The 53,788-nt window shown below is 74.1% G+C and carries 52 protein-coding genes; 20 read left to right on the forward strand and 32 right to left on the reverse strand.

What is annotated here, in order from left to right; all coding sequences use genetic code 11:
- Positions 1 to 419: 419 nt before the first annotated feature.
- Positions 420 to 1,424, reverse strand: coding sequence for a stage II sporulation protein M (locus AB0N76_RS24700; protein ID WP_363560376.1), 1,005 nt, complete (start codon positions 1,422 to 1,424; stop codon positions 420 to 422).
- 228 nt (positions 1,425 to 1,652) lie between these two features.
- Here AB0N76_RS24700 and AB0N76_RS24705 point away from each other — a divergent pair, with 228 nt between their 5' ends.
- The gene (locus AB0N76_RS24705) at positions 1,653 to 2,642 is read left to right on the forward strand and encodes an RDD family protein (RefSeq protein ID WP_363560378.1); all 990 of its coding nucleotides are present in this window, start codon (positions 1,653 to 1,655) and stop codon (positions 2,640 to 2,642) included.
- A gap of 26 nt (positions 2,643 to 2,668) precedes the next feature.
- Here the strand turns inward: AB0N76_RS24705 and AB0N76_RS24710 are convergent, their stop codons facing one another.
- Entirely contained in the window at positions 2,669 to 3,322 is a 654-nt protein-coding gene (locus tag AB0N76_RS24710) for a hypothetical protein (protein ID WP_363560380.1), read from the reverse strand.
- Between the two features lie 130 nt (positions 3,323 to 3,452).
- Between AB0N76_RS24710 and AB0N76_RS24715 the strand changes: the two genes are divergently transcribed.
- On the forward strand, positions 3,453 to 4,022 hold the full coding sequence (locus tag AB0N76_RS24715; protein WP_363560382.1) for a SigE family RNA polymerase sigma factor: 570 nt from the start codon (positions 3,453 to 3,455) through the stop codon (positions 4,020 to 4,022).
- Complete coding sequence (locus AB0N76_RS24720) at positions 4,019 to 5,155, forward strand: hypothetical protein (protein WP_363560384.1); 1,137 nt, start codon at positions 4,019 to 4,021, stop codon at positions 5,153 to 5,155. The genes AB0N76_RS24715 and AB0N76_RS24720 overlap by 4 nt, the downstream gene beginning before the upstream one ends.
- Positions 5,156 to 5,256: 101 nt before the next feature.
- Here AB0N76_RS24720 and ahcY read toward each other — a convergent pair whose 3' ends face one another.
- The 6 genes from ahcY to AB0N76_RS24750 all read right to left on the reverse strand — a co-directional run bounded on the left by ahcY (position 5,257) and on the right by AB0N76_RS24750 (position 11,769).
- The gene (gene ahcY, locus AB0N76_RS24725; RefSeq protein WP_363560386.1) at positions 5,257 to 6,705 is read right to left on the reverse strand and encodes an adenosylhomocysteinase; all 1,449 of its coding nucleotides are present in this window, start codon (positions 6,703 to 6,705) and stop codon (positions 5,257 to 5,259) included.
- 348 nt (positions 6,706 to 7,053) lie between these two features.
- Positions 7,054 to 8,031 (reverse strand): cation diffusion facilitator family transporter, encoded by a 978-nt coding sequence (locus AB0N76_RS24730; RefSeq protein ID WP_363560388.1) that lies wholly within the window; start codon positions 8,029 to 8,031, stop codon positions 7,054 to 7,056.
- Between the two features lie 152 nt (positions 8,032 to 8,183).
- Positions 8,184 to 9,458, reverse strand: a complete 1,275-nt coding sequence (locus AB0N76_RS24735) for an SIS domain-containing protein (RefSeq protein ID WP_363560390.1) — start codon at positions 9,456 to 9,458, stop codon at positions 8,184 to 8,186.
- Positions 9,459 to 9,568: 110 nt separating this feature from the next.
- Positions 9,569 to 9,751 (reverse strand): Trm112 family protein, encoded by a 183-nt coding sequence (locus AB0N76_RS24740; protein ID WP_363560392.1) that lies wholly within the window; start codon positions 9,749 to 9,751, stop codon positions 9,569 to 9,571.
- A 105-nt stretch (positions 9,752 to 9,856) separates the two neighbouring features.
- Entirely contained in the window at positions 9,857 to 11,242 is a 1,386-nt protein-coding gene (locus tag AB0N76_RS24745) for a phosphomannomutase/phosphoglucomutase (RefSeq protein ID WP_363560394.1), read from the reverse strand.
- 161 nt (positions 11,243 to 11,403) lie between these two features.
- Positions 11,404 to 11,769, reverse strand: a complete 366-nt coding sequence (locus AB0N76_RS24750; RefSeq protein WP_363560396.1) for a DUF3499 domain-containing protein — start codon at positions 11,767 to 11,769, stop codon at positions 11,404 to 11,406.
- Positions 11,770 to 11,932: 163 nt separating this feature from the next.
- On the opposite strand from AB0N76_RS24750, the gene AB0N76_RS24755 reads away from it, so the two are divergent.
- A complete protein-coding gene (locus tag AB0N76_RS24755; protein WP_363560398.1) occupies positions 11,933 to 12,385 on the forward strand; it encodes a metallopeptidase family protein in 453 nt (150 codons plus the stop codon).
- Positions 12,386 to 12,493: 108 nt separating this feature from the next.
- On the opposite strand, the gene AB0N76_RS24760 is transcribed toward AB0N76_RS24755, so the two are convergent.
- The 3 genes from AB0N76_RS24760 to AB0N76_RS24770 form a co-directional block, all read right to left on the reverse strand.
- The gene (locus AB0N76_RS24760; protein WP_363560400.1) at positions 12,494 to 14,221 is read right to left on the reverse strand and encodes a DUF5719 family protein; all 1,728 of its coding nucleotides are present in this window, start codon (positions 14,219 to 14,221) and stop codon (positions 12,494 to 12,496) included.
- Positions 14,222 to 14,227: 6 nt separating this feature from the next.
- The gene (locus AB0N76_RS24765; protein WP_363560402.1) at positions 14,228 to 18,094 is read right to left on the reverse strand and encodes a glycosyltransferase family 2 protein; all 3,867 of its coding nucleotides are present in this window, start codon (positions 18,092 to 18,094) and stop codon (positions 14,228 to 14,230) included.
- 229 nt (positions 18,095 to 18,323) lie between these two features.
- The gene (locus AB0N76_RS24770) at positions 18,324 to 18,593 is read right to left on the reverse strand and encodes a WhiB family transcriptional regulator (protein ID WP_030310813.1); all 270 of its coding nucleotides are present in this window, start codon (positions 18,591 to 18,593) and stop codon (positions 18,324 to 18,326) included.
- 668 nt (positions 18,594 to 19,261) lie between these two features.
- On the opposite strand from AB0N76_RS24770, the gene AB0N76_RS24775 reads away from it, so the two are divergent.
- The 3 genes from AB0N76_RS24775 to AB0N76_RS24785 all read left to right on the forward strand — a co-directional run bounded on the left by AB0N76_RS24775 (position 19,262) and on the right by AB0N76_RS24785 (position 22,250).
- Complete coding sequence (locus AB0N76_RS24775) at positions 19,262 to 19,930, forward strand: cysteine dioxygenase family protein (RefSeq protein ID WP_363560404.1); 669 nt, start codon at positions 19,262 to 19,264, stop codon at positions 19,928 to 19,930.
- A 71-nt stretch (positions 19,931 to 20,001) separates the two neighbouring features.
- Positions 20,002 to 20,961, forward strand: a complete 960-nt coding sequence (gene cofD / locus AB0N76_RS24780; RefSeq protein WP_363560406.1) for a 2-phospho-L-lactate transferase — start codon at positions 20,002 to 20,004, stop codon at positions 20,959 to 20,961.
- Positions 20,958 to 22,250: a coenzyme F420-0:L-glutamate ligase gene (locus tag AB0N76_RS24785; RefSeq protein ID WP_363560408.1), complete on the forward strand. Its 1,293-nt coding sequence runs from the start codon at positions 20,958 to 20,960 to the stop codon at positions 22,248 to 22,250. The genes cofD and AB0N76_RS24785 overlap by 4 nt, the downstream gene beginning before the upstream one ends.
- Positions 22,251 to 22,370: 120 nt before the next feature.
- Here AB0N76_RS24785 and AB0N76_RS24790 read toward each other — a convergent pair whose 3' ends face one another.
- Positions 22,371 to 23,303, reverse strand: coding sequence for a DNA-3-methyladenine glycosylase 2 family protein (locus AB0N76_RS24790; protein WP_363560410.1), 933 nt, complete (start codon positions 23,301 to 23,303; stop codon positions 22,371 to 22,373).
- A gap of 39 nt (positions 23,304 to 23,342) precedes the next feature.
- On the opposite strand from AB0N76_RS24790, the gene AB0N76_RS24795 reads away from it, so the two are divergent.
- Positions 23,343 to 23,834 carry an SgcJ/EcaC family oxidoreductase gene (locus tag AB0N76_RS24795; protein WP_363560412.1) on the forward strand — a complete coding sequence of 164 codons (492 nt, stop codon included), beginning with the start codon at positions 23,343 to 23,345 and terminating at the stop codon, positions 23,832 to 23,834.
- 30 nt (positions 23,835 to 23,864) lie between these two features.
- Here the strand turns inward: AB0N76_RS24795 and AB0N76_RS24800 are convergent, their stop codons facing one another.
- Positions 23,865 to 25,112 (reverse strand): N-acetylmuramoyl-L-alanine amidase, encoded by a 1,248-nt coding sequence (locus tag AB0N76_RS24800; protein WP_363560414.1) that lies wholly within the window; start codon positions 25,110 to 25,112, stop codon positions 23,865 to 23,867.
- Between the two features lie 104 nt (positions 25,113 to 25,216).
- Between AB0N76_RS24800 and AB0N76_RS24805 the strand changes: the two genes are divergently transcribed.
- From AB0N76_RS24805 to AB0N76_RS24815, 3 genes are all read left to right on the forward strand, one after another.
- Entirely contained in the window at positions 25,217 to 26,008 is a 792-nt protein-coding gene (locus AB0N76_RS24805; protein ID WP_363560416.1) for a TIGR03089 family protein, read from the forward strand.
- A gap of 36 nt (positions 26,009 to 26,044) precedes the next feature.
- On the forward strand, positions 26,045 to 27,379 hold the full coding sequence (locus AB0N76_RS24810) for an LCP family protein (RefSeq protein ID WP_363560418.1): 1,335 nt from the start codon (positions 26,045 to 26,047) through the stop codon (positions 27,377 to 27,379).
- Positions 27,380 to 27,594: 215 nt separating this feature from the next.
- On the forward strand, positions 27,595 to 29,235 hold the full coding sequence (locus tag AB0N76_RS24815; RefSeq protein ID WP_363560420.1) for an LCP family protein: 1,641 nt from the start codon (positions 27,595 to 27,597) through the stop codon (positions 29,233 to 29,235).
- 10 nt (positions 29,236 to 29,245) lie between these two features.
- Here AB0N76_RS24815 and AB0N76_RS24820 read toward each other — a convergent pair whose 3' ends face one another.
- Positions 29,246 to 29,884 carry an acyltransferase gene (locus AB0N76_RS24820; protein ID WP_363560422.1) on the reverse strand — a complete coding sequence of 213 codons (639 nt, stop codon included), beginning with the start codon at positions 29,882 to 29,884 and terminating at the stop codon, positions 29,246 to 29,248.
- A gap of 124 nt (positions 29,885 to 30,008) precedes the next feature.
- Entirely contained in the window at positions 30,009 to 31,049 is a 1,041-nt protein-coding gene (locus tag AB0N76_RS24825) for a glycosyltransferase family 2 protein (RefSeq protein ID WP_363560424.1), read from the reverse strand.
- 176 nt (positions 31,050 to 31,225) lie between these two features.
- Here AB0N76_RS24825 and AB0N76_RS24830 point away from each other — a divergent pair, with 176 nt between their 5' ends.
- Complete coding sequence (locus AB0N76_RS24830; RefSeq protein WP_363560426.1) at positions 31,226 to 32,929, forward strand: LCP family protein; 1,704 nt, start codon at positions 31,226 to 31,228, stop codon at positions 32,927 to 32,929.
- Positions 32,930 to 33,041: 112 nt separating this feature from the next.
- Here AB0N76_RS24830 and AB0N76_RS24835 read toward each other — a convergent pair whose 3' ends face one another.
- From AB0N76_RS24835 to AB0N76_RS24850, 4 genes are all read right to left on the reverse strand, one after another.
- Positions 33,042 to 35,609: an FtsX-like permease family protein gene (locus tag AB0N76_RS24835; RefSeq protein WP_363560428.1), complete on the reverse strand. Its 2,568-nt coding sequence runs from the start codon at positions 35,607 to 35,609 to the stop codon at positions 33,042 to 33,044.
- A 19-nt stretch (positions 35,610 to 35,628) separates the two neighbouring features.
- Complete coding sequence (locus AB0N76_RS24840) at positions 35,629 to 36,396, reverse strand: ABC transporter ATP-binding protein (protein WP_363560474.1); 768 nt, start codon at positions 36,394 to 36,396, stop codon at positions 35,629 to 35,631.
- Between the two features lie 335 nt (positions 36,397 to 36,731).
- Positions 36,732 to 37,295: an NADPH-dependent FMN reductase gene (gene ssuE, locus AB0N76_RS24845; protein WP_363560430.1), complete on the reverse strand. Its 564-nt coding sequence runs from the start codon at positions 37,293 to 37,295 to the stop codon at positions 36,732 to 36,734.
- Between the two features lie 191 nt (positions 37,296 to 37,486).
- On the reverse strand, positions 37,487 to 37,573 hold the full coding sequence (locus AB0N76_RS24850) for a putative leader peptide (protein WP_350554585.1): 87 nt from the start codon (positions 37,571 to 37,573) through the stop codon (positions 37,487 to 37,489).
- 232 nt (positions 37,574 to 37,805) lie between these two features.
- Between AB0N76_RS24850 and AB0N76_RS24855 the strand changes: the two genes are divergently transcribed.
- Positions 37,806 to 39,194: an LCP family protein gene (locus AB0N76_RS24855; protein ID WP_363560432.1), complete on the forward strand. Its 1,389-nt coding sequence runs from the start codon at positions 37,806 to 37,808 to the stop codon at positions 39,192 to 39,194.
- Positions 39,195 to 39,255: 61 nt separating this feature from the next.
- Complete coding sequence (locus AB0N76_RS24860) at positions 39,256 to 39,780, forward strand: hypothetical protein (protein WP_363560434.1); 525 nt, start codon at positions 39,256 to 39,258, stop codon at positions 39,778 to 39,780.
- Here the strand turns inward: AB0N76_RS24860 and AB0N76_RS24865 are convergent.
- From AB0N76_RS24865 to AB0N76_RS24880, 4 genes are all read right to left on the reverse strand, one after another.
- Positions 39,749 to 41,503: a hypothetical protein gene (locus AB0N76_RS24865; RefSeq protein WP_363560436.1), complete on the reverse strand. Its 1,755-nt coding sequence runs from the start codon at positions 41,501 to 41,503 to the stop codon at positions 39,749 to 39,751. The genes AB0N76_RS24860 and AB0N76_RS24865 overlap by 32 nt on opposite strands.
- Before the next feature lie 144 nt (positions 41,504 to 41,647).
- Positions 41,648 to 42,286 carry a hypothetical protein gene (locus AB0N76_RS24870; protein ID WP_363560438.1) on the reverse strand — a complete coding sequence of 213 codons (639 nt, stop codon included), beginning with the start codon at positions 42,284 to 42,286 and terminating at the stop codon, positions 41,648 to 41,650.
- A gap of 260 nt (positions 42,287 to 42,546) precedes the next feature.
- Positions 42,547 to 43,377 carry an arylamine N-acetyltransferase gene (locus AB0N76_RS24875; RefSeq protein WP_363560440.1) on the reverse strand — a complete coding sequence of 277 codons (831 nt, stop codon included), beginning with the start codon at positions 43,375 to 43,377 and terminating at the stop codon, positions 42,547 to 42,549.
- A gap of 65 nt (positions 43,378 to 43,442) precedes the next feature.
- Entirely contained in the window at positions 43,443 to 43,964 is a 522-nt protein-coding gene (locus AB0N76_RS24880) for a hypothetical protein (RefSeq protein WP_363560442.1), read from the reverse strand.
- Between the two features lie 84 nt (positions 43,965 to 44,048).
- Between AB0N76_RS24880 and AB0N76_RS24885 the strand changes: the two genes are divergently transcribed.
- Positions 44,049 to 44,432, forward strand: coding sequence for a VOC family protein (locus AB0N76_RS24885; protein ID WP_363560444.1), 384 nt, complete (start codon positions 44,049 to 44,051; stop codon positions 44,430 to 44,432).
- A gap of 38 nt (positions 44,433 to 44,470) precedes the next feature.
- Here the strand turns inward: AB0N76_RS24885 and AB0N76_RS24890 are convergent, their stop codons facing one another.
- The gene (locus tag AB0N76_RS24890; RefSeq protein ID WP_363560446.1) at positions 44,471 to 44,767 is read right to left on the reverse strand and encodes a hypothetical protein; all 297 of its coding nucleotides are present in this window, start codon (positions 44,765 to 44,767) and stop codon (positions 44,471 to 44,473) included.
- Between the two features lie 231 nt (positions 44,768 to 44,998).
- Between AB0N76_RS24890 and AB0N76_RS24895 the strand changes: the two genes are divergently transcribed.
- The gene (locus tag AB0N76_RS24895) at positions 44,999 to 45,403 is read left to right on the forward strand and encodes a VOC family protein (RefSeq protein WP_363560448.1); all 405 of its coding nucleotides are present in this window, start codon (positions 44,999 to 45,001) and stop codon (positions 45,401 to 45,403) included.
- 65 nt (positions 45,404 to 45,468) lie between these two features.
- Here AB0N76_RS24895 and AB0N76_RS24900 read toward each other — a convergent pair whose 3' ends face one another.
- Both AB0N76_RS24900 and AB0N76_RS24905 read right to left on the reverse strand, forming a co-directional pair.
- The gene (locus AB0N76_RS24900; RefSeq protein WP_363560450.1) at positions 45,469 to 45,912 is read right to left on the reverse strand and encodes a barstar family protein; all 444 of its coding nucleotides are present in this window, start codon (positions 45,910 to 45,912) and stop codon (positions 45,469 to 45,471) included.
- 1 nt (position 45,913) lies between these two features.
- Positions 45,914 to 46,348 carry a ribonuclease domain-containing protein gene (locus AB0N76_RS24905; protein WP_363560452.1) on the reverse strand — a complete coding sequence of 145 codons (435 nt, stop codon included), beginning with the start codon at positions 46,346 to 46,348 and terminating at the stop codon, positions 45,914 to 45,916.
- Between the two features lie 236 nt (positions 46,349 to 46,584).
- Here AB0N76_RS24905 and AB0N76_RS24910 point away from each other — a divergent pair, with 236 nt between their 5' ends.
- Positions 46,585 to 47,112: a peptidylprolyl isomerase gene (locus AB0N76_RS24910; protein ID WP_363560454.1), complete on the forward strand. Its 528-nt coding sequence runs from the start codon at positions 46,585 to 46,587 to the stop codon at positions 47,110 to 47,112.
- Between the two features lie 78 nt (positions 47,113 to 47,190).
- Here the strand turns inward: AB0N76_RS24910 and AB0N76_RS24915 are convergent, their stop codons facing one another.
- A complete protein-coding gene (locus AB0N76_RS24915) occupies positions 47,191 to 47,769 on the reverse strand; it encodes a TetR/AcrR family transcriptional regulator (protein ID WP_363560456.1) in 579 nt (192 codons plus the stop codon).
- 120 nt (positions 47,770 to 47,889) lie between these two features.
- On the opposite strand from AB0N76_RS24915, the gene AB0N76_RS24920 reads away from it, so the two are divergent.
- Positions 47,890 to 48,330, forward strand: a complete 441-nt coding sequence (locus tag AB0N76_RS24920) for a DoxX family protein (RefSeq protein ID WP_363560458.1) — start codon at positions 47,890 to 47,892, stop codon at positions 48,328 to 48,330.
- Between the two features lie 96 nt (positions 48,331 to 48,426).
- Here the strand turns inward: AB0N76_RS24920 and AB0N76_RS24925 are convergent, their stop codons facing one another.
- Positions 48,427 to 48,921 (reverse strand): peptidylprolyl isomerase, encoded by a 495-nt coding sequence (locus tag AB0N76_RS24925; RefSeq protein ID WP_363560460.1) that lies wholly within the window; start codon positions 48,919 to 48,921, stop codon positions 48,427 to 48,429.
- Between the two features lie 168 nt (positions 48,922 to 49,089).
- Here AB0N76_RS24925 and AB0N76_RS24930 point away from each other — a divergent pair, with 168 nt between their 5' ends.
- Positions 49,090 to 49,683 (forward strand): NAD(P)H-dependent oxidoreductase, encoded by a 594-nt coding sequence (locus AB0N76_RS24930; RefSeq protein WP_363560462.1) that lies wholly within the window; start codon positions 49,090 to 49,092, stop codon positions 49,681 to 49,683.
- A gap of 186 nt (positions 49,684 to 49,869) precedes the next feature.
- Positions 49,870 to 50,367: a hypothetical protein gene (locus AB0N76_RS24935; protein ID WP_363560464.1), complete on the forward strand. Its 498-nt coding sequence runs from the start codon at positions 49,870 to 49,872 to the stop codon at positions 50,365 to 50,367.
- A gap of 147 nt (positions 50,368 to 50,514) precedes the next feature.
- Here AB0N76_RS24935 and AB0N76_RS24940 read toward each other — a convergent pair whose 3' ends face one another.
- The 4 genes from AB0N76_RS24940 to AB0N76_RS24955 form a co-directional block, all read right to left on the reverse strand.
- Entirely contained in the window at positions 50,515 to 51,006 is a 492-nt protein-coding gene (locus AB0N76_RS24940; protein ID WP_363560466.1) for a GNAT family N-acetyltransferase, read from the reverse strand.
- Positions 51,007 to 51,049: 43 nt separating this feature from the next.
- Positions 51,050 to 52,291 (reverse strand): beta-ketoacyl-[acyl-carrier-protein] synthase family protein, encoded by a 1,242-nt coding sequence (locus tag AB0N76_RS24945; RefSeq protein WP_363560468.1) that lies wholly within the window; start codon positions 52,289 to 52,291, stop codon positions 51,050 to 51,052.
- 175 nt (positions 52,292 to 52,466) lie between these two features.
- Positions 52,467 to 53,339 (reverse strand): oxidoreductase, encoded by an 873-nt coding sequence (locus AB0N76_RS24950; RefSeq protein WP_363560470.1) that lies wholly within the window; start codon positions 53,337 to 53,339, stop codon positions 52,467 to 52,469.
- Positions 53,340 to 53,564: 225 nt separating this feature from the next.
- A partial coding sequence (locus tag AB0N76_RS24955) for an acyl-CoA dehydrogenase family protein (protein ID WP_363560472.1) occupies positions 53,565 to 53,788 on the reverse strand: 224 nt, incomplete at its 5' end.

A 53,788-nucleotide genomic window follows, 5' to 3' on the forward strand; every position in this document is an offset into this window, starting at 1 on the left:
GTTGACTTTTGGCACGCTGTTGAGTTCTCAAGGAACGGACGCTTCCTTCAGGCGGCTTTCACACCGGCCCTCCGGGCGCTTCGTTCTTTCGTGTTTCCAGCTTAGCAGATCTTCGCGGCCGGTTTGACCGGCTTTCGTTTCTCTGAATTCCCGCTGGAGGGGATTTCCTGCAACTTCGCTCCGAAGCCTATCAAAGGCTTTGGTGTGCTCAGTTCCGGGATTTACCTCATCGGAGAGGGCGCGCATTCGAAAAGCGCACTCACCTCGACTCGGCGGTGTCGTAGACACTAACGCCTGAGCCTGACTGTTGTCCAGTCGGTCCCAACCGTTCAAACCTACTAGCCCACCCTTACCCCGTCAATGGGTTTGGCTGAGATGCGAGGAGACTAGCAGGTCAGAGGCCTGTCGATCACATCGGCTCACGCGGCGACCGGCTGAAGGTCCGCCCGGTCGGCCGCCTCCAGGTCGCCGGTCTCGCCGGTCGCGGCGGCCTTTCGACCCAGGACGAGCGCATAGAAGAGGAAGGCGACCTCGGCCAGCGCGCCGATCGAGATCCGCGCCCAGGTCGGCAGACCGGACGGGGTCACGAAGGCTTCCAGGATTCCGGACACCGCGAGGACGGTGGCCAGACCGATTCCCATGCCGATGATGGCGCGGCCCTGTTCCGCGAGGGCGGTCCCGCGGGTACGCGGGCCGGGGTCGATGATGGTCCAGCCGAGACGCAGGCCCAGGCCGCCGGCGACGAAGACGGCGGTCAGTTCCAGCAGGCCGTGCGGGATCAGCAGGCCGAGGAAGACGTCGAGCCGGCCGGCGGACGCCATCAGGCCGACGCCAAGTCCGAGGTTGAGGACGTTGCTCCACAGCACCCACAGCACCGGCAGGCCGAGCACCACGCCGTAGAGCAGGCACTGCACGGCGATCCAGGCGTTGTTCGTCCAGACCTGGGCGGCGAACGAGCTGGCGGGACGGTCGGAGTAGTAGGCCTCGTAGGCACCGCCGGGCCTGGTCATCTCGCGGAGTTCGGCCGGCGCGGCCAGGCTGTTGCGGACCTCGGGGTGGCCGGCCACCCACCAGGCGACCAGGGCGGTGGCGACCAGGGAGAGCACCGCGACCGGCAGCCACCAGCGGCGCGAGTGGTAGAGCGCGGCGGGGAAGCTCACGGTGTAGTAGCGCGCGACGTCGCGCCAGCCGCTGGTCCGGGTGCCGGTAACCGCGTCCCGGGCGCGGGAGACCAGGCTGGTGAGCCGGCCTTCGAGGGTCGGGTCGGGCGCCGCGGCCTGGACCTTGGCCAGGTGGCCGGTGACCCGCTGGTAGAGGGAGACGAGCTCGTCCGCCTCCTCACCGGTGAGGCGCCGCCTTCTGGTGAGGGCGTCCAGCCGGGCCCACTCCCCCTGGTGGGTGGCGACGAAGACGTCCAGGTCCATGCGGCGGCTCCATGGTCGGCGCGGGGCGCGCGGTCGGGCGGGTGCGGACAAGTGGGCCCAGCATGCCAGGGCGGGGCGGCGCACCGGCCGCCGGGACCTCCCTTTCCGACCGGCTCGGGAGCCCCGTATGTTGACGGGCAGCAGATCACGGGATCGTGGGGGCGATCCACCGGATTCCCCGCCCACGAGCCGCGAACCACGAAGCATCGACGGGAACGGACGGGTGTCTTGAGCGACCTGGTGACGGGTGAGGCGGTCGTCCTCGGCCTGCGCGCGGCGAAGCTTCCGAGCCGGGCGCTGGCGATCGCGCTGGACCTCGCCGTGCAGATCGTCGGCCTGCTGGCGACGACCCTGGTGATGAGCTTCGTCCTGGTGGACCTGGACGGCGCGGCGGTGGCCGCGACGACCATCGGACTGACCGTCTTCTTCCTGGTCGCCCTGCCGGTCATCATCGAGACGCTGACCCGCGGACGTTCGCTGGGGAAGGCCGCACTGGGGCTCCGGGTGGTGCGCAGCGACGGCGGGCCGGTGCGGTTCCGGCACTCGCTGGTGCGCGGGCTGGTCGGCTTCCTGGAGATCATCGTGGCGTTCGGCGTGCCGGCGGTGGTCTGCTCGGTGGTGTCCTCGGAGGGCAAGCGGCTGGGCGACATCTTCGCGGGGACGCTGGTGGTCCGCGAGCGGGTGCCCGGTGGGGGCGGCGCGGCGGCCGCGCTGCCGCCGGTGAACCCGCAGCTGCTGCAGGCGATCGGCGGCGAGCTGGTCGCGCTGGACCTCTCCGCCGTGCCGGAGCCGCTCTGGCTGGCCATCCGGCAGCTGCTCGGACGGATCGGCGAGCTGGACCAGGCGGTCGCCCACCAGATGTCGGCCCGGCTCGCGGACGACCTGGCGGCCCGCACCGGCCACCCGGTCCCGTACGGGGTGCACCCGGCGGCGTACCTGGGCGCGGTGCTGACCGAGCGCCAGCGCCGCGAGTGGGAGCGGGCGCAGGGCCACGCCTTCCAGCAGGCCCGGCAGCAGGCACAGCTGCAGGCCCAGCAGCACGCGCAGGCCGCCCAGGCTCAGGCGATGGGGCAGCAGCCGTTCCCCCAGCCGCAGGTCCAGCCGCACCTGCCGTACCCGCCGACCGCGTCGGCCACGCCCACGCCGCCGAGCGCTCCGCCGGCCGCGCCGCCGAGCACGCCGCCCGCCCCCGGCACCGGTTTCGCCCCGCCCGCCTGAGGCCCATCAGGCCTCGCCAGTCCCTGTCAGTCCTCGTCGACCCCGTCGACCCCGTCCCAGGACGGCCAGGCGTTCGGCGGCGACTCCAGCTCCTCCAGCTCGATCCCGCCCGCGGCCAGCACCACGTCCCCGGCCAGGTGCACCACCTGCTGCTCGCCCGTCTCCAGGTCCGCCACCTGGTACCGCTCGACCAGCAGCGGCCCCGAGTCCGTGGCGTGCGACTCGACGCCCTCCAGCAGCCACCCCTGGTCGAAGGTGCGCGGCGCCAGCACCGGTTCGGTGAAGGCGACCAGCCGGACCCGGGCGCTCGCGCCCTCCCGCAGCCGCAGCATCCGCGCGGTGGCGACCAGGAACGCCGGCGAGCGCCCGGCGAAGCCGTGCGCCCGGTCGTGCCCCTCGACCGCCTGCTCACCGGCCGGGTCGGCGACATCGGCCCGCACCCAGGCGACCCCGTCGACCGCGCCGCCCCGGACCTGCCAGCCGCCGGCCCGCAGTTCCATCCGCAGCGGCCGGGAGCGCGAGTCCACGGTGAGGTCCACGGTGCCGAGGACCCGGCCGTCCGGCGCGTAGGTCTTGGACACGTACCGCCAGCCCGCCGGGCCGGGCGCGCAGCTGAAGCGCTCCTCGCCGAGCAGCACGTGGTCATGGGTGTCGTGGAGCGAGTACCGGCCGTTGGGCATGCCCGAAGCCTACGTCCGGACCGACCAACGCCGTCGAACCGGTTCGAACCCTCGTGCAACCTCTCTCGAGCGCCCCGCATCAGGGAGGTGTGCGCCGCGACCGCGGTGCCCCGGAAGGGAGCGTCCATCGATGGCGAAGCAGACCCGCGACGCCGAGTTCACGGAATTCGTCGCGGCTCGGGCGCCGTGGCTCCGCAAGGTGGCCTACCTGCTCTGCGGTGACTGGCACCGTGCGGACGACCTGGTCCAGGAGGCCGTCACCAAGCTGTACGTCCGCTGGGGCCGACTCTCCGGGGTGGAGAACCTGGACGGCTACGCGCGGACCGTCCTGCTGAACACCTTCCTCGCCGAGCAGCGCTCCCCGTGGTGGCGCTGGACCGCCCGGCGCGGTACCGAGACGGTCCCGGAGAAGGCCGTCACCGCGCCGGACGTCGACGCCTCGGTCGACCTCCACCGCGTCCTCGCCGCGCTGCCGCCCCGACAACGGGCCACGGTGGTGCTCCGCTACTACTGCGACCTGACGGTCGAGCAGACCGCCGCCGCGCTGGAGTGCTCCCCGGGCACCGTCAAGAGCCAGTCCGCCCGGGGCCTCGACGCGATGCGCCGGGGCCTCGACCCGGGGCAGGTCCAGGAGGACTTCCACGGACTCCGCGCCGTTCGGATCCCGGTGCCGACCGAGACAGAAGGAACCGCGTCATGACCGACCGCACCCACGACCGCCCCGACGACCACACCCACGACCACGCCGATGCCGATGCCGATCAGTACGGAACCCGCCTGGCCACCGGGCTCACCGCCCTCGCCGACGCGCCCGCACCCCCGAGCCGATTGGACACCGCCTGGGCCATCCGCACCGGCCGGTCCCGGCTGCGGCGCCGCCGGGCCGGGGTGCTGGGCGCGGTGGCAGCGGTGGTCCTCGGCGTGTCGCTCGTCGGCGCCGTGCTGCCGTCCGGGGACCAGGACACCTGGACCACGCGCACCGCCGACGGCGCGCCCGGGCTTCCCCGCTTCGGTCCGGTCACCGGCGACGACGCGATGACGATCAACGTGACCTTCGGCTGGCTGCCCGCCGGCTTCGACCAGTACTCGTACACCGTGACGGACGCCAGCACGCCCTCGAAGCGGAGCATCATGGCCTACGGCCAGAAGCTGGGCAACGGCAACCCGTTCAACCCCCAGATCTCCCTGCACGTCTACTCGCCGGACGAGAAGCCGCCGGTGCCGGACGGGAACGTCCAGACGCACCTGATCAAGACCACTCCGGTGAACGGACACCCGGCGTACTGGCTCGGCAGTGCTCCTGACACCCCGACCGGCCCCGGTGGCCAGCGCACCCTCCGATTCCGGACCCCGGACGGCCGCTGGGCCGACCTGACCAGCGTCTCCCTGGACCAGGTCGCCTTGGAGGAGTTGCTGCCCCGGGTCGCGGCCGGCGTCCGGACCGGTCGGAAGACCGCCTCCCTGCCGTTTACCCTCAAGGGCGTTCCCGCGGGCTACCGGCAGACCGCCGTGTACTTCGACGTGGGCCCCGTACCCAGCCTGGGGCTCCCGTGGGTGACCCATGTCGACTACGCGCTGGGCGACGCCCAGCTCAGCATCGAGGTCCGGCCCGACGTCGAGCCCGACCCGGAGTACGGCCCGCAGCAGGATTCCCAGTTCCCCCCGGCCGAACTCCCCAAGGCGTGCAAGAGCCAAGAGGGATTGCGCCTCTGCGTGCAGTCGACCGACGGCCCCGCCCCGTTCGCCGCGGCCGGCGGCCTCCAGGGCTGGCTGGACCGCGTGACCGGGCTGGGCACCGACCCGGCCGGCTGGACCGTCGACTTCGTCCGCTGACCCGCCCCGGAACCCACGGTGGCCGGCGCCCTCCACAGGGGAGGGGGCGCCGGCCACCGTGCCGTTTCATCGGGCCGTCAGGCCGTCAGACCGTCACCGCATCAGTAGCGGTACTGCTCGGCCTTGTACGGGCCCTCGACCGGGACGCCGATGTAGTCGGCCTGCTCCTGGCTCAGCGTGGTGAGCTTCACGCCCAGCGCGTCGAGGTGCAGGCGGGCGACCTTCTCGTCCAGGTGCTTCGGCAGGACGTAGACGCCGATCGGGTACTGCTCGGTCTTCGTGAACAGCTCGATCTGGGCGATCGTCTGGTTCGCGAAGGAGTTGGACATCACGAAGGACGGGTGGCCGGTCGCGTTGCCCAGGTTCATCAGGCGGCCCTCGGAGAGGACGATGATGGTGCGGCCGTCCTCCTTGCGCCACTCGTGGACCTGCGGCTTGACCTCGGTCTTGACGACGCCCGGGAGCTTCGCCAGGCCGGCCATGTCGAGCTCGTTGTCGAAGTGGCCGATGTTGCCGACGATGGCCTGGTGCTTCATCCGGGCCATGTGCGAGGCCATGATGATGTCCTTGTTGCCGGTCGTGGTGATGAAGATGTCGGCGATCTCCACGACCTCGTCCAGGGTGGTGACCTGGTAGCCGTCCATCGCGGCCTGCAGCGCGCAGATCGGGTCGATCTCGGTGACGATGACCCGGGCGCCCTGGCCGCGCAGCGACTCGGCGCAGCCCTTGCCGACGTCGCCGTAGCCGCAGACGACCGCGACCTTGCCGCCGATCAGGACGTCGGTGGCGCGGTTGATGCCGTCGATCAGCGAGTGGCGGCAGCCGTACTTGTTGTCGAACTTCGACTTGGTGACCGAGTCGTTGACGTTGATCGCCGGGAACAGCAGCTTGCCGTCGCGGTGCATCTCGTACAGGCGGTGGACGCCGGTGGTGGTCTCCTCGGTGACGCCCTTGATGGTGGCGGCGACCTCGGTCCACTTGTTCGGGGTCTCGACCAGGGTGCGGTTGAGCAGCTCCAGGATGATCCGGAACTCGTCGTTGTCCGCGGTGGACGGGTCCGGCGCGGCGCCGGCCTTCTCGAACTCGACGCCCTTGTGGATCAGCAGGGTGGCGTCACCGCCGTCGTCCAGGATCATGTTGGGGGTCTGGCCGTTCGGCCAGGTGAGCGCCTGCTCGGTGCACCACCAGTACTCGTCCAGGGTCTCGCCCTTCCAGGCGAAGACCGGCACGCCCTGCGGGTTCTCCGGGGTGCCGTTCGGGCCGACGGCGATGGCCGCGGCGGCGTGGTCCTGGGTGGAGAAGATGTTGCAGGAGCACCAGCGGACCTCGGCACCGAGCGCGGTGAGGGTCTCGATCAGGACGGCGGTCTGCACGGTCATGTGCAGCGAGCCCATGATCCGGGCGCCGGCCAGCGGCTGGGAGGCGGCGTACTCGGCGCGGATGGACATCAGGCCGGGCATCTCGTGCTCGGCGAGCTGGATCTCCTTGCGGCCGAACGGGGCCAGGGAAAGGTCGGCGACCTTGAAGTCACCGGTGATGTCGGTCGACATGCGTCTGCTCCTCGCGGATGGGGGTGGGGCGTGGCCAAAGGTCCTTGGGGGTGCGTCACAGCACGGCTCGACGGCACCGGTGCCCGCGGGCACGCGTACACGACGACGCCGGGGCGCCCGGTCCGTGGGACGGAGCGGTGCCCCTGCTGTTCGGCACAAACCGTCGGAGGACCTCTCTCCCTCGACCGGCGCGCGCCCTCGCGGGTGCGGGCCGCCGATCGACCGCCATCAGCAGCGACGTTCTGGCTCTGGGGACGAATCTACACCGAGGCCCCCGGTCGGCGGCCCGGTACGGCCGTTTTCGGCCGCCCACGCGCGCATCCGCTCCCGCCCCGGGCGCGCGGATCCTCAGTGCACGCCGTCGGGGACGGGCCCGCCGGGGGTGGCGCTCGGGTCGTCGCCCTGGGCCTCCTTCTCGGCGCTGTAGATGTCCGGCTCCAGGTAGATCACCCGGGCGATCTTCACCGCGCGCCGGACCCGGGCCTCGGCCGCGTCGATCGCCGCGGCGACCTCGGCCGCGGTGGCGTCGGCCGGCACCGCGATCTTGGCGGCGACCAGCAGCTCCTCCGGGCCGAGGTGCAGGGTCCGCATGTGGATGACCCGGTCGACCGAGTCGTGGTCGACCAGCGCGTCCCGGATCTGCGCCACCACCTCCGGGTGGGCCGACTCACCGAGCAGCAGCGAGCGGGTCTCCACCGCCAGGACGATCGCGATGACGATCAGCAGCACGCCGATGGACAGCGTGCCGACGCCGTCCCAGACGCCGTCCCCGGTGATCGCGGTCAGCCCGACGCCGAACAGCGCGAGCACCAGGCCGATCAGCGCGCCGGTGTCCTCCAGCAGCACGACCGGCAGCTCGGGCGCCTTGGCCCGGCGGATGTACGCGGGCCAGCCGTGCGCGCCCTTGTCCTTGACGGCCTCGCGGAAGGCGGTGAAGAAGGACCAGGCCTCCAGCGCGATCGCGAAGACCAGCACGCCCACCGGCCAGTACCAGTTCTCCAGCTCGTGCGGGTGGGCGATCTTCTCGTAGCCCTCGTAGATCGCGAACATGCCGCCGACGCTGAACAGCACGATCGACACCAGGAAGGCGTAGATGTACCGCTCGCGCCCGTAGCCGAACGGGTGCTCGGGGGTGGCGGCGCGCTGCGCCCGCTTGCCGCCGACCAGCAGCAGCACCTGGTTGCCGGAGTCGGCCAGCGAGTGGACGCCCTCGGCGAGCATCGACGAGGAGCCGGAGAACGCGAAGGCGACGAACTTGCTCACCGCGATCCCCAGGTTCGCCGTCAGCGCCGCGACCAGCGCCTTGGTACCGCCTTCGGTGCTCATGCTCGGGGAGGTCCCTCCATCGGGGGCCGGGCCCGCGGCCCGGGCCCGGTCGTCGTCGAGCGCATACGGTACCGGGCCGCCCCGGCCCCGCGCGGCAACGCGCACCCCGGCCCGGACGGCCGCACCCCGGCGCGAGCGACCGCGCCCCCCGCTCAGGAGTGCGCGGCCGCGAGCCCCAGGTAGACGGCGGCGAAGTCGGTCAGCGCGACCAGGTCGGCCAGCGCGTGCAGCGGTTCGGGCCGGCGGCCGGCGTACTCGGTGAGCCGGACGTCGTGGGCGGCGGCGAGCCGGTGCGCCCGGGTGGCGCCGAAGCTGCGCGGGCCCTCGTCGTCGGCCGGCACCTCGACGGGGCCGCCGTCCGGCTCCCCCGAACCGTCGGACGGCCCGGACGGCTCGGCGGCGGGGACGTGCCGCAGCAGCAGGACCTGGAGGTGCAGCGGGTCCGGTTCCTCGACCCGGTCGCGGAAGAAGTCGTCCGGATCGGCGCCCGCGCCGAGCTGCCCGGTGAACATGCCGCGGTGCGCGGTGAGCACCTGCGGCAGCAGGCCGGCCAGGGCCGGGCGGCCGGCCCGGTCGGCGAGCTGGGCGGCGAACCGGGTGGCGGCCGCGCCGGCCACCGGGCCCTCCGCCCAGAGCAGCGGGACGGTCCCGGCCAGCCGGGCGGCCAGGCCCTTGGCCGGGTTGGTGTACGCGGCGGCGTCCGGCCGGCAGCGCACGGCGGCGGCGTCCAGCAGGTCGGCGGTGGCGTCCAGCGCGTCGTACGGCAGCTGGGTGACGCCGAGCTTCTGGGTGAGCGCGAGCAGCGGGGTCAGGTGGGCCCAGAGCGCGGCCGGGTCCTCGGCGGGCAGGTCGGGCTCGCTGCCGCCGGGGGCGGACGGCGCGGCGCCGTCCTCGGGGAGCGCGGCCGGGACGAAGGGCAGCGGCAGGGCGCGGACCTGGAGCGCGGCCTCGGCGAGCGGGCTGCCCGCGGGCGCGGTGACGACGATCGCGCAGCCGCGCGCGTAGGCCTGTTCGGCGAGGGCGACCAGGCCGCGCTCCCCGCCGTCGGCGGAGCTGATCACCAGCAGGTCCAGCGGCCCGGCCCAGCCGGGGAGCTGCCAGGCCAGTCCGGCGGTGAAGACCGGCCGGGCGGTGGCCCGGTCGGCGCGCGGGACGGGCGCGGCGTCGGTCGGCGGCAGCGGGGTGACCAGGCTGGCGGTCCCGGCCAGCGCGGCGAGCATCTCGCCGGCGGTCAGCGCGCTGCCGTGGCCGGCGACCAGGACGGCGCGCGGGCGGCCGTCGGGGCGGAGCCGGTCGAGGCCGGCCGCGTCGGCGAGCCGCAGCGCGGTGCGGACCCGGGCGCCGGAGCCCGCGAGGGCGAGCAGGGCGCGGTCGTGGTCGGCGCGCTGGAGGGCGGCCGGGTCGTCGAGCAGGGTGTCGTCGAGCATGCGGCGGGCCTCCGGCTGCTGGCTGGGCGCTGAGGGCTGCGGGACTGCGGACTGCGGACTGCGGGACCGTCGGGACGGCCGGGGCGGAGCGGACGGTTCCGCCCCCAGGATCAGGCCGGGCGGCGGGCCTCGTCCACCAGCAGGACCGGAATGCCGTCGCGGACCGGGTACACCAGGCCGCAGGTCTCACCGGTGCAGCGCAGCTCCGGCTGCTCCTCGGTGCCGCCCTCGGTGAGCGCGGCCCGGCACTGCGGGCAGACCAGGATCTCCAGCAGGAAGGATTCGAGCTTCATGGCGTTCGGGCTCCCAGTCTCGGATGGCGGGGGTGTCGGAGGGGTGGCACGGCGGTGCCCCGGCCGAGAGGAAACCCTACCGGCCGGGGCACCAGGGGGCGTACGTCAGGCGCGGACCAGGGCGAGCACGCCGTCGCGCAGCTCGGCCATCCGCGCCGGGTCCTTGGCCTCGACGTTCAGGCGCAGCAGCGGCTCGGTGTTGGAGGCGCGCAGGTTGAACCACCAGTCCGGCCCGGCCACGGTGAGGCCGTCCAGCTCGTCGACGGTGGTGCCCTCCAGGCCGGCGTAGGCGGCGCGGACGGCGGCGGTCCGGTCGGCCTGGTCGGCGACGGTGCTGTTGATCTCGCCGGAGGCGGCGTACCGGTCGTACTCGGCGGTGAGCGCGGACAGCGTGCCCGGCTGCCCGCCGAGCGCGGCCAGCACGTGCAGCGCGGCGAGCATGCCGGTGTCGGCGCGCCAGAAGTCGCGGAAGTAGTAGTGCGCGGAGTGCTCGCCGCCGAAGACGGCGTCGGTGACGGCCATCTCCTGCTTGATGAAGGAGTGGCCGACCCGGGTGCGGACCGGCTTGCCGCCGAGCTCGCGGACCACCTCGGGGACGGTCCAGGAGGTGATCAGGTTGTGGATGATGGTCGGCTCGGCCTCGCCGGCGGCCCGGGCGCGGGCGATCTCGCGGGCGGCGACCAGCGCGGTGATGGCGGACGGGGAGACCGGCTCGCCGCGCTCGTCGACGACGAAGCAGCGGTCGGCGTCGCCGTCGAAGGCGAGGCCGAGGTCGGCGCCGACCTCGCGGACCTTGGCCTGGAGGTCGACCAGGTTCTTCGGGTCGAGCGGGTTGGCCTCGTGGTTGGGGAAGGTGCCGTCCAGCTCGAAGTACATCGGGACGAGCTCGATCGGCAGGCCGTCGAAGACGGTCGGCACGGTGTGGCCGCCCATGCCGTTGCCGGCGTCGACGGCGACCTTGAGCGGCCGGATGGCGGTGAGGTCGACCAGGCCGAGCAGGTGGTCGGCGTAGCCGCGCAGGGTGTCCTGGGCGGAGAGCGCGCCGGGCTTCACGTCGCGGGCCGGCACGGTGACGGTGTCGTCCTCGGCGGTCCAGGACTCGACCAGCTCGCGGATCTCGGACAGGCCGGTGTCCTGGCCGACCGGGGCGGCGCCGGCCCGGCAGAGCTTGATGCCGTTGTACTGGGCCGGGTTGTGGCTGGCGGTGAACATCGCGCCGGGCAGGTCCAGCTTGCCGCTGGCGTAGTACAGCTGGTCGGTCGAGCAGAGGCCGATCTGCACCACGTCGGCGCCGTAGCCGGCCGCGCCCTCGGCGAAGGCCAGGCTGAGCGACGGGGAGGAGGGGCGCATGTCGTGCCCGACCACGATCGCGGTCGCGCCGGTGACCTGCACGAACGCGGCGCCGAAGGCGCGGGCGAGGCTCTCGTCCCACTGGTCCGGGACGACGCCTCGGACGTCGTACGCCTTCACGAGCTGCTTGAGGTCGCGCACTGCGGCTCCACCCTAGGTTCTCTGGACCGGTCGACGGCCGGCCGACGACCGGCCGACGGGCTGATCGCCCCTGGTCACGATACGTCCGGGCACGGCGGCGGCCGGTACCCGGTAGGGGGCAGCGTACCGGGGCGGGCGGAACGGGAGGCGCGGGCCGGGCGTCAGTTGTCGGGCGAGCGGAGCACCCGCAGGTGGCCGCGGCGGCCGGCCTCGGTGGACTCGCCCTCGGGGCCCCGGCCCTGACGGGGGGTCTGCGGGCGGGCGGCCTCGCGGACGGCGTTGGCGAGCGCTTCCAGGTCGTCGCTGCTGCGGCGCAGCGGGCCGGCCTCGGCGGCGAGCCGGACCACCTCCCAGCCGCGCGGGGCGGTGAGGCGCTCGGCGTGCTGGGCGCACAGGTCGTAGCAGTGCGGCTCGGCGTAGGTGGCGAGCGGGCCGAGGACGGCGGTGGAGTCCGCGTAGACGTACGTCAGCGTCGCGACGGCCGGACGGCCGCACGCGGTCCGCGAACAACGACGTACAGAGCTCACGAGGGTGGACGGTACCGCACTCCCCGCCGGGGAGCGAAGACCGCCTGCCCGGAGGGTGTGCCGTGTCGTGGCCCGCGCGCCCGCGCGCGCCCCTTCCGCTCCGGGCGTTCTGGTGCGGAGGTGGTCCACTTCCGACCGTCCAAGGACTACCCTCGGCAGTGATATGGACAGCTCCGCACCGCAGTCATCGACGGGCCCCTCACGCCGCCCCCGGCACCGTGACCGGCACGGCAGGGGCCTGCGCGGCCCGCTGGCGCCGCCACAGGTACCGATCTCGCTCACCCGCTCCGAGTTGTTCGACGACTATGTGCGCGAGTCGGTGGAGCGTCTTGAACGGCGTTGGCCGCAGTTGATCGAAGTGGAGTTCGCCGTCCAGGAGGTGCCGCTGCACGAGCAGGACGGCGCCGATCCGGACGGCGGGGTGCCGCTGGGCCGGGTGTCGCCGGGTCAGCAGGGGCGGAAGAGCCAGATCGTGGTCTACCGGCGGCCGGTGGAGATCCGGGCGAAGTCGCGCGAGGACCGCGCGGCGCTGGTGCACGAGATCCTGATCGAGCAGGTCGCCGAGCTGCTGGGGCTCTCCCCGGACGCCATCGACCCGCGCTACGACGAGGACTGACGGCCGACGGGGCCGACGGGCGCCTCCGGGGGCCGGCGACGGGCGCCGAGAGCCGACGAGGGGCCGCACCCGGCCGGGTGCGGCCCCTCCGCCGTGTCGTCGGGCCGGTCAGCGCAGGACGACGCCCGGGTCCTGGGAGGCCTGCGGGACCTTCACGCTGGAGCGGTCGTCGCGCAGCGCCTGGACGGTGAACATCGGCACGTCCTTGACCGGGATCGCGAGCATCCGGGCGGCGGCGACCGGGCCGCCGGAGACGGTCTCCACGGTGAGCGCGAAGCTGCCGTTCAGCCCGGTGGGCTCGGGCGCCGGGAGGGCGACGGTGCCGCCGGCCGGCAGCTGGACCTCCTTGGTCGCCGGGGTGCCGCCGCCGGTGCCGGCCGAGGCGGTGACCTTGACGGTGGCGGCCTCGCCGGTGGAGGTCAGGAACAGCGTGGACGCGCCGCCGCCCCGGTTGTCGGCCACCGTGGCGCGGGTGCCGACCGGCACCACGCCGCTGAGCCAGGCCGCGTCGGACTTGCCGTTCGGCCCGGTGCGGTCGACCCGCAGCCCGGCCACGACCGGGGTGGGGTGCTTGTCGTCGGTGGGCGAGACGCGCAGCCCGGCGACCTCGTCGCGGGTGACCTTGCCGAGGTCGACGGCGGCCACCATGCCGGCCTTGACGTGGATGGACTCGTTGCCGGCCGGGGTGAACCAGCCGTTCTTGCCGGAGAGCTGGATCTTCAGGTCGGCGTCGTCCTCCGGCGGGGCCCAGACCACCAGGCGGGCGCTCGCGGTGTCGGCGGGCAGGCCGGGGAGCACCTGGGTGGCCGCGGGCTCGGCGGAGGCGGGCACCCAGTCGGCGCCCTTGTTGCCGTCGGCGGCGTGCAGGGCGGCGCCGACCCGGCCGGTGCGGGCGACCACGTGCACGGCGAGGTCGGCGACCTGGCCCTTGCTGATGGTGGGCAGCAGCACCGACTGGGAGCTGCCGGGGGCGATGGTGATGCCGTTGGCGGCGTCGTTCTCGATCGGGCCCTTGTCGCCGTACAGCTTGAGGTCGACCACGGCGGCGGTGGACTCGGCGTTGACCAGGCTGACGTAGTCGTTGCGGTCGCCGGCCGTGGAGGCGCCGGCGAACCAGAAGCTGGTGCCGGACGGCGTGCAGGTGAGGCCGGACAGGCCGAGGCCGCGCTGCTCGGTGACGGTGGTGGTCTGGGTGACGGTGAAGCCGGGGGCGAGCGCGCCGGTGGCGACGGCCCCGGTGCCGGGGGCGGTGTCGCCGTTGGCGGCCGGGGCGGTGACCGGGGTGCCGGGCTTGGCCAGGGTGAGCCGGGCGTCGGCGGGCGCCGCGTTCTTGTCGGCGGCGGCCGCAGCGGCGGGCGCGCCGGACGGGGCCGCGGGGGCCCCGGAGGCGGCCGGGGCCGTCCCGGCGGCCGACGGCGCGGCGCTCGGGGCGGTGGTCGGCGCGGTCGCGGGCGCGGCCGCGTCGGAGATCCAGCCGGCGCCGCCGGTGGCCTCGCCGCCGCCCGGCGGGGTGTACGCGGTGAGCGTGGTGGAGCCGGTCAGGCCCTGGAGCGGCTGCGGGCAGACCGCGGTGCTCCGCTCGACCTGCGCCGAGGTGGCGGTGGCCTGGTCGGTGCGGGCCGGGGCGGCCGGCTTGCGGGCCTGGGCGATCCCGAACACCGCGGCCAGCACCACGGCGGCGGCCAGCAGCGACTGGGTGGTCTTCGCCGCGCCGGAGCGCTTGGCGGCGCCGCCGGGCTGCGCGGCGCCGTCGAAGGTGCCGGCGGGCTCGGCGGGCCCGGGGTGCGGGGCGGTGTCCGGCGCGGCGGACTTCCGGCCGAAGGCGGGCTTCTTCATCGCGGGTCAGCTCCCCGATCCGTGGTGGTGCGGGTACCGGCCCGGCCCGTGCGGGCCGTTCGGGTCGTTCGGGTCCGGCTCGTAGTAGGGCTCGCCCTGCGGCTGCCCCGGCACCCAGGGCTGCTGGTCGGGCTGCGGGTACCCGTCGTAGCCGTACTGCTGGTCCGGCTGGTACTGCGGGTAGTCCTGCTGCGGGTAGTCCTGCTGGTAGCCGTCCTGCCCGCCGTAGCCCTGGCCGCCGCCGTACGTCGCGCCCGCCGCCGGCTGGGCCGCGTACGGGTCGTAGCTGTACGGGTCGGCCTGCTGGTACGCCGGGTACGGGTCGGCGTACGGCTCGGCCTCCTGGGCGGCGGCGGCCGCCCGGACCGCGCCGGCCGCGGGTTCGCCGGCGGCCTGGGCCGGGATCGCGCCCGGCCGGCCGTCGTACACCCCGCCGTCCGGGTCGGCGGACTCCGGGGCCTCGCCCTCGGCGCCCTCGCCGCGCTCGGCCATCCGGCGGGCCCGGCGGCTGCCGGGGGCCGGGGCCTGCGCCTGGGCGGCGGCGGCCAGCGCGGCGGCGGCGACCACGTCCTCGGGCAGGTCGTCGTCCTTGTGGCTGCGCCGGCCGGGCAGGGCCAGCACCAGGACGGTCAGGCCGAGCAGCAGCTGGGCCCAGATCCAGCCGGTGTGCAGCAGGCTGCCCTCGCGGGTGACGGTCAGCTTGCCGCCGGCCGCCGGGAGCTTGAAGCCCTGGGCCCAGCCGTCGACGGTGACCGCCTCCAGGGCGGTGCCGTCCAGGGTGGCCTGCCACTCGGGGGCGGCGGACTCGGCGAGCCGGAGCACCCGGCCCTCGGGGCCGGCCGGGAGGGTGGCGGCGAGGTCGCGCTCGCCGGCCGGGACCACCACCGGGACGGTGCCCGGGGCGGTGATCAGCGCGCGGGTGGCCGGGGTGCCGTCCACCTGCCAGAGCGCGGCGCCGCCGTCCTGGTTGGCCTTGACCAGGCCGGGGGTGGTGTCCAGGACGTCCTTGAAGGCGCCGATCAGCGGCTGGTCGACCAGCACGTAGGCGATGCCGTAGCGGGACAGCGCGCCCGCCTGGTCGGCACCGGAGCCGGCCAGCAGGCTGCCGACCATCCGGTCCAGGCCGGCCGTGGTGCCGGTGGCCGGGTCGACGGTGGACTCGGCCTGGCCGAGCGTCAGCCCGGCGCCGCGGACCACCGTGTAGCCGACCGAGCCGCCCTTCGGGTCGCCGGTGACGACCAGGGTGCGGGAGCGGTCGGTGGTGCCGGCCTGCTCGGCGATGAACGCGGGCACCTGGGAGCCGCGGCCGCGGTGCAGCGGACCGTCGGCGCCGGTGACGGCCCACCAGAGGCCGGTGCCCAGCGGGGCGAGCACGGCGGCGGCCACCACCAGGGCGGCGACCGGCTGGCGCCAGCCGAAGGCGATGCCGGCGACGCGGGCGTTGGCGCCGTCGGCGCCGATCGCGGCGGCGGCGAGCAGGGCGACGCCGGCCAGCAGGGTGGCCGGGCCGGACCAGGCGGGCACGGCCGGGCCGCCGGAGGCCGGGGTCACCGAGGTGCCGGCCACCGCGACCGCGAAGAGCAGGCCGGCGCCGGCCGCGCCCCAGGCGGCGAGCACCGCGCGGCGGCGGTCGGCGCGCAGCAGGGCGGCCAGCGCGGCGAGCACCACACCGGCGGAGAGCCAGATCGGCGGCACCCCGGCGCCGCCCGGGTTGACCAGCAGCAGACCGGCCGCGGACGGCCCGGTGCCGTGCAGGCCGGGCAGGCCGGCTTCGAGCAGCAGCCGCTGCGGGTGCGTCAGCACCTGGACCGACCAGGGCGCGAGCACCCCGACCGGCACCGCGAGGATCACCAGGACGCGCAGGCCGAGCAGCCGCAGCGCGGCGGCGCCGGAGCCGAAGGCACCGCCGCGGACCACCGCGACGACCAGCATGGCCAGGCAGAGCGGAACGGCCAGCGCCCAGCTCAGCGGGACGAAGGCGGTGGCCAGGGTGAGCAGCAGGACCGTCATCCAGACCGGGCGCCAGCCGGGTCGGGCGCCCTTGGCGGCGCTCTCGGCGCGGATGCCGAGGCCGGCGGCGATCGCGGCGGCGCGGGCCAGCGGCGGCAGGAGCACGGCCAGTACGGCGGTGCCGATCCGGCCCTGGGCGAGCGCGCCGGTGGCGGCGGGCAGCAGCGCGTAGGTGGCGCTGGCCCAGGCGCGGACCAGCTTGGAGTCGATCAGCGGCCGGGACACCAGGTAGGCGCTGACCGCGGCGAGCGGGACGGCGAGGACGACCAGCAGGGTGACCGCGAGGTCGGCGTGGTCGAACAGCAGCCAGGAGAGGATCGACAGCACCGCGAGGTAGGGCGGCGCGGCGGCGGTGGAGCCGGTGCCGACCGGGTGCCAGGGGTCGGCGTACATCGCCCAGAGGCCGGCCGCGCCGTCGGTGGCGGGCAGCAGGGCGCCGCCGAACAGGTCGCCGGCGCCGAACAGGCCGCGGCAGGCGACCAGGGCGAACACCAGCAGGGCGGCGAACAGCACCGGGGCCGGGCGTCGGGCGAGCTTCTTGATCAGCGCGAACTGCTCGACGACCAGGTCCTCGGCGTCCTCGTCGCCGGGGCCGGCCTCGACCGAGCCGTGCCGGCCGCCGGTGTCGTCGCCGCCCCCTATGCCGAGCGAGCCGATGACGCCCTCGACGGCGAGCCGGGCGGTGGCGCCGGGCGCCGGGAAGAGCGTCCGGTCGTCCAGCGCGTCGGCGGCCCGCTCCCGGGCCCGGCGTTTGCGGGCGGCCAGCAGGCGGGGCAGCCGGACGAGTTCGTGGCCGAGGCCGGCGAGCTCGTCGAAGGCCTGCTTGGGGTCCTTGCCGAGCAGGTTGGCGACCACCCGCAGCAGGGTGCCGAGCACCAGCCGGAGCAGGACGTAGGGGAAGAGCGCGCCCTTGGAGTTGGCGAGCAGGGTGTAGACGGCGCCGGCCTTGTCCACCCGGTGCGGGTGGGCGGGGCCGCAGTCGATGGCGCGGCGCTCGCGGCTGGCGGCCTCGGCGTGCCGGAGCACGGCGTCCGGGGCGACCACGACGCGGTGGCCGGCGGCGTTGACCCGCCAGCAGAAGTCAGTGTCGTCGCGCATCAGCGGCAGCGCCTTGTCGAAGCCGCCGAGCTCCTCGAAGACGTCGCGGCGCACCAGCATGCCCGCGGTGGAGACGGCGAGCACCGGGCGGACCTGGTCGTGCTGGCCCTGGTCCTGCTCGCGCCGGTCCAGGCCGGTCCAGCGGCGGCCGGAGCGGGCGATGCTGACGCCGACCTCCAGCAGCTGCCGGCGGTCGTACCAGCTGCGCAGCTTGGGGCCGACCACGGCGGCGCTGGGGGTGGAGTCGGCGACCTGGAGCAGCCGGCGCAGCGCGTCGGTCTGCGGTTCGCAGTCGTCGTGCAGCAGCCAGAGCCACTCGACCGGCTGGGTCTCCCGGGGGCCGCCGCGGCCGAGGTCGTCCTCGTGGCCGAGCGGGTCGCCGAAGTCGTCCCAGCCTCCGGTGACCGGGTCGTAGCCGGAGGGGTCGAGCCGGTAGGACAGGTCCTCGGGGCGCAGCGGCGGGCTGTTGAAGACGGCCTCGGCGACGGCGGTGCCGAAGCCGGCCCGGCGGCCGAGGACGGTCGGGCCGCTCTCCGGGAGCCAGTCGGCGAGGGTGTCGGCGAGCAGCCGCGGGGAGTCGTCGGTGGATCCGGTGTCGACGGCGAGGATCCGCTGGACCTGGCGGTCCTGGCCGAGCAGGCCGGCGAGGGCCTGGGGCAGCCAGCGGGCGCCGTCGTGCGAGACGATCACGGCGGTGACCAGGTGGCGCGGGTAGGCAGGCGGCCTGCTGGCGGAGAAGCCGCTCTGGTGGCTGTAGACGGTCATCGAGTGCGCGGGCCCCAGTTCTCGGTGGACACAGCCGGTGAACGGCAACCGGATGGCGCACCACACTAACGGCTCCGGGTGTCGGCTCCGTCCACGGTGTCCGACCTGGGGAACCTCCGGGGGGAACCGGTGGAGAACGCGCGGGGGGACGCGCGGGGAACGCGAAAGCGCCCCACCACCGACGGTGAGGCGCTTTGACAGGTGTGCCGGGGTGCCGGGGCCGCCCCGCTCAGACGGCGCTCTTCTTGAGCCGGCGACGCTCGCGCTCGGAGAGGCCGCCCCAGATGCCGAACCGCTCGTCGTTGGCCAGGGCGTACTCCAGGCACTCGGAGCGGACCTCGCAGGCGAGGCAGACCTTCTTGGCCTCGCGGGTGGAGCCGCCCTTCTCCGGGAAGAAGGACTCGGGGTCGGTCTGGGCGCACAGCGCGCGCTCCTGCCAGCCGAGTTCCTCCTCCTCTTCGATGCCGTCACCGATCAACAGCTCAAAGAGCTCGCTCATGTGGCGCGCCTCCTCTGCCCCTATTGGCGTCCCCGTGGTTGCCGTTGCCTCGTGCGGCCGACGACACGAGTGAAATTACAGTTGCGTCACTCTGGCCCAGTCAAGCCGAGCTCTGGTATTGGGGCCAGGATTCACTCCCCGGCACCAAGCCGTTACGAATAGTGTACATAACCGGACACATCGGACCTATCGCCCGTTTGCCTCGAAGGTCGATGAACCCTCCGCGACCGGGGGCCGGATGACGTGCAGTCATCGCCGCGACCCGTCGCCGGGGCGATCGGTACGGCCACCGCCGCGGTCACCACCACAGGCCGGTCATCCGGCTGCCTTCCCGGCGATCTTCCCATCGAAACATAGAGGGTGATTTATCACCCCATCGGGTAGTTCATGGCTCATCTCACCCGAATGTCCGCTCTCCCCGAGTTGACACCGCCCCCGCGGATGCGATGTCCTTTTCGCTATGTCAGAGTTCGCCAGCCCCCGGAGCGGTTCCACGCTCCGCCGTGCCGCGAGCTCGTGTTGTCGCCTCTGTTCCTGCCGCTGTATCTAGGCGCCCGCCGTCCCGCCGCGCGCCGCCCAGGAAGCACAGAGGCCGCCCGCGAGTCCCGCCCCAGGACATCCCGGATCCGGCTGATCCCCTGACGAACCAGCCTCCGAGGACGACTCCCGTGCGAATGATCCGCATCCGCAAGCGGAACCGCGACCGCAGCAAGCACGCCCGACACGGCCTCCAGGCCGCCCGCCCGGTCAGCCCCGCCCCGGCCGCGCACCCCGCCCGCCCGGTCCACCCGTGGGCCGACGGCCTCAGCGACGTCTCCATCGCCGGCGACCCGCTGGCCTTCCCGCACCTCGCCCGCACCGACCTGCCCGCCCACCCCACCACCGTCGCCGGCTACGCCCGGCTGGTCCGCGAGATCGCCGCCGACCGGGACCGCTGGGAGCCGCTCGTCCGCTACGACGCGCTCACCCGCTGGTACGCCCGGCTGGAGACCGGCCCCGGCTACGAGGTCTGGCTGCTCAGCTGGCTCCCCGGGCAGAGCAGCGGCTTCCACGACCACGGCGACTCCTCCGGCGTCATGACCGTGGTCCAGGGCGAGCTCGTCGAACGCTCCCTCACCCACGCGGGTGAGGGCGCCCGCACCCTGCGCCCCGGCGGGCAGCGCGTCTTCTCCTCCGGCTACCTGCACGAGGTGGTCAACGGCTCGCTCGAACCGGCCGTCTCCATCCACCTCTACAGCCCCGGCCTGACCGAGATGAACCAGTACGGCGGCACCGCCGTGCCCGAGCAGCACCCGCAGGACGAGCGCGAACCGCAGAAGCCGGCCGGGGCCCACTGACCGAGCGGGACCCCGGCAGCGGTCGTCGAGGGTCGGGCTGACGACCCGTCGCCGCGTGGCAGGATGGGCGCATGCGCATCGTGGCACTGGCAGGCGGGATCGGCGGAGCGCGTTTCCTGCGCGGACTCCGGGAGGCCATCGGTCCCGAGGACGAGATCACCGTCATCGGCAACACCGGCGACGACATCCACCTCTACGGGCTGAAGGTCTGCCCCGACCTCGACACCGTCATGTACACCCTCGGCGGCGGCATCCACGAGGAGCAGGGCTGGGGCCGCACCGACGAGACCTGGTCCATCAAGGCCGAGATGAAGGAGTACGGCGTCGGCCCCGAGTGGTTCGGGCTCGGCGACCGCGACTTCGCCACCCACCTCGTCCGCAGCCAGATGCTCACCGCCGGCTACACCCTCAGCCAGGTCACCGAGGCGCTCTGCGTGCGCTGGAAGCCCGGCGTGCGGCTGCTGCCGATGAGCGACGACCGGGTCGAGACCCACGTCCGGATCACCGACGAGCAGGGCACCCGGGCCGTCCACTTCCAGGAGTACTGGGTCCGGCTGCACGCCGCCGTCGACGCCGAGGCGATCGTCCCGGTCGGCGCGGACACCGCGAAGCCCGCGCCCGGCGTGCTGGAGGCGATCGCCGCCGCCGACGTCATCCTCTTCCCGCCGTCCAACCCGGTCGTCTCGATCGGCACCATCCTCGCCGTGCCCGGCATCCGGGCCGCCGTCGCCGCCGCGCCCGCCCCGGTCATCGGGCTCTCCCCGATCATCGGCGGCGCCCCGGTGCGCGGCATGGCCGACAAGGTGCTCGCCGCCGTCGGCGTCGAGGCCACCGCCGAGGCGGTCGCGCTCGACTACGGCTCCGAACTCATCGACGGCTGGCTGGTGGACACCGTCGACGAGGCGTCCGTGGCCGCCGTCGAGGCCGGCGGGATCGCCTGCCGCGCCGTCCCGCTGCTGATGACCGACGTCGCCGCCACCGCCGAGATGGCCCGGGCCGCGCTCGCCCTCGCCGAGCAGGTGCGGGCGTGACCCTGAGCGTCCTGCCGGTCGGCGGGCTGCCCGAGATCGACGCCGACTCCGACCTCGCCGGGCTGATCGCCAAGGCCGCCGACTACGAGGACGGCGACATCCTGCTGATCACCTCCAAGGTGGTCAGCAAGGCCGAGGGCCGGCTGCTGCGGGCCACCGACCGGGAGGCCGCGATCGACGCCGAGACCGTCCGGCTGGTCGCCCGGCGCGGCCCGATCCGGATCGTCGAGAACCGCAACGGCCTGGTCATGGCCGCCGCCGGCGTGGACGCCTCGAACACCGCGCCCGGCACCGTCCTGCTGCTGCCCGAGGACCCGGACGGCTCGGCCCGCGCGCTGCGCGCCCGGCTCCAGCGGCTCACCGGGCGCCGGCTCGCCGTCGTCGTCACCGACACCTTCGGCCGGCCCTGGCGCAACGGCCTCACCGACGTCGCCATCGGCGCCGCCGGCCTGGCCGTCCTGGAGGACCACCGGGGGCGCACCGACTCGCACGGCAACGAGCTCTTCCAGACCGTCACCGCCACCGCCGACGAGCTCGCCGGCGCCGCCGACCTGGTGAAGGGCAAGGCCACCGGCACCCCGGTCGCCGTGGTCCGCGGCCTCGGCCACCTGGTCACCGCCGAGGACGGCGAGGGCGTCCGGCCGCTGCTCCGGCCCTCCACCGACGACATGTTCCGGCTCGGCACCTCCGAGGCTATCCGGCAGGCCGTCACCCAGCGGCGCACCGTCCGCTCCTTCACCGCCGAACCCGTCGACCCGGACGCCGTCCGGCGCGCGGTCGCCGCCGCGGTCACCGCGCCCGCGCCGCACCACACCACGCCGTGGCGGTTCGTCCTGCTGGAGACCCCCGAGGTGCGGACCCGGCTGCTGGACGCGATGCTCGCCGCCTGGCGCCGCGACCTCGCCGAGCTCGACGGCTGGGACGAGGAGCGGATCGCCCGCCGCACCGCCCGCGGCGACGTCCTGCGCAACGCCCCCTACCTGGTCGTCCCCTGCCTGGTGGCGGACGGCTCGCACGACTACCCCGACGAGCGGCGCTCCACCGCCGAACGCGAGATGTTCACCGTCGCGATCGGCGCCGCCGTGCAGAACCTCCTGGTCACCCTGGCCGGCGAGGGCTACGGCTCGGCCTGGGTCTCGTCCACCATGTTCTGCCGCGACACCGTCCGCACCGCCCTCGACCTCCCCGCCTCCTGGGACCCGATGGGCGCCATCGCCATCGGCCGCCCCACCACCACCCCGCCCCCACGCACCGAACGCGACCCCGACGCCTTCATCGAGGTCCGGTAACGCGACCGCCGGCGGTCAGCCGTCGAGGTCGTCCAGGATGCGCCAGGGCCTCCCGGAGTGCGAGTTCGTCCGGGTCGTCATCCGGGTCACCGTGGGTTCGGTCCGTGCGAAGGAATCCGGTCAGCGGTGGCGGTGGTCGTTGGGGGTGAGGCGGGGGGCGTAGCGGGGGGCGTGGGTGCCGGTGGTGAGGAGGAGGCGGCAGAGGCGGTGGCGGTGGGGGCGGTAGGGCTCCAGGAGGGCCAGCATCTGGGCGTCGTCGCTGCGGGGGCGGCCGGCCAGGGCCCAGCCGACCGTGTTGGGGAGGTGGAAGTCGCCGACCGAGACCGCGTCCGGGTCGCCGTTGCTGCGCTGGAGGGTCTCGGCCGCCGTCCAGAGGCCGACGCCCGGGACGGCGGTGAGGCGGGCGAAGGCGGCCTCGTGGTCCATCGCGGCGGCCTCCTCCAGGCGGGGGGCCAGCCGGACGGCGCGCTGCACCGTCGCGGAGCGCTTGGGGTCCACGCCCGCGCGGTGCCAGTCCCAGCTGGGGATCAGGGCCCACTCGCGGGCCGACGGCGCGACCCGCATGCCCTCGGCCGGGCCGGGCGCCGGGGTGCCGAAGGCGAGCAGCAGGGTGCGCCAGGCCCGGTACGCCTCGCCGGTGGTGACCTTCTGTTCCAGGACCGCCGGCACCAGTGACTCCAGGACCAGGCCGGTCCTGGTCAGCCGGACGCCCGCGGTGGCGCGCTGGGCGTCGCGCAGCGGGCCGGGCGGCAGCACCAGCCCGGCCGGATCGTCCCGGGCGCCGAGCAGGTCGGGCAGCCGGTCCAGCAGCCAGGGGGCGCCCGGGCCCCAGGCGCTCGCCTCGACCACGCCCTCGGCCGGGCGGGCCAGCACCCGCAGGGTGCCGACGCCGGCCGGGGTGCGGGAGGCCCGCCAGATCGCGCCGTCGCCGGTGGTCCGGTAGGCCGGGTCGGCCGGGCCGCGGCGCAGCGGGAGCAGGGTGCGGGCCGCGTCCAGCGGATAGCCGGGCCGCCAGCGGCGGACCGCTCCCGTACTGGTCACCGTGCCGGTCACCGCCGTGCACCTCCTCCGCCGTCCGCCGACCATGGGGGTATGAACGATACGCGGGTGGCGGAACTGTCCCCCGGGGACGAGGGTGCCGTCCGGGCCCTCTACCACCGGGCCCTGGAGGGCTGGAACCTGCGGGACGGCGCGGCCTTCGCCGGGCCGTTCGCGGAGGACGGCGAGCTGATCGGGCCCGACGGCACCCGGTACACCGGGCGGTCGGCGCTGGCCGCCGAGCTGGGCCGGGTCCTCGCCGACCCCGCCGCCCCCGAGTACGTCGCCAAGGTGCGGCGGGTGCGGGCGCTGGGCCCCGGGGTGGCACAGCTGGACGCGGTGGCCGGGCTGGTGCCGGACGACGCCGAGGGCCCGGACCCGGCCCTGAACGCGCTCCACACGGTGGTCGCGGTCAACGCGGGCGCGGGCTGGCGGATCGCGCTGCTGCAGAACACCCCGGCCCGGTACGGCCTGCGCCCGGACCTCGCGCGGGCGCTGACCGCGGAGCTCCGGGAGCTGGCCGGGCACGGACCGGGACCGGCGTAGCGCGGTGGCGGCGGGGCGGCGGCGACCCCGTCAGCGGCCCTGGAGGACGGCCGCGGCGGCGCGGATCTCGGGGAGCAGCGGGTAGAGGGCGTTGCCGGGGCACTCGGTGTTGAAGGCGTCCCGGTGGCCGGAGATCGCGTCGAAGGCGACCGTGGTGCCGGCCGGGTAGAGGCTGCCGCTGGAGCCGGACACCAGCTGGGTGCGGCCGGCCGCGTCCTGGTCGGTCAGGCCGAGCTTCCAGGCGGCGATCCGGGTCACGCCGGTCACCAGGGCCGGCGGCGGCACGTCCGTGACGAAGGTGCCGATCGCCGCGACGCCCGCCGAGTCGGTGTTGAAGCCGAGGGTGTGCGCGCCGTGCACCGGCAGGTCGGTGCCGCCGGCCCGGCCCTCGTAGACGGTGCCGCAGCGGTCGACCAGGAAGTTGTAGCCGATGTCCCGCCAGCCGTTGCTCTGCACGTGGTACTGGTAGATCGCCCGGATCACCCGGGGCCCGTCGGAGCACTCGTACGCGGTGGCGGTGGCGGTGTGGTGGACGAAGACCTCCCGGACCGGGCCGGTGTAGACGAGCTCCGGCTCGCGGATGGACTCGTCGGCGCCCCAGCCCGCCCGGGTGACGATCTCCGGCCGGGGCGCCTGGTGCCCGATCCGCCGGCCGCCGCCGGCCGCCTCGCCGGGCAGGGTCCGGACGGCGGCCGACTCGGCGCCGCGGCCCGGGTCGACCAGTTCGACCCGCAGGCCGGGCGGCGGTCCGGCCGGGCCGGGGAGCACCTCGACGGCGACGCCGTCGCTCGGGCCGGTCCAGAGCGGGGCGGTGGTGCCGCGCGGGGCCCCGGCACCCGGGGTCGACGAGGTGGCGGTGTCCGGGGCCCGGCCGGGCGCGGCGGTGTCCGGACCGTCCTCGCCGTCGGCGTCCAGCTCGTACCACCCGCTCCAGCCGCCGGTGGCCGCGTCCCGGAAGCGGACCCGGACGCTGCCCCCGGCCAGCGCGTCCGCGGGCCCGTCCCAGCCGACGCCGAGCAGTTCGAACCGCCCGGTGCCGCGCGGCGCCAGGGTGTGAGCGGCGGTCAGCGGGAGGGAGGTGACGGCGCCGCCGCCCGCCGAGGTGCGGATGGACCGGACGGGCGACGTGGCCGGCGCCGAGGGTGCGGACGGCGCGGACGGTGCGGCGGGACGGGGCCGGGGTTCGGCGGCCGCCGGCTGGAGCAGCAGGGCGGTGGCACAGGAGGCGAGCAGGACGGCGGGCACGGTGGTGCGGAGAGCCGAGCAAAGGATGCGCATAAACCGGATGTTCACGGTAAATCGACCCGAGCGCCACGCCACCTCGCGCCCCGTCCGCCACCCCTCCCGGTCGTCCACTCGAAGGCCGTAGGCTGGGGCGCACCATGACTTCGCCTTTCGCTGCCGATGCCCGCACCCCCGTCGAGCTGCTGCACGCTTTCCTGCGAGGTGGCACTCCCTCAGTCGACCCCGCGGCCCCCCTGGTCACCTTCTACGACGACGCCACCGGCGAACGCGTGGAGCTCTCCGCCCGGACCTTCGACAACTGGGTGGCCAAGACGGCCAACCTGCTCCAGGACGAGCTGAACGCCGGCCCCGGCGACCGCGCCGCGCTGCTCCTCCCGGCCCACTGGCAGAGCGCCGTCTGGCTGCTCGCCTGCTGGTCGGTCGGGGTGGCCGCGGTACCGGCCGGCGACCCGGCCGACGCCGACCTGGTGGTCAGCGGCCCGGACGGCCTGGCCGCCGCCCAGGCCTGCGAGGGCGAGCGGGTGGCGCTCGCGCTGCGCCCGCTCGGCGGCCGCTTCCCGCAACGCCCGGACGGCTTCCTCGACTACGCCGCCGAGGTGCCCGGCCAGGGCGACCGGTTCGCCCCCTACTCCCCCGTCACCCCGGACGCCCCGGCGCTGGAGACCTCGGTCGACGGCCTGCCGCTGAAGCTGACCGGGGAGCAGACCGTCCAGCTCGCCCGCGAGGGCGCCGCCCGGCTCGGACTGGCCCCGGGCGACCGGGTGCTCTCCACCCTCTCCTTCGACGACTGGACGGGCCTGGAGGCCGGTCTGCTGGCGCCGCTGGCGGCCGGCGCGTCGGTGGTGCTCTGCCGCAACTCGGACGGGTTGGGCGAGGAGCAGTGGGAGAAGCGGGTGGAATCCGAACGGGTGACACTGCGCCTCGGGTAACCCCCGACCCCGGCCCGGCGGGTAGGGATCCCTGCCATGGCCGAGGACGACACCGAGCACCCCCCGACCGCCGACCCCCCGACCGCCGACCCCCCGACCGGGAGCCCCCGGGCCGAGCAGCCCGACGGGCGCGGGCGGCGGCGCCGGCGGTGGCTGATCGTCACCGCCGGCGCCCTCGCCTTCCTGCTGGTCGCCTGCGGCGCGGTGCTCTGGATCGCCTACCGCAAGCTCGACGGCAACATCCGCACCGACTCCACCACCGACCAGCTGCTGGCCCGGCTGGAGGCCGAGCGCCCCAGCCGGACCGCCGGCGCCCGCGGCGCCGAGAACCTCCTGCTGATCGGCAGCGACGACCGGACCGGCGCCAACGCCTCCTACGGCACGGCCGGCGGCCGGCGCTCGGACACCACGATCCTGCTCCACCTGGCGGCGGACCGCCGGCACGCGACCGCCGTCTCCATCCCGCGCGACGTCATGGTGACCGTCCCGGCCTGCGAGAAGCCGGACGGCACCCGCAGCCGGCCCGGCCTGATGCAGTTCAACGCGGCCTTCGAGACCGGCGGCCCGGCCTGCTCGATCCGCACCGTCGAACAGCTGAGCGGCATCCGGATCGACCACTACGTGATCCTCGACTTCGCCGGGTTCAAGCGGATGGTGGACGCCGTCGACGGGGTCGAGGTGTGCGTCCCGCAGGCGATCCACGACAAGGACGCCAAGCTGGACCTGCCGGCCGGGCGGCAGACCCTGCACGGCGAGCAGGCGCTCGGCTACGTCCGGGCCCGGGAGACCCTCGGCGACGGCAGCGACACCCAGCGGATGGGACGTCAGCAGCAGTTCCTGGCGGCGCTGATCCGCAAGGCGCAGTCGCAGGACGTGCTGCTCAACCCGACCAAGCTGTGGCCGGTGCTGGACGCGGCCACCTCGGCCGTCCAGGCCGACGGCGGGCTGTCCTCGCTGGGCGCGCTGTACGACCTGACCCAGGACCTGCGCGGGATCCCCTCCTCGGACGTGGTGTTCCTGACCGCGCCGCGGCGGCCGTACCGGTTCGACTCGGACCGGGACGAGTTCGTGCAGCCGCAGACCACGCAGCTGTTCGCGGCACTGCGGGACGACCGGCCGGTGGCCGTCCGGCCGCCGGGGTCGACGCCGGAGGCCTCGCCGTCGGCCGCGGTCTCGGCGGGGGCTTCGGCGACGGCTTCGGCGACGGCTTCGGCGACGGCTTCGGCGGCGGCGCCCTCGACGCCGGCGTCTCCGTCGGCGGCGTCCGCGTCGGCGGCGGCGGCTCCGTCGGCCGGGCCGTCACCGAGTGTGAGCACTCCCCCGGCCTTCGAGGGGCGGACCGCCGATGTGGACGCCTGCGCGGTGCATTGACCGCAGGTCAGATCACCTTTTCGTACACGGATCACGATCTTGTGGAGTTCTCCCGGGGAATTCCCAAGGGGCGGATTCGCCCGCCGAATTGCCATTCCGCGACATGGCGGATATCACACCAGGAACAATTCCCCCACCCGGCTCGTCTAGGGTGTCCGAGTCGGTCGCGCAATTCCGCGGGCCGAGCCGCGGACCGGCCGGAGGGAGGGGGACCCGTGCAGCAGGACGTCCACGACGCCGACCGGAACCCCGTCCACGACGCCGGGCCGTACCCGGTCGACCCGGCCCCCGGCATCCCCACCCAGCGCCGGCACCCCGCCCCGGAAGCGGCGCCGAGCGGCGGCCGGGCCGCCCACCGCCGGGCCCGCACGGCCAAGCGCAACCGCCGCCGACGGCTGCTGAAGTGGGCCGGCGGCATCGGCGCGCTCGCCCTGGTGGCCGGCTGCGGCGGCGCGTACTACGCGTACCAGCACTTCAACAACAACATCACCGCCGTCAAGGTGCAGCTGGGCGACGAGGCGGAGCGGCCCAAGCCGGTCGGCGACGCGCTCAACATCCTGGTCATCGGCACCGACAGCCGGGAGGGCCTGGGCCGCCAGTACGGCGACGAGGGCAGCGCCGGGCACGCCGACACCACGCTGCTGTTCCACGTGGCCAAGGACCGCAGCAACGCCACGGTGCTGAGCATCCCGCGCGACCTCATGGTGCCGGTTCCGGAGTGCCAGGCGCCGGACGGGAAGGCGATCCCGGCCACTGCGCGCACGATGTTCAACAACAGCCTCGGCCAGGAGGGCCGCGACCCGGGCTGCACCTGGAAGACCGTCGAGAAGATGACCGGGATCCGGGTCGACCACTTCGTGATGGTCAACTTCGACGCCGTGAAGACGCTCTCCACCGCCGTCGGCGGCGTCGAGGTGTGCGCGGCCAAGGACATCAACGACCCGGACTCGCACCTGAAGATGAGCAAGGGCCGGCACGTCGTCCAGGGCGACGAGGCGCTGGCCTTCGTCCGCACCCGGCACGCCGTCGGACTGGGCGGGGACCTCACCCGGATCCCGCTCCAGCAGCAGTTCATCAGCTCGATGATCCGCTCGATCAAGAGCGGCGACACGCTGACCAACCCGGCCAAGCTGTGGAAGCTCGCGGACGCCTCCACCAAGGCGCTCACCGTCGACTCCGGGATCGGCAGCGTCGACAAGCTGAAGGACCTCGCGCTGGACGTCGGCAAGGTCGACACCGGAAACATCACCTTCACCACCGTGCCGGTGCTGGACGACCCGGCGGACGAGAACCGGCTGGTGCTCAAGCAGCCGGACGCCGGTCAGCTGTTCTCGATGGTCGGCAACGACCGCTCGCTGACCGGGACCGCGACCCCGGCACCGGAGACGCCGGCAACGCCGTCCGCGTCCACCCCGTCGGCGGCGCCGTCGGCATCGGCGGCCCCGGTGACCCCGGAGGCCGCTCCGGTGGTGGGCGCGAAGGACCTGCGGGTGACGGTGCGCAACGGCAGCGGGACGCCCGGGCAGGCGCAACAGACCGTCGACCGGCTCCAGACGAAGGGCTACGCCAAGGCCGCGACCTCCGCCAACGCGCCCCTCGCCACCGCCACGACGATCTCCCACCCGGCCGGGAAGGCCGCCGAGGCGACGGCGCTGGCCACCGCGCTGGGCCTGTCGGCCGACGCGGTCAAGGCGGACCCGAAGCTCGGCGCCAAGGACGGACTGGTGCTCGTGCTCGGCAAGGACGCGCCCGCCACGGCGGCGGCGACCGCCGCGACCCCGGGTGCGGTGCCCAGCGAGGCGCCGAAGGACCTCCAGCGGGTCCAGGCCGACGACACCGACGTCTGCGCGAAGTAGCCCGCTGCGGCTACTCGTCGAGCGGGGTGAGCACGCCGTCGGCCTCCCGGTACCGCTCGCCGGTGCGCGGGCAGCGCCAGCCGTCCGGGCCGTCCCGGCCGTCCGGTTCCAGCGGCTCGCCGGCCCGGCCGACCCACTTGATCCGGCGGGCCGGGACCCCGGCCACCAGGGCGAAGTCCGGGACGTCCCGGTGCACCACCGCGCCGGCCGCGACCAGGGCCCAGCGGCCCACCGTCACCCCGGCGACCAGGACGGCGCGGCCGCCGATCGAGCAGCCCCGACGGAGCGTCACCCCGTCGGCCTGCCAGTCCTCGCCGCGCTTGAGCCGGCCGTCGACGTCCACCGAGCGCGGGTAGCGGTCGTTGGTGAGGACGGCGGCGGGGCCGACGAAGACGCCGTCCTCCAGCACCGCCGGCTCGTAGACCAGCGCGTGGTTCTGCAGCTTGACCCGGTCGCCGATGCGCACGCCCGGGCCGACGTAGGCGCCGCGGCCGATGACGCAGTCCGCGCCGATCACCGCGTCCTCGCGCACCTGGGCGAGGTGCCAGACGGTCGTCCCGGGACCGAGGGCCGCCCGCTCGTCGACGTCGGCGGTGGGCTCGATCCGGACCCCGGAAACGGCGGCGGACCCGCTCTCGACTGTCCCCATGGCGACCGACGATAGTGCCGGGCGCGGGGCCGAGAGGGCGGGTCCGCGGGATTGGCCGGATGGCGGCCGAGGTCGTTCGGAGGCGAGGTCGTTCGGAGGTCGAGGTCGTTCGGAGGCCGGCGGGTCAGCGGTGCTGGGCGACCACGTCGGTGGCGGCGGGGGCGCGGCTGCCGATCACCTTGCGGGCCAGCGAGCGCGGCGAGGTGAGGAAGCCGAAGCCCCAGCTGAGGTGCATGGTCGCGAAGGCGACCGGGAGCAGCGCCTTGGCCTTCGCCGAGAGGCCGCGCCCCTCGACCAGCGCGCCGCCGACGATGCCGAGCAGGTAGGCGGCGGGGGCGGCGAGGAAGACCGGGTGGACGGCCGCGCCGAGCACCAAGCCCAGCGTGACGCCGAGGAAGGCGGCCGGCGGGGCGAGGTAGCGCAGGTTGACCGAGCCCCGGTGGTAGCGGGTGACCACCCGGCGCCAGCGGCCGTAGTCCTTGTACTGCTTGGCCAGCGCCCGGACGTTGGGACGGGGCCGGTAGGTGACGCGCAGCTGCGGGGTGAACCAGACCAGGCCGCCGTCCTGCCGGATGCGGTAGTTGAGCTCCCAGTCCTGGGCCCGGACGAACTCCTCGTTGTAGCCGCCGAGGCGCTCCAGCACCTCGCGCCGGAACACCCCGAGGTAGACGGTGTCCGCCGGGCCGGCCAGGCCGCCGGTGTGGAAGGCGGCGTTGCCGACGCCGATCTTGGAGGTCATCGCGGCGGCGACCGCGTTCTCCCACTCGGTCTCGCCCTCGGCGTGCATGATGCCGCCGACGTTGGCGGCCTCCATCTCGCCGAGCAGCCGGACCGCGGTGGTGATGTAGCCGGGGGTCAGCAGGCCGTGGCCGTCGACGCGGACCACTATCGGGTGGCGGGAGCCGCGGATGGCGGCGTTCAGCCCCGCGGGGGTGCGCCCGGTGGGGTTCTCCACGGTCCGGACGCGCGGATCCTCGGCGACGAGTTCGGCGGCGATCTGCGCGGTGCGGTCGGAGGACGGACCGAGGGCGATCACCACCTCCATCGGCCCGGCGTAGTCCTGTTCCAGGATGTGCCGGACGGCCGTGCGCAGGTGTCGTTCCTCGTTGAGCACCGGCATGATCACGGAGACCGCCGGCAGCTCCTCAGCAGCCTTGGTGTTCATCGGGGCCAACCGTACCGGTGCGGGAGGGGTGCCGTCTTGTCCCGGTCTGGGCGGCAATGCTTCGCCGGGCCCGGAGGATTGCCGGAGGAACGTTTCGCCGATCGGGGCCCACCGTACCGCCCTGCCCCGGCGCGCCCTCACCCGGCCCGACTGAGGGCGCCCCTACCATCCGAGAGATGCCCGTCTCCCCCCGTTCCACCCTGCCCGGAGGCCCGGCCGACGCCTCCTCCGAACGGCCCGGCGCCCCGTCCGAACGGCGGCGCCGCTGGCCCCGCCGGCTGGCCGCCGGCATCGCCTTCGGCATCCTCGCCACCTCCGGCAGCGGGTGGGCGGTCCTGCACGGCATCGGTGCGATCGACCGGGTCGACGCCTTCAGCAACGACCGGGCCCGGCCCGCGGACGACGGCTCCACGACCTTCCTGGTGGTCGGCACCGACGAGCGCGCCGGCATCCCGGAACGGATGCTCAAGGAGGTGCTGCACGCCGGGGGCGAGTCCTGTCACTGCACCGACACGATGATGCTCCTCCAGCTCTCCGGGGACGGCTCCCGGGCCAGTGTGATCAGCATTCCGCGGGACTCCTACGTCGACATCCCCGCCCACCGGGACCGGGTGAGCCGCAAGGAGGTCCCGGCCGGCAAGGGAAAGATCAACGCCGCCTACGGGCTGGGCGGCCCGCAACTGACCGTCGCCACCGTCGAGCAGAACACCGGACTGCGGATCGACCACTACCTCCAGCTGAACTTCGCCGGGTTCGTCTCGGCCGTGGACGCCGTCGGCGGGGTCCGGGTCTGCACCTCCCGGCCGCTCCGGGACGAGTACTCCGGCCTCGAACTGCCGGCCGGCACCAGCACCCTGGACGGCGCGGGCGCGCTCCGCTACGTCCGGGCCCGGCACGTGGACGGCAGCTCCGACCTGGGGCGGATGCGCCGGCAGCAGAAGCTCGTCGCCCAGCTGCTGCACCAGGTGACCGACGGCGGCACCCTGCTTAACCCGGTCCGGCTGGCCCGGGTGGCCGACAGTCTGCTCGGCTCGGTCAAGGCCGACCAGGGGCTCACCGCGGACGACCTGCTCACCCTGGCGAGCCGGATGAAGGACCTCACGGCCGGGCGGGCCGACTTCGCGACCGTGCCACTGACCGCGGTGGACCACCCGGTGCCCGGGTGGGGGTCGACGGTGCTGTGGGACAAGGCGGGCGCGCGGGAGCTGTTCGACGCGGTGCGGGAGGGACGGCCGCTGACGGGTGCGGCGAGGGAGGCGGCGGCGGGTGCCGCGGAGGGGGCTGCGGCGACGGCGGGTGTCGGGGCGGGGGCCTCGGCGACGGCGGTGCCGACCGTCGCGGCGGAGCAGGTGCACGTCCAGGTGTTCAACGCGGCGGGGGTGGCCGGGCTGGGCGCCCGGGTCGACGCCGAGCTGCGGCGGGCCGGGTTCGCCACCACCGGCGCGCCGTCCAACGCCCCGGTCGGTACCGCGGCCTCCCGGACGGTGATCCGCTACGACCCGCGCTGGGCCGAGTCGGCCCGGACGCTGGCGGGCGCGCTGCCGGAAGCCGAGCTGACGCCGGTGCCCGGGCTGGGGCCGACCCTCCAGCTCTACGCGGGCTCGGACCACCCGGCAGCGTCCCCGACGGCGGGTCCGACGGCGACGGGGGCAGCGGCGGCGAGTCCGACGGCGGTGCCCGCCCCGCCTCCCCCGCAGCCGGGCGCGACGCCCTCCGGGGCGGCGGGCGAAACGGGGGCCGGGGTGGTGGCAGCGGGTCCGGTGGGCGCGACGACGGCGAGCGCGGCGACGGTGGGCGCAGCGACGGCGGGCGCGAGTCCGAGTGCGAGTACCGGCACCGGTACCGGCGCCGAGAAGGCGAGCGACATCATCTGCCCCTGAGCGACCGGTCGTCCGCGAGCCGCGACGACGGCAGGGGCAGGACGCCCGCCGGCGCCCTGCCCCTGTCCCCGAGTGCGACCCCCGGTCCCCCGAACCGGGGGTCGCCTCCCGGTCAGTCCGTCGCGATCGCCGCGAGGACGTTCATCCGCCCGGCCCGGAAGGCCGGGATGAGGGCGGCCAGCAGGCCGATGACCACCGAGGCGGCCAGGGTGAAGAGGATCGTCGGGACCGGGACGGCGAGCGCCTCCAGGCCCTGCGACTCCAGCACCTGCTGACCGGTGATGCCCCAGGCCAGGCCGAGCACGGTGCCGAGGACCGCGCCGAACAGGGCGATCACCACCGCCTCCAGCCGGATCATCCGGCGCAGCTGGCGGCTGGAGAGCCCGATCGCCCGCAGCAGACCGATCTCCCTGGTCCGCTCGACCACCGACAGCGCCAGGGTGTTGACCACGCCGAGCACCGCGACCACGATCGCCAGGCCGAGCAGGCCGTAGATCATGTAGAGCAGGGTGTTGACCTGCTCCTGGACGAGGTCCTTGTAGCCGGCCTGGTCGCGGACCGAGACCTGCGGGTACTCCTTGAGCGAGTCCTGCAGCGCGGTGAGCGTCTTGGCGACGTCCGCCCCGGCGGCGGCCTTGCCGAAGATCGCGGCGTCCACCGGCAGTTCGGCGACCGGCACCGCCTTGGCGACGGTGTCGAGGGCGGCGAAGGTGGCGCCGTCGAAGAGCGAGTTGCCCTTCTTCATGATGACGCCGACCGGCAGCGCCTGGCTGTACCCCTTGGCGTAGTCGACCTTGACGGTGTCGCCGACCTTGAGCCCGTGGTCCTTGGCGTAGTCCTCGCCGATCGCCAGCGCGCCCTGCTTCAGCGAGTCGGCGGAGCCCTCCTTGACCGGCATCCGGAAGTCCTCGGTGAACCGCCCGGTGACCGCGGCGACGCTGCTCTCCTTGGTCTGGCCGTCCGGCGTGGTGAAGCGCGCGTCCAGGGACTTCTGCTCGGTGACGTGGTCCATGCCCGCGGTCTTCTGGACGGCGGTGACCATCTCCGGGGAGAGGCCGTTCTGGCCGGCCTGGATGATGTAGTCGGCGCCCACCGAGCGGTCGATCTGCTGGTTGGTGGACTTGATCACCGAGGAGGTGAAGACCGAGGCGCCGATCACCAGCGCCAGACCGATCATCAGCGCGGCGGCGGTGGCGCCGGTACGGCGCGGGTTGCGCATCGCGTTGCGCTGGGCGAGCTTGCCGGACGGGCCGAACAGGGCCGGCAGCAGCGCGCCGAGCACCCGGACCACGGTGGTGGCCAGCAGCGGGCCGAGGACGACGAAGCCGATCAGGGTGAGCAGCACGCCCAGCCCGATGTACCGGCCGCCGGTGGCCGCCTTCTCCGCCTCGGCGGCCAGCACCAGCAGGCCACCGCCGGCCACCGTCAGCACCGCGCCGACGATCGCCCGGACGGTGTTGGAGCGGGGCTCGGCCGGGGTGCCATGGTCGCGCAGGGCGGCGATCGGCGCGATCCGGCTGGCCCGGCGGGCCGGGATCCAGGCCGCGAGCACGGTGATCACGACGCCCACCGCGTACCCGGCGACCGGCACGTCCAGCCCGATCTGCAGATCACCGGCGTTGAGGTGCATGCCGATCGCGTTCATCAGCTGGATCAGCCCGACCGCCAGGCCGAGGCCGGCGCCGATGCCGAGCGTCGAGCCGACCACGCCGAGGATCAGCGCCTCCACCAGCACCGAGCGGTTGACCTGCTTGCGGCTGCCGCCGACGGCGCGCAGCAGGCCGATCTCCCGGGTGCGCTGGGCGACCAGCATCGAGAAGGTGTTGATGATCAGGAAGCCGCCGACCAGCAGCGAGACCCCGGCGAAGCCGAGCATCGCGTACTTCATGAAGTCGAGGAAGGAGCCGACGTCCTTCGCGCTCTCCTCCTTCTGCTCGGCGGCCGTCTTGGCCTGGTAGCCGGCGCCGAGCTTGGCCAGCGCGTCGGCCTTGAGCTGGTCGTTGGTGCGGCTGCCGTCGCCGAACGCCTCGACCGAGGTGAAGGCGGTCTGGCCGAGCAGGAGGTTCTGCGCGGTGGCGGTGTCCAGGAAGGCCAGCGCCGCGCCGGGGTTGGTGGTCTTGAAGGTGGCGATGCCGGCGATGGTGAGGTCGTGCTTGCCGTCCGCGAGGATCACGCGCAGCTTGCCGCCGAGGCCGAGCTTGGCCTTCTTGGCGGTGTCCGCGTCGAGCACCACCTGGTCGGGGCCCTGCGGCAGGTGGCCGGAGGTGATCTCGGTCGGGTTGCGCGGGGTGTCCGCCCAGTTGCCGACGATGGTCGGCGCGCCGCTGGTCGGGCCCACCGCCTTGTTGGTGGCCGGGTCGGCCAGGGTGGCGCTCTGGACGGAGACCTGACCGATCGCCGTCTTCACCCCGGGGACCGCGGCGACCTTCTGGACGCTGTCGGCGGGTATCGTCCGGGCCTTGGCCCGGTTGTCGTTCTCCGCGCCGAACTCGGGCTTGGCCGGCCCGACGGCGAGGTCGGAGGCGGTCGAGGCGAACAGCTTGTCGAAGGTGCTGGTCGCGGTGTTGGAGAACACCAGCGTCCCGGACACGAACGCGACCGACAGCACGACCGCGATCAGCGAGAGCACCATCCGGCCCTTGTGGGCGAAGAAGCTCCGCAGTGACGTCTTGAGCAGCATGATCCGGTACCCCGCCCGCTCAGCTGGTGCGCTTGCCGTCGAAACGGCGCATGCGTTCGAGGACGGAGTCGGCCGTCGGGGCGTACATCTCGTCGACGATCACGCCGTCGGCGAGGAAGAGCACGCGGTCCGCGTAGCCGGCGGCGACCGGGTCGTGGGTGACCATGACGATGGTCTGGCCCAGCTCGTCGACCGAGCGGCGCAGGAAGGAGAGCACCTCGGCGCCGGAGCGGGAGTCGAGGTTCCCGGTGGGCTCGTCGCCGAAGATGATCTCGGGGCGGGCGGCCAGCGCCCGGGCCACCGCGACGCGCTGCTGCTGGCCGCCGGAGAGCTGGGTCGGACGGTGCTTCAGCCGTCCGGACAGGCCGACCGTCTCCACCACCCGGTCCAGCCAGGCGGCGTCCGGCTTGCGGCCGGCGATGTCCATCGGGAGCGTGATGTTCTCCAGCGCGTTCAGCGTCGGGAGAAGGTTGAACGCCTGGAAGATGAAGCCGATCTTGTCCCGCCGGAGTCTGGTGAGCTGCTTGTCCTTCAGCCCGGTGATCTCGGTCTCGCCGATCCAGATCCGGCCCTGGGTCACCGTGTCCAGCCCGGCGAGGCAGTGCATGAGGGTCGACTTGCCGGAGCCCGAGGGGCCCATGATCGCGGTGAACCGGCCGCGCTGGATGTCGACGTCGACCGCGTCCAGGGCGGTGACCCTGGTCTCGCCGGATCCGTAGGACTTGGTCACCTGACGGGCCGAGGCGGCGACGGCGGGGGCACCGCCGGGAAGCTGGGGGTCGTACACGGCTGCTGCTGCCGTCGTCACTGTCGTCTCCTAAGAAGTGGGCCCACCCGTTGCCCCCCAGCCTCGTCCGCACCACCCCTGTCGCGACATCTCGCCAGGGATAGTTTTCGACCGGGAGCTAGCCCCACCCTCCCGGTGAACCGGAGTCCCGGACCCGACCGGATCGGGCCCGGCCGGGACTGGCGGGGACGTGCACCACGTTAGGAGTCGACCCCCTTCCACCTCGTCATCCGACGGGAGGAAGCGGCCCAACCGTAGTTGTACGGGGTGCGGCGCCCCTCCCCCTAGGGGTCGCCGCACCCCTCGTCAGGGTCGGCCCGTACGGGGCCCCGACGTCACGAGGAGGCGAGCGCGGGCGCCGGGGCGGCGCGGCGGTCGAGGGCGTCGGCGAAGGCGTCCACGACCGGCCCCAGCAGCAGCTCGGTCTCGGGCTCGATCGCGGTCGTGCCGTCCTCCCGGACGGTGATGTGGCGGTCGAGCACGAACCAGCCCTGGGTGATGTGGCCGGCGCCCATCGAGCTGAGCACCGGGCGCAGCGCGTAGTCCACCGCCAGCACGTGCGCGGTGGAGCCGCCGGTGGCGAGCGGCAGCACCGCCTTGTCGCGCAGCGCGTACTGCGGCAGCACGTCCAGCAGCGTCTTCAGCAGGCCCGAGTACGCGGCCTTGTAGACCGGGGTGCCGATCACCACGCCGTCCGCCTCGGCGAACAGCTCCAGGGCGGCCGCGATCTCGGGGTGCGACAGGTCGGCGGAGAGCAGCGCGTGCGCCGGCAGGCTGCGCACCTCGAACGGGACGACGTGGTGGCCGAGCTCCGCGAGCCGCGCGTCGACGTGGCGCAGCAGGCGGGTGGTGCGGGAGGTCGCGGACGGGGAGCCGGAGACGGACAGGACGGTGGCCATGGGTTCACCTCGGAGAGGAAGCGGGGACGACGCTTCGGCAGCGCGGGGCGCCGGTCGCGGACCGGCGGGCGCACCGGCCGGCCGGGCGGACGGGGGCGGGCCGGCCGACGGGCGGGCAGCAGGGGGCGCGCTACGCGGGCAGCGTCGGGAAGGCGGGGGAAGGAGGAGTGGTGGGGTTCGACGGGCGCGCGTCAGCCACAACAGAGCGAACAGGACACACGCAGCAGGTCGACGTGCCGCCGACGCGTGAGAGTCCATCGCTGATCCATGGCAGTCATGCAAACACGCAGCGTTCGAGCCGGTCAAGGGATCGTCCCGCCAGCCGAACACCAGGTGAGACGGATGGTGAGACGGGGGTCCCCCGGTGACGGTCGGTGCACGTCCGGTGCGTGCGCGGATCCGCGACCTTGCCGCGGAACGATCCGGCGCGTGCATCAAAACGGATACAAGCGCCCTGGTGAGGGCCCCCGGGGGGAGTCACCGGCGCCCGCGTCGGGCATCCTTCCCCACATGAACACGTGGCAGGAGGGCCGCCCGGGCGGCGGCGGGAACCCGTACGGCGGCGGCAACGGCGGCGGTGGCGGCGCGTACGGGCCCGCCGGTGGCGGCACGGCGGCCGAGCCGCCGCTGCCCTCCTCGCTGAACCCGCGCGGGCCGGGCGCGCCGGCCCCCCGGCAGCCCCAGCCACCCCAGCAGGCGCGCCAGCCGCAGCCGCAGCAGGCCCCGCCCGGGTACGGCCCCGCCCAGGGGTACGGGCAGCCGGGACCGGGCGGTCAGCCCGGCGCGCGGCCGACCGTACCGGCGCAGGGCGGTCCCGGTACTCCCGGAGGTCCCGCCGGCAGCGGCGGCCCCGGCGCGCCCGGCGGCCCGATAGCCCCCGGCGGGACGCAGCCGCCCGCCGCCCGTCCGTCGCGCTGGCCGCGGCGCCGGATCGTCAAGTGGTCGGTCTTCGGCGTGCTCATCGCGATGATGCTCACCGCCGTCTCCACCTGGTTCTGGGCCGACTCCAAGCTCAACCACGAGAACGTGCTCGCCGACTACCCCGGCCGCCCGGCCGCGGGCAAGGGCACCAACTGGCTGATCGTCGGCTCCGACAGCCGCAACGGCCTCTCCGACGCCCAGGAGGAGGACCTGCACACCGGCCACGCGGGCGGCAAGCGCAGCGACTCGATGATGATCCTGCACGTCGGGGAGAACGGGAACACCCTGATGAGCATCCCGCGCGACTCCTGGGTCCCGATCCCGGAGCACCCGGGCGAGAACGGCAAGCCGGTCAAGGCGACCACCTCGAAGATCAACTCCGCCTTCGCGGCGGGCGGCGGCAAGCTGCTCGCGCAGACCGTCGAGACGAACACCGGCATCCGCATCGACCACTACGCCGAGATCGGCTTCGCCGGCTTCGTCGGGATCGTCGACTCGGTCGGCGGCGTGGACATGTGCATCGAGCAGGACGTCAAGGACAAGGACTCCGGGCTCGACCTCAAGGCCGGCTGCCAGAGCCTCACCGGCACCCAGGCGCTCGCCTTCGTCCGCCAGCGCCACCAGATGGCCGACCAGGACCTCGGCCGGATGCGCAACCAGCAGAAGTTCCTCGGCGCGCTCGCCAAGCAGGCCGCCTCGCCGGTCACCCTGCTCAACCCGTTCACCTTCTACCCGCTGGTCTCCTCCGGCCTCGGCACGCTGATCGTCGACGACGACGCCGGGCTGACCGACCTCGGCGAGCTGTTCCTCGCCATGAAGGACGTCAACGGCGGCAGCGGCAAGAGCATCACCGTGCCGATCGCCAACCCGGACTTCAAGACCAACACCGGGGAGTCGGCGGTCAAGTGGGACACCGCCAAGGCGAAGCAGGTCTTCGACGCCTTCAAGAACGACTCCCCCGTGCCGGACGTCAAGTGACCGCGATCGCCCGACCGCGATTCGCCGTGACCTTCCGTAACACCGCCGACACAATGGGTGGATGTCACTCGTCACCGCGCTGATCTACCGCCGCCGTCACCGCCTCCTGGGCCGCCTGGTCCAGGAGGCGCTCGCCGTCTACGGGATGGAGGTGCCGGCCGCCGCCGAGGTCGGGCCGGGCCTGATCGTCTTCCACCGGGGCTTCGGCACCGTGCTGCACCCGTACACCACGCTCGGCGCCGGTGTGACGCTGTACAACGGCGTGACCGTCGGCCGGGCCGACCCGTGGGTGCCGCAGGAGTCGAGCCCGATGCGGCGGGTGGTGGTGGAGGACGGCGCGGTGCTGTGCGCCGGGGCCAAGGTGGTCTGCAAGGAGGGGGTGCTGACCGTCGGCGCGGGCACCGTGGTGGGCGCCAACGCGGTGCTCACCCGCTCGACCGGCCCCGGCGAGGTCTGGGCCGGGGTGCCCGCCCGCAGGGTCGGGATGCGGGCGGGGTGGGAGGCGACCCCGGGCGGCGCGGTGCCGGGCGGTGGCGCGGTGCCGGTGCCGGCGGCTACTGGCTCGGGGCCGGGCAGCCGAAGGTGATGTTGTCGGCCCAGTAGCTCCCGCCGAAGATGTAGACCTTGGTGCCGGCCCCGCCCGGGCCGGGGTGCGGGTCGCGCGCGTTCGCGCAGTACGCCGCCCGGGCCTCCTCCTCCGTCGCGAACGGGCCCAGCTGCGGGGTGTACTGCACGGGGACGTCCGCGCCGCCCGCGTCGGCGCAGAGCCCGCCGTCGGTGAAGTCGCAGGTGCGCTTGCCGGTGACGTCCTGGAGGGTGCCGACCAGGATGTTCCCCGGGTCGGCGACGTTGGTGAGGACGAAGACGTAGTAGGCGGCGGCCGGTGCCGTCGTCGGCGACCCGGTGGGCGTCGCGGTGGGTGTCTCAGTGGGCGTCGCGGTGGCCGATTCGGTCGGGGACTCGGTCGGGGACTCGGTGGGCGCCGGGCAGCCGGCCGCCGGCTGTGCGGGCAGGGCGGGCAGCGGGGGGCGCACGACGCCCCGGGAGGTGGGGATCCGGTTGACGAAGTCGACCGCCTCGCGCGTCCGGTCGCCGATCTGCTTGGCCGAATCCGAGCCGCAGTACAGGTAGTTGGCCAGGTAGTGGATGACGAACTCGGACTCGGTGCTGCCGTCGTACACGTCCTGCGGCGCGACGGCCTTGGTCGTGAAGTCGACCTGGGACACCCCTTCGTCGATCAGCCAGTCGTGCTCGAACATGACGTAACGGGTCGGGTCCGCGCTCAGCTCCTGGCCGCTGCCGTACGGCGGCGCGATCAGCACCGCCCCGACCGGCTGCCCCGCCCCGATCCTGGGCAGCGCGTTGCGCAGGAACAGGCCGCCCTGGCTGTGGGAGAGCAGCACGACGCGCTTGCCGTCCTTGAGATCGCGCTGCACGCTCGCCACCAGGCCGACGTTGACCGGGTCCGAGGCGAAGTCCGGGTCGGCCACCTTCTGCAGGACCGTCTGCTTGATGTCCTCCTTGACCGCAGCCGGGATGACCACCGCACCGAAGGCGCTGAGCTGGCAGACGCCCTTGACCAGTTCCTTCGTCTCGGGGACGGTGTGGTGCTCGGTGACGCGCAGCGATTCGACGCAGGCACCGGCGGTGGAGATGGCGATGCGGATGGTGGAGCTGTTGTAGGCGAGGCGGATGTGGACGGGGAACCCCAGCCTCGCCTCCAGGGTCTTCTCCAGGAGCTGCTTTCCCTGCTCCGCCGTGACGGCGTCGTTGAGGACCCCGTTGACGTAGTAGAAGGACAGGTTGGCGCCGGGGTCGGCGGCGTCCTGGTCCACCGCCGCCCCGACCCCCAGGGTCGGGGCGGCGGGGACGGTGGCGGGGGTGGTGGCTCCGGCGACGACGGTGGGACCGCCGACGGGCAGGATGTGGCCGTTCAGGGCCGTCATGTTGGCCAGGTAGGTCTGCTGCTTCTCCGGGGTGCTCAGCTGGCGCAGCCGCCAGTTCAGCAGCTCGACGGAGATGTCGTCCTGGCTGACGCCTCGGGCGACAGCGTCGTACAGGGCCGTCGAGAAGGCTTCGAGTGCGCTCTGGGCCTGGTCGCCGGTCAGTGGCTGCTCCAGCGCGGCCAGGCTCGGCCGCAGCGCCGCCCCCGCGGCGGCACCGGAGGGCGAACCGCCACCGTCGCCGACGGCGGGGCTGGACGAGGTGCCGCCACCGGACGGCGAGGAGCAGCCCGCCAGCAGGACCGCCGCCGCGGTGAGCGCCAGGGCGGCGCGGACCCGCCTACGGCTGCTTCTGCGGAACGCCATCGTTCCCCTCGGGGCTCACCGGCGCGCGGCTCCGCGCGGCAGGACGGTACGGGACGCTCCCACCGTCCACCGCCCCGCCGGCCCCCTCAACCGGAACTGCGCCGCCCAGGTGAGCGCTGCCCGCCCCGTTCGCCGGGGCCCGGGTCAGCGGACGGCGACCGCCCGGAGGTGGCCGGTGGCGCACTCGGCGAAGCGGTGGACGGGCTCGCCGTCGGCCTCGCCGCCGGACGCGGCGCCGTCCTCCTCCAGGGCGCCCGCGAAGCCGTAGTGGATCACCTGGCCGCCGCCCGGGCCGCCGGCCCACCAGGCGTCCGTGAGGTGGACGACCAGGGTGGCCGGGTGGTGCGGCTCCGGGCGTTCCAGGACGAGTTCACGCAGCGTCTCCCCCGGGCGGAAGGTGACCACGGCGTCGCTGGTCCGGATCCGCGCCCGCTGCGGCTCCCGCTCCACCGCCCAGTAGGCGGAGACCTTGACGTCCAACCGCCCGTCGACGCCGCCCTCGTACGGCCGGACGTACTCCTCCTCGGGGACCCAGCGCCCGTGGTTGCGGATGTCGTCCGGGCCGAACCACTCCGACCAGCTGATCCAGTACCCGGCCACCCGTTTGATCGTCATGCCCTCGCGGACGATCCGCACCGGGATGCGGGTCACGTCGGCCGGCTCGTCGATCAGCAGGACGCGCCCCTGTTCATCGACCCGGCCGCCGTGGCCGTCGAAGGACAGGACGGTCACCTGCTCGAACGTCACCTCGGCGTCGTCCTTGCGCGGGCTCGTCTGACTCATGCGTGAACCACCTTGCCGGGAAGCGGAGTTGGCCGGTCCGCGACGGTCCGGGCGACCGGACCGAGCGCCTGCGCAGCATACGGTGAACGGTCGGTCGCGGCGTGTGATTCCGGCGAATCCACTCGGACCGGGCGGCGCGCGACTATCCTGCGCGTGCACGCGGCCCCGCACGCGCCACCCGGCGCGGACCCACGCCCGCCGCGCACCGTACTCCGCATGCCGCCGTCCGCATGCTCGGCCTGCCGTAGCGCCCCGCCAGGTCAGGGGGCGATGGGAAGGCGGGGCAGGGTGAGGCCGAACCGGGTGCGATAGGCGGCCAGGGCGGCCTCCTCGTCGAGGACCTCCTCGGTGCGGGTGCCGTCGGGGGCGGTGACGGTGAGGCGGGTGCCGCCGGTCGCGCGGGTGCTGCTGAGGGTGATCCGGCCGCCGTCCGGGGTGGGGAGGGAGCAGGTGGTCCCGTGGGTGAAGACCGAGGCGGGGGACGTGGTCTGCCACCAGCAGGTCGGCCGGAAGTCGGCCAGCTGCCAGATGCGCGGGTCGAGCCGGTACTGCGGCTCGCCGGCCAGCAGGACGTCGAGGTCGCCCTCGTCGCCGTGCGGGGCGAGGGTGAACTCGCCCGCGGGGTCGGCCTGCGGGCCGCGCTCGTCGAGGCGCAGCGGCCGCCGGGTGAACCGGCCGAAGCCGACGTCGACCAGCCAGGCGGTGTCGTCCGCCAGGACGCGCAGGGCCAGGTGGTCGAACGGCGGGCCGGGCTGCGGGCCGTTGAAGACGCGGGCGGCGAGCAGTTCGACCTGGTAGCCGAGGGCGCGGAGGAGTTCGGCGAAGGCGCCGTTGAGTTCGTAGCAGAAGCCGCCGCGCCGCCGGGAGACGATCTTCTCCAGCAGCGCGGCGGGTTCCAGGACGACGGGTTCGTCGAGGTGGATGCTCAGGTTCTCGAACGGCACGGCGTCCAGGTGTGCCTCCTGCAGCCGGGCCAGTTCGGCGGCGCCGGGCCGGGCGGGACGGTCGGCGCCGATCCGGGCGAGGTAGGCGGCCACCTGCTCGTCGGTGAGGGGGCCTTCGGGCTGCTTCGACGGGTTCGCGTTGTCCACGCCCGCCATCCAAGCGGACCTGCGCCCTCCGGTCATCGGTCCCGGGACCTACGCCCTGGCGCGGGCTACGGCCGGGCGTGCTCCCGGAGGAAGGCGCCGGCGTAGGCGGCCGCCTCCTCCCTGGTCGTGCGGGCGGGGTCGCCGTCGGCCGAGCCGGGCGAGCCGTCGGCGCCGGTGGCCGTCCAGGTCCAGCCCTCGGTGGCCGGATCCTGCGTCAGCACGGCCGTTCCGCCGAAGAGTTCGAGGACGACGGGCGCCGGGGCCGCCGGACGGCCGACCGCGTCCGGCCACTTCTTGCGGGCGCCCTGCCGGGTGATGCCCCAGGCCGCGCCCAGCTGTTCGTAGCTCGCGCCGTAGGCCCCGGCGGTGCCGGCCGCGATCGCCGTCAGGCGCTTGACCTCGGCGTCCACGATCTTCCAGGTGGCGAGCACGGTCAGGGCGACGTCGGCCGGATCGGCGTCCCACAGGCGGCTCTCGGGGAGGCCGGTCGCCCGGGAGCGGACGGCGATGGCGAGCGGATCGAGGGCGTCGAGGAGGGACTTGGCGAGTTCGGCCTGCTCTTCGGTGGTGATCTGAGGCTCCATCATGCGACAACTATAGTTGTCGAGATGGGCTTTTGGAAACCAAAGTTTACGAATGTGGGCGTCGCCCGCCCGCCTAGACTGACCGGCATGGCATGCCGCATCAGTGAGTTGCTGCTCGACTGCGCCGACCCCGAACTGCTCGCCGCCTTCTGGTGCGAGGCGCTCGGCTACGTCGAACTCGGCCGGGAGGACGACGGGTCCATCCAGATCGGATCGCCCGACGGCGGCTTCGGCGGCCCGCAGCCCACCCTCCTCCTCGTCCCCAGCGACGACCCGCGCACCGGCAAGCTCCGGCTGCACTTCGACCTCAACGCCACCGACCGCGACCAGGACGCCGAGTTGGAGCGGCTGCTCGCCCTCGGCGCCCGGCCCGCCGACATCGGCCAGACCGGCGCCGAGTCCTGGCACGTACTGGCGGACCCCGAGGGCAACGAATTCTGCCTCCTGCGCACCCGGCTCCAGCCGCTCTGAGGCCCGCGGGCCGGGCGTCGCGGTGTCGCGGTGTCGCGCTAGGGGACGAAGACGCTCCGGCCGGCGATCGGCCGGTAGGTGTCGCCGGGGGCGATGAAGTGCGTGAGCCGGCCCGTGCAGTCCACGCCGTTCCAGACCTCGACGACCGAGTCCGTCAGGTTGGTCACCGTCGGCTGGACGAAGTCGCCCAGCATGAAGCAGCCGCTGGGGTTCGGGTGGGCGCCCCCGTCGATGATCAGGGCGCCGTGGGCCGCGTACGCGCTGTTCGCGACGGCGAAGGCGAGGGCGGTTGCCGTCAGCCAGGTCCCGAGGACCGCTGCGGTGCGTCGCATCATGCGTCTACCCCTTCCGGAGGGCGGGGCGGCTCCGTCACGGCCCCGCCGGTGCGACCCAACGTAGCGGCGCGATGACGCACGGCGACAGAACTCGCGCGGCGGCGGGCGGGCGCGGAGTGGGAAGTCGGCCGGTCCGACTTCCTGTGCGCGCGGTTGTCACATCCATCGGCCGCGATCCGTCAGGGAGGCAGCGAGGCACACCACGGACCACCCGACGGAAGGGGCACCACCGTGCTCACGAAGGTCATGTACGTCACCGTGTACGTCACGGACCAGGACCGCGCGCTGCGGTTCTACACGGAACAGCTGGGCCTGGAGAAGCGGATCGACTACCCGGGCCCGGACGGGCGCTTCCTCACCGTGGGCGCCCACGGCCACCCGTTCGAGATCATCCTCTGGCCGCACGCCGCGTCCGCCGGCCGGCCCGGCGAGGTGGCGGGCACCCCCGGCCCGATCATCCTGGAATCCGACGACCTGAAGAAGGACTTCGAGGTGTTCCGGTCCCGCGGCGTGGTCTTCGACCGCCCCGAGCCCGAGGCCTACCCCTTCGGCATCCGCATCGAGGCCGTCGACCCGGACGGCAACCGCGTCTCCCTCCGCCAGCAGACCCCCCTGGGAGGCGACCAGGACGACTGACACCGGAGGGACCTGGGGAGACACCCGGCCGGCGCACTGGGGGCGCCGGCCACACCCATGCCCGCTCAGCGGGGGTGGGTGGCGGTGCGGAGGCGGTGCTGGGTGGGGGTGGCTTGAGGCGGAGTGGTGGTGAAGAGGATGCGGAGCGGGGGGTCGGGGGCGGGGGTAGCGGCGGTGTCCAGGATGGCGAGGAGCAGGGCGAGTTGGGCGGGGGGCTCGTCGGCGAGGAGGGCCTCGGTGGCGGTGACGAGGACGAGCAGGCGGGTGGGGGCGGTGGCGCCGGGTGGGTGGAGGGTGTCGGTGAGACACTCCTCGAAGGCGTCCCAGTTGTGGCCGAAGTAGCCGGGGAAGGAGAGGGCCCGGGCCCACTCGGCGAAGAGCGCCGGCTTGGTGCGGCAGTGGTCGCCGCGGACGAGGCGGAGCCGGTGGGTGGCGGTGGCGAAGCCGGCCCAGGCCCGGCCCGGCAGGAGGTCCCACCGGGCCGGGCCGAGCGGCGCGTCGTCCGCCACGTCAGCAACCGCCGGAGATCTCGCGGAAGTTGGCGTAGTGGTCGGCGGTGTACCAGACCTGCGTGGTGGCCTGGTCGCGGACCAGGCGCTCGGCGTCGCGATGGGTGGCGGGCGTGGGGCGGGGGTTGACGTCGTACTCGTGATACGCACCGCCGGACGGGAGGTCGCCGCTGCGGTTGCGGTACGGGTTGCTGCCGCGGATGAACTCCTTGTCGGGGAGCGGGAAGTCGACCGGGTGGGAGTTGGTGGGCCAGTCGAGGTCCCGCCAGATCCGGCAGGCCTGTTCGACCTGCGGCGGGAGGGCCTCGACCGGGAGCGGCGGCTGGAGGATCTCGCGGACGGCGGGGGCGGGGGCCGCCGCCCAGGCGGTGGTGGGAACGGCCGGGCAGGCGAGGGCGAGGACCAGGGCGGCCTGCGCCAGGCGGCGGAGGGTCATGGGGTACCCGTTTCGGTGGGGTGGTGGGGGTGGTGGCGCGCGTGCAGAGAAGGGGTACCGCGCGGAGGTCGGGCGTGCCGGGCGGGCGCGCCGGGGGCGGGGTGACGCCCACCCGTCCGGGTGCCTCCGGCGGGACCGCGGCGAGGACCGGCGGTGCGGTGCGCGGCCCCCGGGCGGGCGCCGGGCTCCGCATGGCAGGATCGGCCGGTCCGTCCCACCGACCGGAGGGTGACCCCATGGCCGCCGAGCAGCTCTACGCCGTCCTCAAGACCAACCACGGTGACATCACCGTCAAGCTCTTCCAGTTCCACACCCCGAAGACCGTCCGCAACTTCGTCGAACTGGCCGAGGGCAGCCGCGAGTGGACGGACCCGGAGACCGGGGCCGCCACGACCGCCCCGCTGTACGACGGGACGACCTTCCACCGCGTCATCCCCAACTTCATGATCCAGGGCGGGGATCCGCTCGGGAACGGCACCGGCGGCCCCGGCTACAAGTTCCCCGACGAGTTCCACCCCGAGCTGTTCTTCACCAAGCCCTACCTGCTGGCCATGGCCAACTCGGGGCCGAACTCCAACGGTTCGCAGTTCTTCATCACCGTCCGCGCCACCCCGCACCTCAACCGCAAGCACACGATCTTCGGCGAGGTCACCGACCCCGCGAGCCAGCGGACCGTCGACGCCATCGCCGCCACCTCCACCGGCCCCGGCGACCGGCCGGTCGAGCCCGTGGTGATCGAGTCCGTGGTCATCGAGCGCCGCTAGACGGCACCCGCGGAGTGGGAAGTCGGACCCGCCGACTTCCCACTCCGGACACTCCGGATACTCCGGACACTCCGGGGGCTACTCCGAGGGCTGATCCGGACGCGCGAAGACCAGCCGGAGCACCTCGCGGGCGAGCTCCTCGACGTCTCCCCCCTCGCGGCTCTCAGGCAGGGCCCCGTTGAGCCACAGGCTGGCGAACCCGTGCGCCAGCGACCACGCCGCGAGCGTCGTCGCGCGGTCCGAGCCCTCGCCCGGGGACAGCTTGCGCGCGCTCGTCGCCAGGACCGCGCCCGCGCGCTCCCGGGCCGCCGCCATCTCCGGGTCGTCCGCCCGGTAGAGCTCCGGCCGGAACATCACCTCGAAGTACGGCCGGTGGTCCACCGCGAACCGCACGTACGCCACGCCCGAGCCGTACGGATCCCCCGCCGACCGCTCCAGGCAGTCCGCGAACAGCTCGAACCCCTCCGCGGCGACCGCCGTCAGCACGCCCGTCTTGTCGCCGAAGTGGTGCGCGGGCGCCGCGTGCGACACCCCCGCCCGCCGCGCCAGCTCCCGCAGGCTCCAGCCGGACGGGCCGGACTCCTCGATCGCGGACAGCGCGGCGTCCAGCACCGCCCTCCGCAGGTTCCCGTGGTGGTAGCCCTCGGCCTTCCCCATGCCCGCCTCCCTGTCGTCAGTGCCCGCCCAGTCTATCTAGACATTGACAAGATTGGACAGCCGCGCGAATCTTTCCAGTGACAAGATTCCGTGCCGGTCCCGCAAGGTTGGAGCGTCCCCATGGCCCCGCTCATCGCCCTCATCGGCGGCTTCGCCGTCCTGCGCCTGCTCGGGCTCCTCGCCGTCGACTCGCTCGACGCCTGGCAGCCCGCCGTCCGCGGCGCCCTCGCGCTGATGTTCGTCACCACCGGGATCCCGCACTTCATCCCGTCCTGGCGGCGCGACTTCGCCGCGATGGTCCCGCCCGCGCTCCCCCGCCCCGACCTGCTGGTCACGCTCACCGGCGTCCTGGAACTCGCCGGCGCCGCCGGGCTCCTCGTCCCCCCGCTCGCGCCCTACGCGGCGGCCGGGCTCGCCCTGCTGATGCTCGCGATGTTCCCCGCCAACGTGTACGCCGCCCGCACCGGCCGCACCCTCGCCGGGAAGCCGGTCACCCCGCTCCCAGCGCGCACCGCGCTGCAGGTGCTGTTCGTCGCGGCAGCGGTCGCCGCGGCGGTCTGAGCGCAGCGGGAAGTCGGACCCGGTGGAAACGCGCGGACGCGGCCCGCATGGTGCTGCGGGCCGCGTCCGAATGCGGAGTGCTGGAGGGGCGAACCCTTACTCCACGATGCCGGACTTGGCGATGGTGATCTTGGCCTTGGTCCTGCCGCTCTGCGAGCCCAGGCCCTCGATCTTCTTCACCAGGTCCATGCCGTCGACGACCTCGCCGAAGACGACGTGCTTGCCGTCCAGCCAGTCGGTCACGATGGTGGTGATGAAGAACTGCGAGCCGTTGGTGTTCGGGCCCGCGTTGGCCATGGACAGCTGGCCCGGCTTGGTGTGCTTGAGCGTGAAGTTCTCGTCCTTGAACTTCTCGCCGTAGATGCTCTTGCCGCCGGTGCCGTCACCGCGGGTGAAGTCACCGCCCTGCAGCATGAACGACGGGATGACGCGGTGGAAGGACGAACCCTCGTAGCCGAAGCCGTGCTGGCCGGTGGCGAGCTCACGGAAGTTCTTGGCGGTGTCCGGGACGACGTCGTCGAAGAGCTTGAAGGTGATGCGGCCGGCCGGCTCGTCGTTGATGGTGATGTCGAAGAAAACGTTGGAACCCATGCAGGGATCATGGCATGCCGGGCGCCCCGGCGCGCGGCACCCCCCGGGATCGCGGTCACGCTCCGCCGATCGGAGGTCGACGGAACGGTCGGGGTCGGGGAGGCTGTCGGGGTCGGCGGGATGCCCTGACATCGCCGCCGAGGGGAATCGATCAAGGGGGAACGACGCATGACGCGCATCGGGGTCTACCTGGCGCACCCGAGCACCGGGAGCTTCAACCACGCGCTGTTCGAGGCGGTCGTCGACGAGCTGCGGGCCGGCGGCTGCGAGGTCGTCGCGCACGACCTGTACGCGGAGGGGTTCGCCCCGCTGCTCACCGCCGCGGAGACGGAGACGGTGGCGGCGCTGGAGCCGGGTGACCGGCAGCTGGCGCTGCACCGCGCCGAGGTGGCGACGCTGGACGCGCTCGTCCTGGTCCACCCGAACTGGTGGGGCATGCCGCCGGCCGTCCTGGCCGGCTGGGTGCAGCGGGTGCTGGTGCCCGGGGTCGCGTACAAGCTGGGCACGGCGGACGGCGAGCCGGTGGGCCTGCTGCGGGCCGGGCGGGCGCTGGTGCTGAACACCTCGGACACCCCCGAGGCACGCGAGCGCGAGGAGTTCGGGGACCCGCTGGAGCGGATCTGGGCGGCCTGCGTGCTGCCGTACGTGGGTGTGACGGACGTCCGCCGGCGGGTGTTCCGCACGGTGACGGACTCCTCTGACGCCGAGCGCGCGGAGTGGCTACGCCAGGCGCGCGAGGAGGCCAGGGGGCTGATCGGCTGAGCCGGACCGGTGGATCGGCGGGCGGGCGCATGGACGGCGGGCGGCGGTGCGACCACCCCGGGCCTGGCACCGGGGTGACCGCCTGTCGTCCGTGCTAGAACCGTCGACGGTTGTGAACGCTCACCCGCGATCACCGCCGTCCCTGCACCGTGCATCTTCCGGCCACTCCTCCACCGAAGGAGAAACATGTCCGTCGCACGCATCGCACGCATCGCACGCGCGATACGAACCGCGCGCACCGCGCTGTTCGCCGCCTTCGCCGCGCTCACCCTGCTGCTCTCCGGCGCGGCCCTCGCGGCGCCTGCCTCCGCCACCACCACGGGGCTGGACGGCACCTACGCCTGCTCCGTCCCGTCCGGCTACGTCTACGACGGCGTCCTGTTCAGCCGGACGTGCAGCGGCGGCGGCAGCTGGAACTCGCCGCAGTACTACCTGCGCACGCCCGTCGACGGCCTCACCGCCTGTTCGAGCGCCCCGGGCTTCACCTACGACTCCGTCGGCTCGTCCACCGCGTGCAGCCTGACGCAGGGCGTCCCGTCGACCACCTTCCACCTCCGCACGCCGTACAGCGGCCTGTGGGCGTGCAGCGTCCCGAGCGGCTTCACCTACAGCGCCACCACGTCGAACCTGGACTGCGCCAGCATCCGGGGCGTGCCGACCACCAAGTTCCTGCTGGCCCGCTGACCCGCTGAGCCGGGGCAACGGGAACGGGCGGGCCACCCGGCGGCGGCCGGGTGGCCCGCCCTTCACGTCGGAGCGGGTCGAAGCGGGTCGAAGCGGGTCAAGGTGGATCAAGGTGGGTCGGGGCGGGTCAGATCGGAACGGCCCCGGTCAGCTCAGCTCCAGCTCCGCCACGACCTGGCGCCCGCTGAACTCCCCCGTCGGCCGGAAACCGAGGCGCGCGTAGAACTCCGCCGGGCCGCCCTCGCCGTCCGGCTCGTAGGTGACGGTGACCCGGTCGCCGCCGCGCCGGCGGATCTCGGCGACGACCTGCTCGACCGCGAACCGTCCGCAGCCCCTGCCCTGGGCGTCGGCGGCGATGTTGAGCCGCCAGAGGCCGGAGCGGGGCAGGTCGCCCGGCTTGTCCGGGTAGAAGGTGACGTCGAAGAAGGCCATCACGAAGCCGACCGGCCGGTCCCCGTCGTAGACCAGCCGCGGCCAGGCCGTCTCGCCGTACGCGTACGCCTCGGCCAGCGACTTGACCACCGGGGAGACGAAGCGCTCCTGGGCGGGGTGGACCCTGAGGGCCAGGGCGGCGTCGATGTTCTCCGGGGTGACCGGTTCGAGGCGCAGGTCGGCGGGGGCGGCGGCAGGCACGGACATGCGGGTCACCGTAGTTCCCGGCGGCCGGATCGTCCTGCGGTTTTCACGGCGCCGGGGTGAACACCAGCGAGGCGTTGTGCCCGCCGAAGCCGAAGGCGTTGGTGAGCGCGGCCCCCAGCGGACCCCGGCGCGCACCGCCGGCGACCACGTCCAGCTTGACCGCCGGGTCCTGCGTCTCCAGGTTGCGGGTCGGCGGGACGGCGCCGTCGCGCAGCGCGAGGACGGTCGCGAGCGCGCCGATCGCGCCCGCCGCGCCGAAGAGGTGGCCGGTCATCGACTTGGTGGCGGTCACCGCCGGGTGCTCGCCGATCGCCTCCGTCACCGACTCGGCCTCGACCAGGTCGCCGAGCTGGGTGGAGGTGGCGTGGGCGTGGACGAGCTCGATGTCCCGGGGCGCGAGTCCGGCCTCGGCCACCGCCCGGCGCATCGCCCGGACCTGGCCTTCGGCGGCGGCCGCGGTGATGTGGTGGGCGTCCGAGGTGACCGCCGCGCCGACCAGCGTGGCGTGGGCGCGGGCCCGGCGGGCGGCGGCGAAGCCGGCCCGTTCCAGGACCACGACGGCCGCGCCCTCGCCGATCACGAAGCCGTCCCGGTCGACGTCGAACGGGCGGGAGGCGCGGCCGGGTTCGTCGTTGCGCAGCGAGTGCGCGCGGGCCTGGGAGAAGCCGGCCATCGGCAGCGGGCAGATGCACGCCTCGGCGCCGCCCGCCACCACCACGTCGGCCCGGCCGAGCCGGATCAGGTCCAGGCCGAGGGCGATCGCCTCGGCGCCGGACGCGCAGGCGCTCACCGGGGTGTGCGCGCCGGCCCGCGCGCCCAGCTCGATCGAGACCCAGGCGGCCGGGCCGTTGGCCATCAGCATCGGCACGGTGTGCGGGGAGACCTTGCGGACGCCGGAGGTCTCCAGCACGTCGTCCTGGCCGAGCATGGTGAGCGCCCCGCCGGTGCCGGTGCCGATCACCACGGCCAGCCGCTCGCCGTCCACCTCGGGGGCCCCGGCGTCGGCCCAGGCCTCGCGGGCGGCGATCAGCGCGACCTGCTCGCAGCGGTCCAGCCGCCGGGCCTGCACCCGGTCGAGCACCTCGGACGGTTCGACGGCGAGCTGCCCGGCGATCCGGACCGGCATCCCGGCGGCCCAGTCGGCCTCGATCGGCCGGATGCCGGAGCCGCCCGCCAGCATCGCGGCCCAGGTCGAGGCGACGTCGCCGCCGAGCGGCGTGGTCGCGCCGAGGCCGGTGACCAGGACCGGCTCGGCGACGAGGGTCCGGTGGTTGGCAGTACCCATCGAAAATCAGCTCCCTGGCTCTCGTGGAAATTGTGAGGTGGATACAACTCGCCCCAGCAGTTGGTGCGGCGAGTTCTCGCCTCGACAGCCACACTGCCATGGCAGTGACGTTCAATCAGGTGTGCAAGCCAACCGATTCGGGTGCCCGGCTTTTATGGAGAACCTCCAGTCCCGCCTACTCGTCGAAATCGGTCGAGCGGCTGACCGGCTCCCACGCCCGGATCTCCTCGACCGCCGCGTCGAGGCTGCCGAGCACGGCGTCGGTGGCGTCGGCGCCGAGCAGCAGCCGCAGCGGGGTGCGCTCCGCGTCCAGCGCGGTCAGGATCGCGGCGGCGGCCTTGACCGGGTCGCCGGGCTGCTTGCCGTCGCTCGCCGGCAGGAGGTCGCGGACCGGCCCGACCAGTTCGTCGTACGCCGGGATCGCGGTCGAGTAGGCGAGCGCGCCCGGACCGGCGAAGGAGGTGCGGAACGCCCCCGGCTCGACGATCAGCACCTTCACGCCGAACCCCGCCACCTCCTTGGCCAGCGCCTCGGACAGGCCCTCCAACGCGAACTTGGTGGCCGAGTAGGCCCCCACCCCGGGGAACGTGAAGCGGCCGCCCATGCTGCTCATCTGGACCACGGCACCCGAGCCCTGGGCCCGCATGTGCGGCAGGACGGCCCGGGTGAGCGCGGCCGGGCCGAAGAAGTGCAGCTCCATGAGGTCGCGCAGCTCGCGGTCGGTGGACTCCTCGACGGCGCCGATCAGACCGCGGCCCGCGTTGTTGACGAGGACGTCGATCCGCCCGTGCCGCTCCACCGTCTCGGCCACCACGGCGGCGATCCGCTCCCGGTCGGTGACGTCCAGCCGGACGGGCACCACCCGGCCCGGGTGGGCCCCGGCCAGCGCCTCCAGCGTCTCGGGCCGACGGGCGGCCGCCACCACGGTGTCACCGACGGCCAGCGCCGCCTCGGCGAGGGCCTGGCCGAAGCCGGAGTTCGCGCCGGTGATCAGCCAGACCCGCCCGCCGGACGCGCCGCCGGACCGCTCGGTCGACTTGTCGCTCATCGGTGGATTTCCCCCTCAATCGTCTTTCGCGGCAAAGAAGTTGACGATCACTTTTATGTCATCGAAGGCGCCCGTGCGTCCACTTCTCACCCCAAAGCGAAGCCGAACGATCAGCCGCCGGACGGGCAATCGTCACTCCCCGCTTCTCAGGCGGAACGCCCGGAGCCCCCGGCCGAGTTGTTCGGCCGGGGGCTCCGGTGCGTACCGCGTCAACGGGCCAACGGGTTACGGCAGGTTGCGGGCCATGACGATGCGCTGGATCTGGTTGGTGCCCTCGTAGATCTGGGTGATCTTCGCGTCCCGCATCATCCGCTCCAACGGGTAGTCCCGGGTGTACCCGTACCCGCCCAGCAACTGCACCGCGTCCGTGGTGATCTCCATCGCCGCGTCCGACGCGAAACACTTCGCCGCCGCACCGAAGAACGTCAGATCCCCGTCCACCCGCTGCG

The sequence above is a fragment of the Kitasatospora sp. NPDC093806 genome (assembly GCF_040683335.1).
GTDB lineage: Bacteria > Actinomycetota > Actinomycetes > Streptomycetales > Streptomycetaceae > Kitasatospora.

What these genes read in the sequence shown, in the direction of transcription:
- AB0N76_RS24865 (WP_363560436.1), bottom strand. Translation starts at nt 41,503, where the DNA reads ATGGCGTTCCGCAGAAGCAGCCGTAGGCGGGTCCGCGCCGCCCTGGCG.
- AB0N76_RS24715 (WP_363560382.1), top strand. Translation starts at nt 3,453, where the DNA reads ATGGCGAAGCAGACCCGCGACGCCGAGTTCACGGAATTCGTCGCGGCT.
- AB0N76_RS24710 (WP_363560380.1), bottom strand. Translation starts at nt 3,322, where the DNA reads ATGCCCAACGGCCGGTACTCGCTCCACGACACCCATGACCACGTGCTG.
- AB0N76_RS24860 (WP_363560434.1), top strand. Translation starts at nt 39,256, where the DNA reads ATGTCACTCGTCACCGCGCTGATCTACCGCCGCCGTCACCGCCTCCTG.
- AB0N76_RS24800 (WP_363560414.1), bottom strand. Translation starts at nt 25,112, where the DNA reads ATGCGCATCCTTTGCTCGGCTCTCCGCACCACCGTGCCCGCCGTCCTG.
- AB0N76_RS24945 (WP_363560468.1), bottom strand. Translation starts at nt 52,291, where the DNA reads ATGGGTACTGCCAACCACCGGACCCTCGTCGCCGAGCCGGTCCTGGTC.
- AB0N76_RS24765 (WP_363560402.1), bottom strand. Translation starts at nt 18,094, where the DNA reads ATGACCGTCTACAGCCACCAGAGCGGCTTCTCCGCCAGCAGGCCGCCT.
- cofD (WP_363560406.1), top strand. Translation starts at nt 20,002, where the DNA reads ATGCGCATCGTGGCACTGGCAGGCGGGATCGGCGGAGCGCGTTTCCTG.
- AB0N76_RS24885 (WP_363560444.1), top strand. Translation starts at nt 44,049, where the DNA reads ATGGCATGCCGCATCAGTGAGTTGCTGCTCGACTGCGCCGACCCCGAA.
- AB0N76_RS24805 (WP_363560416.1), top strand. Translation starts at nt 25,217, where the DNA reads ATGACTTCGCCTTTCGCTGCCGATGCCCGCACCCCCGTCGAGCTGCTG.
- AB0N76_RS24760 (WP_363560400.1), bottom strand. Translation starts at nt 14,221, where the DNA reads ATGAAGAAGCCCGCCTTCGGCCGGAAGTCCGCCGCGCCGGACACCGCC.
- AB0N76_RS24810 (WP_363560418.1), top strand. Translation starts at nt 26,045, where the DNA reads ATGGCCGAGGACGACACCGAGCACCCCCCGACCGCCGACCCCCCGACC.
- AB0N76_RS24825 (WP_363560424.1), bottom strand. Translation starts at nt 31,049, where the DNA reads ATGAACACCAAGGCTGCTGAGGAGCTGCCGGCGGTCTCCGTGATCATG.
- ahcY (WP_363560386.1), bottom strand. Translation starts at nt 6,705, where the DNA reads ATGTCGACCGACATCACCGGTGACTTCAAGGTCGCCGACCTTTCCCTG.
- AB0N76_RS24890 (WP_363560446.1), bottom strand. Translation starts at nt 44,767, where the DNA reads ATGATGCGACGCACCGCAGCGGTCCTCGGGACCTGGCTGACGGCAACC.
- AB0N76_RS24920 (WP_363560458.1), top strand. Translation starts at nt 47,890, where the DNA reads ATGGCCCCGCTCATCGCCCTCATCGGCGGCTTCGCCGTCCTGCGCCTG.
- AB0N76_RS24910 (WP_363560454.1), top strand. Translation starts at nt 46,585, where the DNA reads ATGGCCGCCGAGCAGCTCTACGCCGTCCTCAAGACCAACCACGGTGAC.
- AB0N76_RS24735 (WP_363560390.1), bottom strand. Translation starts at nt 9,458, where the DNA reads ATGCTCGACGACACCCTGCTCGACGACCCGGCCGCCCTCCAGCGCGCC.
- AB0N76_RS24850 (WP_350554585.1), bottom strand. Translation starts at nt 37,573, where the DNA reads ATGACTGCCATGGATCAGCGATGGACTCTCACGCGTCGGCGGCACGTC.
- AB0N76_RS24855 (WP_363560432.1), top strand. Translation starts at nt 37,806, where the DNA reads ATGAACACGTGGCAGGAGGGCCGCCCGGGCGGCGGCGGGAACCCGTAC.
- AB0N76_RS24740 (WP_363560392.1), bottom strand. Translation starts at nt 9,751, where the DNA reads ATGAAGCTCGAATCCTTCCTGCTGGAGATCCTGGTCTGCCCGCAGTGC.
- AB0N76_RS24940 (WP_363560466.1), bottom strand. Translation starts at nt 51,006, where the DNA reads ATGTCCGTGCCTGCCGCCGCCCCCGCCGACCTGCGCCTCGAACCGGTC.
- AB0N76_RS24700 (WP_363560376.1), bottom strand. Translation starts at nt 1,424, where the DNA reads ATGGACCTGGACGTCTTCGTCGCCACCCACCAGGGGGAGTGGGCCCGG.
- AB0N76_RS24835 (WP_363560428.1), bottom strand. Translation starts at nt 35,609, where the DNA reads ATGCTGCTCAAGACGTCACTGCGGAGCTTCTTCGCCCACAAGGGCCGG.
- AB0N76_RS24730 (WP_363560388.1), bottom strand. Translation starts at nt 8,031, where the DNA reads ATGAGCACCGAAGGCGGTACCAAGGCGCTGGTCGCGGCGCTGACGGCG.
- AB0N76_RS24830 (WP_363560426.1), top strand. Translation starts at nt 31,226, where the DNA reads ATGCCCGTCTCCCCCCGTTCCACCCTGCCCGGAGGCCCGGCCGACGCC.
- AB0N76_RS24905 (WP_363560452.1), bottom strand. Translation starts at nt 46,348, where the DNA reads ATGACCCTCCGCCGCCTGGCGCAGGCCGCCCTGGTCCTCGCCCTCGCC.
- AB0N76_RS24930 (WP_363560462.1), top strand. Translation starts at nt 49,090, where the DNA reads ATGACGCGCATCGGGGTCTACCTGGCGCACCCGAGCACCGGGAGCTTC.
- AB0N76_RS24950 (WP_363560470.1), bottom strand. Translation starts at nt 53,339, where the DNA reads ATGAGCGACAAGTCGACCGAGCGGTCCGGCGGCGCGTCCGGCGGGCGG.
- AB0N76_RS24935 (WP_363560464.1), top strand. Translation starts at nt 49,870, where the DNA reads ATGTCCGTCGCACGCATCGCACGCATCGCACGCGCGATACGAACCGCG.
- AB0N76_RS24925 (WP_363560460.1), bottom strand. Translation starts at nt 48,921, where the DNA reads ATGGGTTCCAACGTTTTCTTCGACATCACCATCAACGACGAGCCGGCC.
- AB0N76_RS24795 (WP_363560412.1), top strand. Translation starts at nt 23,343, where the DNA reads ATGAACGATACGCGGGTGGCGGAACTGTCCCCCGGGGACGAGGGTGCC.
- AB0N76_RS24755 (WP_363560398.1), top strand. Translation starts at nt 11,933, where the DNA reads ATGGACAGCTCCGCACCGCAGTCATCGACGGGCCCCTCACGCCGCCCC.
- AB0N76_RS24770 (WP_030310813.1), bottom strand. Translation starts at nt 18,593, where the DNA reads ATGAGCGAGCTCTTTGAGCTGTTGATCGGTGACGGCATCGAAGAGGAG.
- AB0N76_RS24870 (WP_363560438.1), bottom strand. Translation starts at nt 42,286, where the DNA reads ATGAGTCAGACGAGCCCGCGCAAGGACGACGCCGAGGTGACGTTCGAG.
- AB0N76_RS24880 (WP_363560442.1), bottom strand. Translation starts at nt 43,964, where the DNA reads ATGATGGAGCCTCAGATCACCACCGAAGAGCAGGCCGAACTCGCCAAG.
- AB0N76_RS24720 (WP_363560384.1), top strand. Translation starts at nt 4,019, where the DNA reads ATGACCGACCGCACCCACGACCGCCCCGACGACCACACCCACGACCAC.
- AB0N76_RS24915 (WP_363560456.1), bottom strand. Translation starts at nt 47,769, where the DNA reads ATGGGGAAGGCCGAGGGCTACCACCACGGGAACCTGCGGAGGGCGGTG.
- ssuE (WP_363560430.1), bottom strand. Translation starts at nt 37,295, where the DNA reads ATGGCCACCGTCCTGTCCGTCTCCGGCTCCCCGTCCGCGACCTCCCGC.
- AB0N76_RS24820 (WP_363560422.1), bottom strand. Translation starts at nt 29,884, where the DNA reads ATGGGGACAGTCGAGAGCGGGTCCGCCGCCGTTTCCGGGGTCCGGATC.